This is a genomic window from Roseovarius sp. CAU 1744 (assembly GCF_039839345.1).
Lineage (GTDB): Bacteria > Pseudomonadota > Alphaproteobacteria > Rhodobacterales > Rhodobacteraceae > Roseovarius.
Genome location: NZ_JBDOQV010000009.1, coordinates 56,923 through 114,233 on the forward strand (window position 1 = coordinate 56,923; position 57,311 = coordinate 114,233).

Sequence of the window (57,311 nt, forward strand, 5' to 3'; positions counted from 1 at the left end):
CGATGAAACACTCCGACAAGACCTTCATGGGGATGACCACCAGCCCGAAGAATGCCGAGGACGTGATGGAGATGTGCGCGATCCTCTTCGGCGAGGACTACCTGGAAACCCACCCGGTGGTGACCGGCAACTGCAACGGCAATTCTCCGCTGGTCTGGGATGAAACCATGCTGGGCGCAATGCGCGCCTTCAACAAGCGCAACCAGCCGGTGTTGTGTTCGCCCTTCGTGCTGGGCGGCGCCAACACGCCGGCGAGCGTGGCGCCCACGGTGGCGCAACTGAATGCCGAGGCGCTGAGCGCGCTGGCCTATACCCAGGTGGTACGCAAGGGTTGCCCTGCGATCTACGGCCATTACCTCTCGACCGTCAGCATGAAATCCGGCGCGCCGATGGCGGGTACGCCGGAGATTTCGATGATGAACATGATGATCGGCCAGATGGCGCGGTTCTACGGCGTGCCGTGGCGCAGCTCGACCAACCTGGGCGGGGCCAAGACATTCGACGCGCAGGCGGGCTATGAGAGCGCCACCACGCTGATGGCGCTGCAGATGGCCGGCACCAACTACATGTGGCACAGCGCGGGCTGGAACGAGGCCGGGATGCACTGTTCGATGGCCAAGTTCGTCGTCGACGCGGAACAATGCGCGATGGCACATCGCATGGCCTCGGGCATCCGCTGGGATGACTTTGACGAGGCCGTCGCGGCGGTGGGCGATATCGGTCCCGGTGGGCATTACCTGGGTCATCCGCACACGCTGGAGAACTTCCAGCGGGCGTTCTTCATGCCTGATCTCTTCGACAACAACTCGATCGAGCAATGGCAGGCCGAAGGCAGCATCGAGATCAACCAACGCGCGCTGCAATACACCCGCGACCTGCTGGCGAGCTATCAGGAACCCAGCCTGGGCGAGGACGTGAACGAGGCGCTGCTGGACTACATTGCCCGGCGGGAACGTGAAATTCCTGCGGCTGACGCGCTTAACCAGGAGTATTGATGACACCCGCGCTGCCCTATCTCGATCTTGCCGATCCCGGCTTCTCGACCCGGAGCCCCGAGGTGCTGGCCGCGCGGGACAGGGGATGGTGCGCGCAAACGCCCTACGGGCTGGCGGTGCTGCGCTATCGCGAGGTCGGCAAGATCCTGCGGGACCGTCGGTTTCGCCAGGGCAGCCACAACTGGCCCGAGATCGTCGGAATCAAAGGCCGGTTCGCCGATTTCTGGCGGCATTCGGTGATCGGCCAGGAGGGCGAGGCGCATGGCCGGATGCGGGCCCTCGCGGTTCCCGCGCTGAGCAAGGAATATGTGCTGAGCCTTGCGCCGGTATTTCTGGAAGCGGCCCGAGAGCTGTGTGCCCAACTGCGCAAGACGGATCACGCCGAGTTCCAGTCGGCGTTCAGTGATCCCTTCACCGGAAAGGTCATCGCGGCTCTTCTGGCCCTGGAAGAGGACGAGTGGCCCGGTGCCGCTCGTGACGCCTCGGAACTGGGGCTGGCGATGGGGATCACGGCAAGGCAGTATGAAGACCGCTGCAATGCCGCCTGCGAACGGTTGTTTGATCTGGCCGAACGGCTGGTCGGGCGGGTTCGGAGCGGCCGTGATCGCGACAGCTATGTTGCCCGCATGGTGGCCGAATTCGATCGCAACGGCGATTGCAGCCACGAAGAACTGCTGAATACCATCGTGATCTCGATCTTTGGCGGGGTGGATACGACCCGCGCATTGCTGGGCCTCGGGCTTTCGCTTTTCATCGAGAACCCGGCACAATGGCGGGCCCTGCGCCGCGATGCCGGCCTGATCCCGGCGGCGGTAGAGGAATTTATCCGCGCGCGCCCCACGACGACATGGGCCACGCGGGAAGCGACAGAAGATGTGGAGATGAACGGCACGGTCATCCAGCGCGGTACCGTGCTGCATCTGCTGGTTCACTCTTCGGCCCGCGACCCGGAAATCTGTGACGATCCGCGCTTCGATATCACCAAGCCGCGCAAGCGCCATTTCGGATTTGGCGGCGGCGCGCATCATTGCATCGGCCATTTCGTCGCCCGTACCGACCTGGCGGCGGCGTTGACCGCGCTGCGCGAAACCTTTGAGACGGTATCTTATGACGGCGAACCCGAATGGATGCCGGACAGTGGCAATACCGGGGCCATACGCCTGCCGATCAGATATGAGGTGGCGAGATGAGGTTTGCAGGCAGACGCGCCCTGGTGACCGGTGCATCGGGCGGGATCGGCAAGACGCTGGTCGCGGCCCTGAGGGCCGAGGGCGCGCAGGTGGCGGTGACCGATCGCGATACCTCCGGGGTTGAGGCCGACGCGCATTTCGACGGTGACCTTCTGGATGGCGCGTTCTGTGACGCGCTGCCCGGCCGGGTGGCCGCGGCGCTGGGCGGGCTGGACATTCTGTGCAACAACGCTGGCGTCATCACCCGCGGCGACATTACCACGGCGACCGATGCCGACTATGCGCTGACGATGGGCGTCAATGTCGAGGCACCGTTTCGGCTGTGCCGCGCAGCCATCCCGATCATGGCCGGCGCGGACGGTGGCGCAATCGTCAACACCGCGTCCTGCTGGGGCCTTAGCCCGGGGCCGGACCACCCGCTTTATGTCATGTCCAAGGCGGCGGTGGCCTCGCTCACGCAATGTCTGGCACGGGATCACGCGCGGCAGGGTATCCGCGTCAACGCGGTATGTCCGAACGAGGTCAACACGCCGATGCTGCGCACCGGTTTCGCCATTCGCGGCCTCGACCCGGACAAGGCGGTGGTGGCGCTGAATGCCAGCGTTCCCCTTGGCCGTATCGCCGAGCCCGAGGATATCGTCGACGTGGTTACCTTTCTGGCGTCTGACGCGGCGCGCTATGTCTGCGGTGCGCTGGTCGAGGTCAATGGTGCGAAACCGGTCGGATGACGGGGCGGTTCGCGGATAAGGTGGCGTTGGTCACCGGCACCTCGAGCGGGATGGGGCAGGCCACCGCGCGGATGCTGGCCGACCAAGGCGCGCGGGTCTTTACCGCGCAGCGCGGCGCGTCCGAACACGATGCGATCCCCGCCGATTTGACCGACCCGGCCGCACCTGAACAGGTGATTGGCCACATCATCGGGGCCGCCGGCCAGCTTGACATTCTGGTCAACAATGCCGGCATGATGCGCGAAGGCACCGTCGAGGAAACCAGCCTGGACGACTGGTCTTTGCAGATGCAGGTCAACCTGACCGCGCCCTTCCTGCTGATCCGCCATGCGATGCCGCTGCTGAAGGCTGGTCGTGGTGCGATCGTCAATGTCGGCTCGATCGAGGGGCTTGGATCGAACCCGCGCCATCCGGCCTATTGCGCCTCGAAGGCCGGGTTGCACGGGCTTACCCGCGCCGTTGCGGTCGATCACGGTCCGGACGGCGTGCGCTGCAACGCGGTTGCGCCGGGCTGGATCGACACGCCGCTCAATGTCGATTTCATCGAAAGCCTGGGCGATCCTGAGGCGTTTCGCCGCGACATCGGCCGCATTCACCCGGTTGGCCGCACCGGCACGCCCGACGAGGTCGCGCGGCTGATCTGCTGGCTGGCGTCAGACGAGGCAAGTTTCATCACCGGCCAGATCTATACCATCGACGGTGGCCGTACCGCACAGTTGAGTTTGCCATGAAAGTAAAACGTCTGCCGGTGGATACCGGCCTTTCCGGCTGGAACGGCATCCTGCCGCCGCCTGGCGCCCCTGACGAGTTGACTGCGCCAATCACCGCCGACTGGCTGGTCATCGGCGGCGGTTTTGCCGGGTTGTCGGCGGTGCGCAGATTGTCGCTTCTGCATCCGGACGCGCGGATCGTTCTGCTGGAGGCCGGTCGCATCGGCCAGGGCCCTGCCGGGCGCAATACCGGTTTCATGATCGACCTGCCGCATCACCTGACCTCCGAGGGTTACGGCGGCCAGATGGAGCGGGATCGCCAGGATGCCGCCGCCAATCGCGCGGCCATCGAATTTGCCGCCGAAATGGCCGCCGATTTCGGGTTGAGCGCCGAGGCGTTCGCGCGGCCCGGCAAGATCAACGCCGCCGCGTCCGAGCGTGGCCACCGGCACAATCTGGACTATGCACAGCACCTGACCCGTATGGGCGAGGCGCATGAGATGCTGGATGCCGCGCAGATGCGCGATATCACCGGCACCGATTATTACCAGGGCGGCCTGTTCACCCCCGGGGCCGGCCTGATCCAGCCGGCGCTCTACGTGCGCAGCATCGCCGGCGGGCTGAAATCGAACCGTGTCAGCCTTTACGAGAATGCGCCGGTGACGCATCTGAGCCGCGGCCGCGACTGGACCGCCCGCACGCGGCACGGTTCGGTCACCGCGCCCAGGGTCATCATGGCAGTGAACGGGCATGCCAACAGTTTCGGGCATTTCACCGGGCGGCTGATGCATATCCACCTCTACGCCTCGATGACCCGCGCGCTGACCCCCGGGGAATGCGCCCGCCTTGGCGGGGACGCGCGTTGGGGTCTGACACCGGCTGATCCGATGGGATCGACCGTGCGGCGTATCTCGGGCACAGGTGGTGACAGGATCATCGTGCGCAACCGGTTCACCTATGACGCCGCGATGCAGGTCAGCGATGCGCGTGTGGCGCGGATGGCGCGCGACCATGACAAGAGCTTTGCCGCGCGTTTCCCGATGCTGGCCGGCGTCGAGATGGAATTCAGGTGGAGCGGCCGGCTCTGCCTCAGCCGCAACAGCGTCCCGGCGCTTGGCGAGGTGGATGAGGGGCTTTACTCGGCCTGCTGTCAGAACGGTCTGGGCGTGGCCAAGGGCACGCTGCACGGGATGCTGATGGCCGATCTCGCCTCGGGCGTCGGATCGGACCTGCTGAACGCAGTCCTGGATCAGCCGCCCCCCTCGCGCCTGCCGCCGGAACCCTTTGCCTCGGTCGGGGCCAATGCCATGCTGCGGTGGAGCGAATACAAGGCCGGCAGGGAGCTCTAGCCGGTTCGCCGTGGTCTGCCGCCCTGATCCGTGCTGGTCAATGGATTTGATCTGTCAGGGGCAAGAGGCCCTGCGCTTTCACCGTTCCCGAAATACTCAAAGAGCAATCGTCGGCCCGCGCGCATTGCGCCTGCCGATCCGGGCGGCCTCACTCGGACGCCAGGTCGCGCAGAATGGGACAATCGGGCCGGCTGTCGCCAGCGCAGGCCCGCACCAGTTCGTTCAGCGTGGCTTGCATGGATCTGAGCTGGGCGATCTTGTCCTCGATCTGGTGCAGGTGATCCTGCGCCAGCCGTTTGACATCGGCGCTGGCCCGGTTTTCATCCTCGTAAAGCGCCATCAGCGCGCGGCAATCCCCGATCGAAAACCCGAGCGCGCGGGCACGGCCCAAAAAGGCCAGCTTGTGCAAGTCCTTGTCGCGGAACGCGCGATAGCCATTGGTGTCGCGCAGCGGCCGAATGAGGCCGATCTCCTCGTAATAGCGGATGGTCTTGACCGGGATGGCCGTGCGTTTTGCCACGTCACCGATATTCATCTCGGGCTCCTTTCACGCGGTTCCGGCCGGGGTCATGCGGCGCAGCCGCAGGGCATTGGTCAGGACGAAAACCGAAGACAGCGCCATCGCCCCCGCCGCCAGCATCGGCGACAGCAACAGCCCGGTCAGCGGGTATAATACCCCCGCCGCGACGGGGATCAGCGCGACATTGTAGGCAAAGGCCCAGAACAGGTTCTGCCGGATGTTGCGCATCGTTGCCCGTGACAGCGCCAGCGCACGCAAAACCCCGTTCAAATCGTCCGACATCAGCACGACATCGGCCGCCTCGATCGCCACATCCGTTCCGCTGCCGACGGCAAGGCCGACATCCGCTTCGGCCAGCGCCGGGGCGTCGTTGATGCCGTCACCGACAAAGGCCACCGGCCCGAACGCGTCACGCAGGGACGCAACGGCCTCGACCTTGCCGCCGGGCAAGACCTCGGCGGTGACGTGGTCGATGCCCAGCTGGCTGGCGATCGCCTTGGCCGTAGCCTCGGTATCTCCGGTCACCATCGCCACCCTGACCCCCTCGGATTGCAGGCGCTGCACCACCGCGCGGCTGGAGGATTTGACCGGATCGGATATCGCCAGAACCGCGGCCAGTGCGCCGTCGATTGCCGCATAGACCGGTGTTTGCGCAGCCCGGCCCATATCGGATGCGGCGCCGACAAATGCGCGGCAATCGACACCGTTCTCCTGCATCAGCCGGGCGGTGCCGACCAGCACATCGTGGCCGTCTACCCGCGCCGAAAGGCCGAATCCGCCGATGGCGGCAAACTCGGAGACCGCCGGAAGGTCAACGCCTTCAGCCAAGGTTTCGATCGCGCGGGCGACGGGGTGTTCGGACCGGGTTTCGGCCGCCGCGATCAGGCGCAGGGTTTCCGCACGATCGCGTCCCGCGCTTAGCTCGATCCGGGTGACGGTTGGCCGCCCTTCCGTCAGGGTGCCGGTCTTGTCGAAGGCGACGAGCCTGACCGAATCCAACCCCTGCAGGGCATCGCCCTTGCGAAACAATACGCCCAGTTCGGCGGCGCGGCCCGTACCCACCATGATCGAGGTCGGGGTGGCCAGCCCCATGGCGCAGGGGCAGGCGATGATCAGCACGGAAACACCTGCCACCATCGCATAGGCAAAGGACGGCTCCGGGCCAACGACGCTCCAGCAGAGCACCGTCAGCAGGGCCAGCACGATGACGATGGGCACAAATACCCGTACCACCCGGTCGGCCAGTGCCTGGATCGGCAATTTCGTTCCCTGCGCCTGTTCGACCATCGCGATGATCTGCGCCAGGACCGTGTCCCGCCCGACCTTGGTGGCGCGGAACGACAGCGCGCCATTGCCATTGACGGTGCCGCCGATGACCTCCTCACCTTGGGTCTTGGCGACGGGCAGCGGCTCGCCCGAGATCATGCTTTCATCGACATAGGACTCGCCCTGCAGCACCTCGCCGTCAACCGCGATCCGTTCGCCGGGGCGGACATGGACGGTATCGCCCACAACCACCTGGTCGATGGCGATGTCGATGACATCCCCGCCACGCTCGACCCGCGCAGTCTTGGGCTGCAGGCCGACCAGGTTGCGGATCGCGGCGCCGGTCCGTCCGCGCGCGCGCGCCTCGAGCCAGCGACCCAGAAGGATCAGGGTGACGATCACCGCCGCCGCCTCGAAATAGACCGCTGCGGTACCTTCCGGCAGCAGCGAGGGCGCAAAGAGCGACAGGGTGGAAAACGACCATGCCGCGCCGGTGCCAATGGCGACGAGGCTGTTCATTTCAGGCGCGCCCTTCAGCAGGGCGGGGATGCCACGGGCAAAGAATTGCCGTCCCGGCCAGATCAGTACGAGGGTGGTCAGCAGGAACTGAACCAGCCATGCGTTCCGTTGCCCGATCATTCCATCGACCCAGTCGCGCATACCGGGGATGAAATGGCTGCCCATTTCAAGGGCGAAAACGGGCAGGGTCAGCGCCGCGGCGATGACAAAGGCGGCCCGCGCGGCGATGATCTCGTTGCGGGCGTGGTCGGGGCGCGTATCGGGGGCATCCTCCACGGGGCGCGCCTTGTAACCGGCGCCGGTCAGCGCCTGCGACAGCTGCGCCGCGTCAGTGGTTCCCACCAAGTACCGTACCTGCGCGCGGCCGGTGGCAAGGTTGACAGTCGCCTCCAGCACGCCGGGTACGGCCCGTAATGCGTCCTCGGCCCGGTGGACGCAGGACGCACAGCTGAGGCCCTCTACGGTCAGGGTGATGTCTGCCTCCCGGGCGGGATAGTTGGCCGCCTTGAGCGCGCCGGTCACATCGGCAATGTCGGCACCGGTCAGCTGCATCCGCGCCGTGCGCGCGGCGAAGTTGACCGAGACCCCGCTGACACCCGGCAGGGCGGTCAGGGCACGTTCGGCCCGGCCGGCGCAGCCCGCACAGCTCATGCCGTCGATTTCCAACTGTAATGTCACAGCCTCAGCCATTGCTGTCGCTCCTATCCGGGGTGTAGCACCATAGATAAGGGTTCCAGTCACTGGAAGGTCAAGGGGGTGCCTGTCACTCCATGCGGCGATAGCGGAATACGCCGGTGGCGGTGGCGATGGTCGCGCCCCGGTCGTCGCTGATCCTGCCTTCGGCGAAATAGGTCTTGGACCCGCCGCCGGTGCGCCAGCCTTCGGCGATCAGACGGGTGCCCGCGGCCTGCGCCAGGTAGTTGACGGTCAGCGACAGGGTCAGCGCCATCTGTCGGCGGTCGGGGTCGCCGGTATAGCAGCCGGCAAATCCCATCGCGGTATCCAGAAGCGTTGCGTGCACCCCGCCATGCGGCAATCCCTGCCGGTTCATCAGGACCGGGGCCAGCGGTACCTCGATTCGCGCGAAGTCCGGCTGCCAGGCGGTCATCGCGAAGCCCAGATGCCGTTGCAGTGGATAGCTGTCTTCGATCAGCCGCGGGTCCAATTCGGGCGAGTTCATGCGGTGCCTTTCGCGGCAATGAGGCCCTGCCGGGCAAATTCGGGCACATGCGCGCCCAGCTTCAATCCGCGCTTGGGGTCGCTGGCATTGCCATCCAGCGCGCGTTTCTTCACGCCCTGCAATATCGCCCCCATACGGAAATAGCAAAAGGCGAGGTAAAAGTTGAAATTCTCTATCCGTTTCAATCCCCTGCGCTGGCAGTAGGTGTCGATGAAGCGGGTATCGCTCCGCAGTCCGAGCGCGCCGCGGTCCACCCCGGCCAGCCCGCGTCCCTCGCGCCCGGGGGGCATCTGCCACTGCATGATGACGCCAGCCAGATCGGCATAGGGGTGGCCGATGGTCGAAAGCTCCCAATCCAGCACTGCACGGCATTCGGTGCCCTCGGGCGCGAACAGCAGGTTGTCGAGACGAAAATCCCCGTGAACCAGCGTGCGCTGGCCGTCATCGCCGGGCATATGCGCGTCCAGCCAGCCGATCAGGGCGGTCATGTCGGGCAGGTCTTCGGTCTGCGTGGCGCGGTACTGACCGGTCCAGCGGTCCAGTTGACGTTGGAAGTAATTGCCGGATGGCCCGTAATCGGACAGCCCCGCGGCCGCCAGGTCAACGTCGTGAATGGCGGCCAGAACCCGGTTCATCTCATCCATCACGGCGCTGCGGTCAGCGGGCAGCAGGTCAGGCAGGCGCGGGTCATCGAACGCGCGCCCGCGAACCTCTTCCATGATATAGAAGGCCGAGCCGATGATGTCCTCATCCTCGCACAGCGCGATCATCCGGGCGACCGGCACGTCGCTGTGGGCCAGGGCCCGCTGCACGCGGAATTCCCGATCGACCGCGTGCGCGGATTTCAGAAGGATACCGGGCGGCTTGCGGCGCAGCACATAGGGGCCGCCGGGGCCAGACAGCCGAAAGGTCGGGTTCGATTGCCCGCCTTCGAACTTTTCGGCGGTCTCGACCTGTCGCGCGCCGGGAATGCGCGCGGTGATCCATTCGGAAACGGCTGCTATCTCTTCTGGTGTCATCCGGGCCACCGTCATTCTCAGGCCGGAAGTTGGCACAAAGCACGTGCAGGATAAAGACCTTGACCTTGCAGGGCGTGTTGCGCATTAGCAGGGCATGTTGCTGCAGCTTGGGGAGTTCGGGCCATGAGTTTCGACCGCAAGATCAAGATCGCCCCGTCGATCCTGTCGGCCGATTTCGCGAATTTCGGTCAGGAAATCCAATCTGTCGAGGCGCAGGGCGCGGACTGGATCCATGTCGACGTGATGGACGGGCATTTCGTGCCCAACCTCACCTTCGGCCCGCCGCTCTGCGCCGCGATCCGCCCGCATATCAAGACGGTGATGGACGTGCACCTGATGATTTCCCCGGTGGATCCCTATATCGACGCGTTTGCGGCGGCCGGTGCCGATATCCTGACCGCGCATCTTGAGGCCGGGCCGCATGTGCACCGCACCTTGCAGGCCATTCGCGGGGCAGGCTGCAAGGCCGGGCTGGCGCTGAACCCGGGCACGGGGGTCGAGGATCTGGATTACCTGCTGGACATGGTCGACCTGATCTGCGTGATGACGGTAAACCCCGGATTTGGCGGCCAGAAATTCGTTCACAGCCAGATCGACAAGGTGCGCAGACTGCGCGCGATGATCGGAGACCGGCCGATCCATATCGAGATCGACGGCGGGATCACGCCGGAAACCGCGCCGCTGATGGCCGCCGCCGGGGCGGATGTGCTGGTGGCCGGCTCGGCCGTGTTCAAGGGCGGATCGGTCACCAACCCCGCGCCTTACGGTGACAATATCCGCGCCATCCGGGCTGCTGCCGAAAACGCCTGACGGAAACCCTTGCCCGGTTTCCAGTGCCGCCGCATAGTCATGCCAAAGGAGAGGCAGGATGGACGCGGCGCAGAAACTGAGAGCAGAGATCGAAGCGCGCCGGGATGACCTGGTGGCGCTGACGCAGGATCTGATCCGCATCCCCACGCTGAACCCGCCCGGTGAAAACTATCGCGAGATCTGCGATTACCTGGACAGGCGCCTGCTGCGGGCGGGCTTTCACACCGAGCTGATCCGCGCCAAGGGCGCCATCGGCGACAGCGACCGGCATCCGCGCTGGAACATCGTCGCCCGGCGAGAGGGCGCGCGGGCGGGCCAGTGCGTGCATTTCAATTCGCATATCGACGTGGTCGAGGTCGGCCATGGCTGGACGGTGGACCCGTTTGGCGGTGCGGTGAATGAGGGCCGCGTCTATGGCCGCGGCGCCTGTGACATGAAGGGTGGGCTGGCGGCCAGCATCGTGGCGGCGGAAGCGTTCATCGCGGTCTGTCCCGACCATGCCGGCGCGATCGAGATCAGCGGCACGGCGGATGAGGAATCCGGTGGGTTCGGCGGTGTGGCCTACCTGGCGGAGCAGGGGTATTTTGACCCTGGGCGGGTGCAGCACGTGATCATCCCCGAACCGCTGAACAAGGATCGCATCTGCCTGGGCCATCGCGGTGTCTGGTGGGCCGAGATCGAGACGAAGGGCGAGATCGCGCATGGCTCGATGCCGTTTCTGGGCGATTGTGCGGTTCGGCACATGGGCGCGGTGGTGGCCGAGATGGAGGCGAGCCTGTTCCCGGCGCTGGCCGAAAAGCGCACCGATATGCCGGTGGTGCCGGACGGGGCCAGGCAATCGACGCTCAACATCAACTCGATCCACGGCGGCGAGCCGGAGCAGGCGGCGGACTATACCGGGCTGCCAAGCCCCTGCGTACCCGACCGCTGCCGGATGGTGATCGACCGGCGGTTCCTCATCGAAGAGGATATCGGCGCAGTCGAAGCGGAGATTCGCGAGGTGCTGGAGCGGGTACGTGCGGGGCGCGAGACTTTTGACTATGATCTTCGCGAGCTTCACCGGGTGCTGCCCAGCATGACCGACCGGGACGCGCCGGTGGTCGGAGCGGTGGCAAAGGCGATCGGGGCGACCCTTGGCCGCGATCCCGATTACGTGGTCAGCCCCGGCACCTATGACCAGAAACATATCGACCGGATCGGGCGGCTGAAAAACTGCATTGCCTACGGGCCGGGCATATTGGACTTGGCGCATAAACCTGATGAATATGTCGGGATCGACGATATGGTCCAGTCCGCGCAGGTGATGGCACTGGCGCTGAAGGATCTGCTGGCCGGGTGATCGCCGCCCTCGCGCGTCCCACCCGCCCTCCCTGACGCGCTCGGGCGGCAATTTGGGGCGGCGGGATCGGCAACCTTCGGTCTTGCATACCGCGCGGGCACAGTTTTCGCAGGTCGGCACCGGGGCCAGGACCATGCTGTGTGAAGAATCCGACCTTCCATGGTTACAAGTTTTTGCCGGGGTCGTCGTTCATGCGCCAGTGGTCCGAGCGTGAGTGACGGCGGCGCCGCGCCCCCGACGACCCGCGGGCGCAGCGCGGCGAATCCAATATCCGCCTAGGCCTTGAAGCGGCTAATCTGCCGCCCTCGGTTCACCCGGTTGCCTGCTTCTTGGCCAATTGCACGATTCCGCCCGCCACCAGACCCCAGACCGCCGCGCCGAGACCGAAGACGGTGATGCCGGATGCCGTGACCAGAAAGGTGATCGCGGCGGCCTCGCGGTAGTTCGCGTCGGCAAGGGCAGATTGGGCGCTGTTGGCGAAAACGCCCAGCAGGGCGATGCCGGCCAGCGTGCCCATCACCAGTGGCGGGGCGGCGGCAGCAAAGGCTGTGATGATGGCGGCGAATATGCCCATCAGGCAATAGAAAACGCCGGCCATCGCCGCCGACCAATAGCGCTGCGCCGGGTCGGGGTGGCTATCCTCGTTCGAGCACATGGCGGCGGTGATCGCGGCCAGACACGTGGCCGGGGCGCCGATCAGCGACGAGATCATGCTGGCCCCGCCAACGGTGGACAGAAGCGGCCCGGGTTCGGCGGTGTAGCCATAGCTTTTCATCACCGCGATGCCGGGGATGTTCTGCGTGGCCATCGTCACGATGAAAAGCGGTACAGCGATGCCCAGCACCGCCTCAACCGAGAAGACGGGCAGGGTGATCTCAAGCTGGGTGAAGGGCGTGGCCGGGAAGGGAACGGAAAACCCGTTCGCCTGCAGGACGACGAAGGCGGCCATCAGCACCGCCGACGGTACGGCTGCCAGCCGGTTGATGCGGCCCACGATGAACCAGGTCAGGATGATGGGCAGGGCGGTCCACGGGGTCTGTGCCGCGGCCTGGAAGGGCACGATGCAGATCGACAGCAACACACCTGACAGCATCGCCTGGGCAAGCGGCGCGGGGATCGCACCGGCCAGACGCCCCAGGGGACGGTAGAGCCCGGCAACCAGCGTCAACGCCCCCGCGACGAGAAAGGCGCCCACGGCGCCCTCGAAACCGCCGGGCGGTGCGGCGGTGACCGCCAGAAGCGCCACCCCGGGCGTGGACCAGGCCACGCTGACCGGCTGTTTGGTCCAGAGGCTGAGCAAAATGCCCGCAAGACCCATCGACATCGCCGCCGCCATCAGCCCCGACGCGGCCTGCGCATGGCTGGCGCCCATCGCGTCCAGCCCCTGAAGCACGATCGGAAAGGAACTGAAGAATCCGACGATCGCGACGACGAAACCGGTCGAAACGGTCTGGGCCGGTGGGGTGCCGGTGGTGCTCGGGATCATGGTGTTTTCCTTGCCTGTGCAAAGCAGGTGCAACAGTCGGCCACGCCGTGTCAATTGCAAATTCGATTGCGGATCGGGCAGGAAAGCGTGTTCCCTGACCAATTGCTGCAGCTGCAAAGCAGATTTGAAAGCGCCTGTGGACTGTCCCCGGCGGCTGTGCAACACTCAAAGTCCAGTTAACCGCCGACGCGGCCAGTTAAGGAAAGACAGACGTGACACCATTCGCGATTGCGGGCATCCAGATGCATGTAGCCGCCGCCCATTCAAACGTCGAGGCCCTGCGCCACAAGATCGACGTCACGATGGCGCGTTTTCCCTGGACCCAGATGATCCTGTGCAGCGAACTGTCGCCATTCGGGCCGCTGAACAAATTTGCGCTGCCGCCCGACAATGACACGATCAAGCTGTTCCAGGAGGACGCGCGCCGCCACAAGATCTGGCTGATACCCGGCTCGATGTTCATCGAAGCGGCCGATGGCCGAATCTTCAACACCTCATTCGTGATCAATCCGGATGGCGAAATCGTCTCGACCTACAGCAAGATGTTTCCCTTCCGCCCCTACGAGGCCGGGATCTCGGCGGGGACGGATTTCTGTATCTTTGACGTGCCGGATGTGGGCCGCTTCGGCCTGTCGATATGCTATGACATCTGGTTCCCCGAGACCACGCGGCATCTGACCGCGCAGGGGGTCGAGGTGTTGCTGCATCCGGTGCTGACCGGCACCACCGACCGCGATGCCGAGCTGGCGATTGCGCGGGCAACGGCGGCGCAGTTCCAGTGCTATGTGTTTGACGTGAACGGGCTGGGCTCAGGCGGGGTGGGCAAATCCTGCGTCGTGGACCCGTCTGCGCATGTTCTGCACCAGGCAGCCGGGCAAGAGGATATCTTTCCTATCGAGATCGACCTGGACCAGGTGCGCCGCCAGCGCGAAACCGGCATGAAGGGCCTTGGGCAGGTCCTCAAGAGCTTCCGCGACCGTGAGGTCGATTTTCCGGTCTATGACCGGTCCAGCGGCGCGGATGCGTTTCTGAATACTCTGGGGCCGCTCGAGATGCCCAGGCAATGGGATGACGGCGCATCGGGGTCTTTGACCGACCCGCGGCTTGCCACCAACATTTCCCCGTTGCCGTCCGCCAGCGGCGACGCCGGGCAGCCCCAGGAAATCCCGCCAGCCGATAAGCTGGCGAGCGGATAGGGGCAACTGAATCGCGCGCCCCTTGCGACGATTGTCTGGCGGAGAACCGGCGCAGACCGGCCGGCGTACAGGCAGCTGAAAAGCGACAAGGAGGAGTATTTTTCATGAAGACGATGAGCAATTACTTTAGCGCTATTCAGATGAGGTCCGACAGGTGGAGCGCCCTGAACGAAATGGCTGGCGCGCTGGCCCGGTCACCGGATCAGAAAACCGTTCAGAAACTCACGCCCAAGATCGAGGACCTGCTGCAGCAGCTGGCACCGATCGAGAGCTATTGGGCGTTCCCCGGCAGCAGCGCCTTCGAGCATCTGCGCCGGAATTTCGAACACCGCAACTACGAAGATCTCGCCTTCAATACCCGGCGGATCACCCGGGCGCTGATTTCCGGCGCCTATCGCCGCCGCGCCATCCCTCTGGGCCGGGACGAGGCGGATACCGAAGAGCTGGAGGACGAAGCGCTGCTGTCGCCCGAGGCGCGCGCGATGACCAAGCCCTATTTCGAGGTGCTGGTTGTCGATGACCTGAACGAACATCAGGAACGCTGGTTGCGCAACTCGATGCAGAGCATGCGCCGCAGCGAGGACCAGTTCCACTACGAACCGGTGATCGTGCCCAGCTTCGAGGACGCGCTGATCGGCATCCTGTTCAATCACAATATCCAGACGGTCGTGATCCGGCCCGGGCTGACGCTGAAATCGAAGAATGAAATCTCGATACTGCAGCGTTACCTGGCGCTGATGGATGTCGAAGAGGACATCGAAGAGATGCGCCCCGAGGATTACGGCCCCAAGCTGACCCGCCTGATTGCCAAGGTGCGTCCCGAGCTGGACAGCTATCTGATCACAGACCGCTCGGTCGAGGCGATTGCCGGACTCGACCTGGGGCGTTGCCGCCGGGTGTTCTACAATCAGGAGGATTTCCAGGAACTGCACCTGAACATCCTGCGCGGCGTGGCCACACGGGTGAAGACACCGTTCTTTACCGCGCTCAAGGATTATTCGAAACAGCCCACAGGCGTCTTTCACGCCATGCCGATCAGCCGCGGCAAATCCATCAGCCGCAGCCACTGGATCCAGGACATGGGCGCGTTTTACGGCCCGAATATCTTTCTGGCGGAAACCTCGGCCACCAGCGGCGGGCTGGACAGCCTGCTGGAACCGATCGGCCCGATCAAGAAAGCGCAGGAAAACGCGGCCCGCGCCTTTGGCTCGAAACAGACGTTCTTTGCCACCAACGGCACCTCGACCTGCAACAAGATTGTCGTGCAGGCGTTGATCAAGCCCGGCGACATCGTTCTGGTGGACCGGGATTGTCACAAATCGCACCATTACGGGATGGTGCTGGCCGGGGCCAGTGTCGTCTACCTGGACAGCTATCCGCTGAATGAATATTCGATGTATGGCGCTGTGCCGGTGCATGAGATCAAGAAGCAATTGCTGGATCTGAAGGCCGCCGGCAAGCTGGACCGGGTGCGGATGCTTCTGCTGACCAATTGCACCTTCGACGGTGTGGTCTACGACGTGCGCCGGGTGATGGAAGAATGCCTGGCGATCAAGAAGGATCTCGTGTTCCTCTGGGACGAGGCCTGGTTTGCCTTTGCCCGGTTCAGCCCGATCTATCGTCAACGCACGGCCATGGCCACGGCCGGTGCGCTGCGCGAGGAACTGCGCACACCGCGGGCGGCGGCCATTTACGAGGCGCAGCAGGAAGAGCTGAAGGATGCCGACACTGAAACCTTGCTGAAAACCCGTCTTGTGCCTCCGCCGGACGCGCGCGTCCGGGCCTATGCCACGCAGTCCACGCACAAGACCCTGACATCGCTGCGGCAGGGGTCGATGATCCATGTGCATGACCAGGATTTCAAGGGCGAGGTCGAACAGAGCTTTCACGAAGCCTACATGACGCATACCTCGACCTCGCCGAACTATCAGATCATCGCGTCGCTGGATGTCGGGCGCCGGCAGGTCGAGCTGGAAGGGTTCGAATTTGTCCAGCGCCAGATCGAGGCGGCGATATCGATGCGCCGGGCGATCGCCACCCATCCGCTGTTGCAGAAGTATTTCAAGGTTCTGACCGCCTCGGACATGATCCCGTTGGAACATCGCATCAGCGGGATCAAATCCTACCACGAGCCCGAGCAGGGCTGGGACGACATCTGGGATAGCTGGGCGCGGGACGAATTCGTGCTGGACGCCAGCCGCGTGACCCTGTCGGTCGGCGGCACCGGCTGGGACGGCGACACGTTCAAGACCAAGATCCTGATGGAGAAATTCGGCATCCAGATCAACAAGACCTCGCGCAACACGGTGCTGTTCATGACCAATATCGGCACCACGCGGTCGTCTGTCGCCTACCTGATCGAGGTGCTGGTGCAGATCGCGCAGGAACTGGACGACTTGCAGGACGATGCCTCGCATATGGAGCAGCGGGCCTTCGACACACGGGTGAAGAGCCTGATGGAGGATCTGCCGCCGCTGCCCGATTTCAGCCGCTTCCATGATGCGTTTCGCGGCGATGAAGTGACGCCCGAAGGCGACATAAGAACGGCGTTTTTCATGAGTTACGACGAAAGCAATTGCGATTATGTCGATTTGCAGAAGGCGCGTGCTGAGGACGGGAAAGAAATGGTCTCGGCCTCGTTCATCATCCCCTATCCGCCAGGCTTTCCGATCCTGGTGCCGGGGCAGGTGATCTCGAACGAAATCCTCGATTTCATGCGCGCGCTGGATGTGAACGAGATTCACGGATACCGGCCCGATCTTGGCTTGCGCATCTTCTCTGCCGAGGCGCTGGCGCGCCAGATGGGGCAGGGTGCACCCAGCCGGGCTGCCGAATGAACGATAAACAGGGAGGGACCAGATAAAATGGCCAAAAAAACCTCGACCAAAGGAAATCCGAAGCCGCGGAAAATGTTGCAGAACATCTCGGAAATCCGGCGATACTTTCACCGTAGCGAGGACCCGATATATTTTGTATCGGCCACCAACTTCAACCTGCTGGGCCTGGATGAATGGGCCAAGAATTTCAAGTATATCAGTTACATAGACTGTTACGATGGCCAGCACCCCAACGTGTTCTGCCCGTCCGAGGCGCCCCATGCCGAATTCCAGTCGATCGAGGACATCAACAACTACCTGCTTCAGCACAAGGAAGTGATTGACCTGATCAAGCGCCGGGGCGGCAAGCCGAAATTCGTGTTTCTGATGTTCGACGAGGAAACCGAGCGGCTGGTCAAGGAACTGGGCGGTCAGGTCTGGTTCCCCAAGGCCAAGCTGCGCACCCGGATGGACAACAAGATCGAAACCGTGCGGATCGGCAACAAGGCGGGTGTGCCCTCGGTACCGAACACGTTGAGCGAGGTGAAGGATTACGAGCATCTGCGCAAGGTCTGCGAGAAGGCCGGGATCGGTCATGACCTGGTGCTGCAATCCGCCTTTGGCGATAGCGGCCACACCACGTTCTTCATCAAATCCGAGGCCGATTTCCGCCGCCATGAGCACGAGATCGTGGGCGAGGGCGAGATCAAGATCATGAAGCGGATTGATTGCCGGGGCTCGGCGATCGAGGCCTGCGCGACCGAGCAGGGCACGATCGTGGGCCCGCTGATGACCGAACTGGTGGGCTTCAAGGAACTGACGCCCTATCGCGGCGGCTGGTGCGGCAACGAGATCTTCTCGACCGCGTTTTCGCCCAAGGTCCGCGAAAAGGCGCGCGACCTGACCTTCAAATTCGGCGAGCAGCTGCGCAAGGAAGGCTATCGCGGCTATTTCGAGCTGGATTTCCTGATCGACAAGAAAACCGGTGATCTGTGGCTGGGCGAGTTGAACCCGCGCATCACCGGGGCATCGTCGATGACCAACCACGCGGCCTTCGCCCATGCGGATGCACCGCTTTTCCTGTTCCACCTGCTGGAGTTCTGTTCGAAGAAGTTCAGGCTGGACGTGGACGAGCTGAATTCCCGCTGGGCCGATCCCGACATGATCGACAACTGGTCGCAGATGGTGATCAAGCATACCGAGGACAGTGTGGACGTGATCACCAAGGCACCGCCCACGGGCATCTACCGTCTGAAGGATGACGGCAGGGTTGAATTCAACCGTTTCGATTATCACCGCCGCGCGGTCGAGAACGAGAACGAGGCGTTCTTCCTGCGCATCCAGAAACCCGGCGATTTCCGCTATGAAGGCGCCGATCTGGGTATCCTTGTCACGCGCGGGCGGTCGATGACACCGGGGTTCAAGCTGAACGAACGGGCCAAGCGCTGGATCCACGGCATCAAGTCGCAATTCGAGGCGCGCCCCCTGCCGACGGCGGTGGAGCTTTCGGAAACCCATCACAAGATCCTGTAATCCGGGCTCATGGACGTACTCTGGCGGGCCATATCCGAAGATCAACCCGGCCCCAAATGGGCCGGGCTTTTTGCTGAATACTGGCCGCACTACCTCCGCTGGTGGGCGCAGGAAGGCGACAAGGCGCGCCCGAAATACCTGGAATGCCGGCGCGCGATGGAACGGCACATGCCGGAAATCGTGCCGCTCTATGACCAGCTGTGCGAGCTGGTGGGTGGTGGCGACCAGCAGGCGCGATTCCTGAGCTTCTACTGCCCGCCGCCTTACCTGTCGGGCTGTTCACAGGCGATCTGGCCCGGGGCGCAGCCGGTGATGGTGCGCAACTATGATTACGACCCGCACGCGTTTGACAGCCTGATCCTGCGCACCAAGTGGCAGGGCCGCGCGGTGATGGGCACCAGCGACGGGCTTTGGGGTCTTGTCGACGGGTGCAACGATGCGGGATTGGCGATATCGCTGACCTTCGGTGGGCGGCGGGTGGTTGGCGAAGGCTTCGGCGTGCCGATCATCCTGCGCTACGTCCTCCAGACCTGCAAGACCGCCGAGGACGCGGGCGAGGTGCTGGCCCGCGTGCCCACGCACATGAGCTACAACGTCACCGTTCTGGATGCCAAGCGGCGCTACCTGACGGCGATGATGGCCCCGGACCGCCCGGCGGTTATCACCCATGCGGCGGTGGCGACGAACCACCAGGAAAACGTGGAATGGGTCAGCCATGCACGGTTTACCGCCACGGTGGAACGCGAACGATACCTGTTGCAGCGCCTGACCTTGCACCGAGAGACCGAAGAGAAATTCATCAGCGCGTTTCTCAAGCCCCCGCTTTATTCCACGGCATTCTCTGTCGGATTCGGCACGCTCTACACCGCGGTCTATCGCCCCCGCAAACGCGAGATGGCGGTACATTGGCCGGGGGCCAGATGGGATTTTCGCCTGAAGGATTTTCAGGAGGGCAGCCGCGTGATCGCGGTGCCGGAAAATACCCCGCAAGGCGCGTGAACAGGCAGGCCGCCGGGTCCGGCTTGAACCCAAGGTGGTCATCGGTTTCTCAGCGCGGTGCGCGCGGGCCGTCGCCAGTGTCACCCGTGCTGCCGGCCGACAGATCGGCAGCCACAGCTTCGCCATATCCGACCGGCCTTTCATGCTGCATCACCACCCGAACTGTTGCACGTGATCACAGCCCGGAAAAATCCTGTCCGAATTCGCGGCTCTTATCGGCGTCTTCCCTTTCCAAGCTCGCCCGCCGCCGATAATGTGCCGCAAAACAAACGGGCAACGGGCAGATCCAGGGGAACGGGACATGGCGCATATCATTGTCGTCGGGAACGAAAAGGGCGGTGCGGGCAAATCCACCGTGTCGATGCACGTTGCCACGGCCCTGGCGCGGATGGGGCACAAGGTGAGCGCGCTGGACCTGGACCTGCGGCAGAAGACCTTTGGCCGCTATGCCGCGAACCGTGCGCGGTTTCTTGAAAAATCGGGGATGAACCTGCCCGGCGCGCATTATCACGATCTGCCCGAGGTGGATCCGGCGGTGCTGCGCCCGGGTGAGAATGTCTACGACAGGCGCCTGTCTGCCGCCGTGGCCGAACTGGAGGCCGACAGCGATTTCATCGTCATCGACTGCCCCGGTTCGCACACCCGTCTGAGCCAGGTGGCGCATTCGCTGGCCGATACGCTGGTCACGCCGCTGAATGACAGTTTCATCGATTTCGATCTGCTGGCCCGCGTCGATGTGGACGGGCGCAAGATTCTGGGTCCCTCGGTCTATTCCGAGATGGTGTGGAATGCGCGGCAGCTCAGGGCGCAGGCCGGGCTGCAGCCGATCGACTGGATCGTGGTGCGCAACCGGCTGGGCGCGCAGCAGATGATCAACAAGCAGAAGATGGGTGAGGCGATCGACAACCTCGCCAAGCGCATCGGTTTCCGCACCGCTCCCGGCTTCAACGAGCGGGTGATCTTCCGCGAGCTCTTTCCCCGCGGGCTGACGTTGCTGGACCTCAAGGATATCGGCGTCAAGGGCCTGAACATCTCGAACGTCGCCGCACGGCAGGAGTTGCGCGAACTGGTCAAGGCGCTGGAACTGCCCGGCGTGACGGTGGATTTCTGAACACCCTGATCCTGCTGCGTCAAGTTTCCAAAGAACGCCGCATCCGCGCAAAAAGGCGCGTGTCAGGCAATGAGTTGGACAGTCGGTACCTGTTGGTGAACCGGGTTCCCGCCAAATCCAAAAGCAGCGATCCAGCGCGCGCGCCCGGGCTGGTTTCCGGCAATGCGGCGTGGGCTGTTTTTCTGAGGAAAGGATCGTTGGTCGCCTGAGGGATGCGGAAAGGAGTGCCAGCGGGAATCCTTGACTTGCAGACCGGGCGCCTCATAATGCGCGAGTGAATTTCAAAATTTTCAACCATAGATAATTCAGGGAGAGGAAGTTCATGAAGGTTAAAGCTTTCGGGGCAATGATAGCCCTTTGTTGCGTGATCGGAGCGGGTTCAGCCTCCGCCGCTACGGTAAAACTGGACAACCCCAGGGTCGCCACGGAAATCCTGAAGCTGGAGATTCTCGGCGTCTTCTACAATGTTTTCTTCAACAATGTGGGCGACGGCACTTTTATCGGTGATACGGCCGGTGCCACGGCCGCGCGCGATGCCATCAACGCGGCGTTGAACGGTACAACGGCCGAATTCGTCAGGATTCGCAATACCGGTGTTACCGTCAATAATTTCGGCGTGCAGACCGGCGCATCCACCGTTCGCGGTGTGAGCTTCTCGATTGCGGGCAACTGGCAGGCAAGCGGCAATACGGCCCTGCTGGCGCCGATCGCTCAGTTTCGGGTTACCGCGGTTCCGCTCCCTGCAGGACTGGTGCTGCTCGCTGGTGGGCTTGGCATTCTTGGTTTTGCCGCAGGACGAAAAAGACGGTCAAGCTAAGCGACGCTGCATCGCCGGATGAGAGGGGCGCCATTCGTCCCTCTTGTCGCTTGATCCGAACATCCGGGCGGTAGATCCTCGCTGCCGCCTCATCCCCGTCCGCGATAGGTCGGCACGCCCTGATCCGGTATCCATATGCCTACCGGTTGTTCGCCGGTCTGGTAGAAGATGTCGATCGGGATGCCGCCGCGCGGGTACCAATAGCCGCCGACACGCAGCCATTTCGGCGCCAGCAACGCGACCAGCCGTTTGCCGATCGTCACCGTGCAATCCTCGTGAAAGGCGCCATGATTGCGGAACGACCCCAGGAACAGCTTCAGCGACTTGCTTTCGACCAGCCAGTCGCCGGGCACGTAGTCCAGCACGATATGGGCAAAATCGGGTTGCCCTGTCATCGGGCAGAGCGAGGTGAACTCGGGCGCAGTGAACCGCACTGCATAATCGGTGCCCGCCTGCGGATTCGGCACTTTCTCCAGCACCGCCTCATCCGGCGACGCTGGCAGTTCGGTCTTGCCGCCCAGCTGGGTGAGACCTTGGTAGATGTCCTGTTCGGTCATGTCTGGAATCCTTTCCTAAACGCCGCGTTTATTGCCCCAGATCAGCACATGCAGTTGTGGCAGGATCCGGGGGTTGAACCAGCGATCCGCAAGGCTGCGTTCAATCAGCCATTCATAGCGGGTCATGATCCCGCCCATGTCGATGGCATCGCTCTCGGGGCCGGGCGGGGTATGGTTGCCCGGTTGCAGGAAGATCGGCAGCGACGGATAACGTGCCGCCACATCGCGCGCCCAGGTGTAATCCGCCTCGTCGAAGATCACGATCTTCAGCACCGTTTCAACCGAACCGGCCGCAGCCAGACAGCCATCGAACGCGGCCCAGTCGACCGTCTCGCCAGAGGATGGCGGCTTGGGGCTGAGGATCAGCGTAGCAAGTTCGGAAAACCAGTCACGCGCCACCGACCCCTGGGTTTCCATCACGGTGCCGTAGCCCCGTGTCCGGCCCAGGCGGATCAGCGGCGCGAAATCCTGGATCGCCGGATTACCGCCCGAGAGCGAAATCGTCAGTGGCTCTCCGCCGGACAGATCGGTGACCTTGGTCATGATCTCCTCGGGCGTCATCGCGGCCCATTCGTGGCGGTAACTGCTGTCGACCGCGTGCAGGCTGTCGCACCAGCTGCAGCGATAGTCGCAGCCGCCCGCCCGCACGAAAACCGTCGGCGTGCCGATAACCGCGCCTTCGCCCTGTATCGTCGGCCCGAAAATCTCGGAAATTCGCAGCCGGATCATGGCCGGTATTCCGCCCAGGTCTTGGGGGTTTCCGAAACCCGCACGGCGCTGACCTGCTGCCATCGCGCATGGCACCAGTCGTAGATCTCCTGCGCCAGCTTTTCCGACGTGACCATGTCGTGGCCGAAGACATCGTTGAGGTGCCGGTGGTCCAGTTCCTCGTCGATATAGCGTTTCAGCGGGGTCAACTCGCGATAGTCCAGCACGAATCCATTGGTGTCGAGGTGCTCGGCGCTGAGTTCGACCTCGACAATGTAATTGTGGCCATGCAGGCGCGCGCAAGGATGATCGTCGGGCAGGTGGCCCAGCCGGTGGCTGGCAGAGAAGTGGAATTCCTTGGTGATCCGGTACATCACTGCGCACCCACGGCGGATTTCCAGAAGTCCGGATCGGCATAGGCGGTCGGGTCGGGGACGCCGGCGATGTCAAAGGCCTCGCGCCGTTCCACGCAGGTGCCGCAGCGCCCGCAATGCAGATCGCCGCCCTTGTAGCAGGACCAAGTGTCGGCAAAGGGTGTGCCGTGTCTTGCGCCTTCGGTCACGATGGCGGATTTGGGGATATGCACAAAAGGCGTGTAAAGCCGAACCTGCGCGTAACCATCCAGCGCCTTGTCCTGCATCGTCTGGAAGGCATCGACGAACGCGGGGCGGCAATCGGGATAGATGAAATGATCGCCGCCATGTACCGCGGCGGCCACCGCATCGGCGCCCTTTGCCGCGGCCACGCCAAAGGCGATGGTCAGCATGATCGCATTGCGGTTGGGCACGACCGTGACCTTCATGTTGTCCTCGGCATAGTGGCCGTCCGGCACGTCCAGATCGTCGGTCAGGGCGGAACCGCCAAGAAACCGCCCGATATGGCTCATGTCGATCAGGTGATGCGGCACCTTCAAACGGTCGGCGGCAGCGGCTGCAAAACCGACTTCCTTGCGGTGGCGCTGACCGTAATCGAATGAGATCAGGCCCAGCAATGTCTGCTCGGCCGCGACCTTGCAGGCCAGCGTCACTGAATCGAGTCCGCCGGAGCAGATGACGAGTGTTTTCATGTGTTAGTCCTTGTTTTGTAACCGGGTAGGCTGCGACCGGCGCTCACGGCTCGTGAACAAGGGGGCGTTTAGACAATCTGCATGGAAATGGCAATCCGTCGCTACGTGGCGGCGGCATTCGGCCACGACGTGAACGGGATTGGACGCGCGTTCCGGGAAGGCAAGGGTGAGAGGCTGGACAACGACCCAAGCGGGGCTCGTTACGGCTGCTTCCTTCCGGACCTGACCGGGTTGGCGAGGCGCTCGCCCGCGCCAACCTCTCGGGAGGTTACATAGGTGGCCCGGGGCGGATTCGCAAGGCCCTGCGCCCTGGGCATGTGCAGCGGCAGCCGCAAACGGGCAAAGCCGTTTCCTGTATCGCCCAGGTCGGTCGCGCCCAGGGCAGCGATCTCCTGACCATAGCGGCGGATACCGGGGCCGGTGTCGAAGACCACGCTGGTTTCGGGGTGTGACACGAACCGCCAGATCGGTTCGGCATGTGTTGGCAACGCATCGCTTTGCTGCACGTAACGGGCAACGATTTCACGGATCGGCGTCCGGCTGGCGACGGCAAAGCTGCACTCGGGCCATAGCGGATAGGGCCCGCCGCCATGCACGCGGAAACTGTTGGTGGCCAGCAGGAAAAGCGCGTCATCATCTACCGGCCGGCCCGCATAGCATAGCCGGGTAATACGGTTTGCGTCCGGGTCGATCAGGTGTCCCTTGTCGTCGTAGCGGGCAGGTTGCGAGAGGTCGATCGAATAACTGAGCCCAAGGATCAGGTCGAAATTATGCCCCGGGATGCGCCGGTCGATCAGCGGTTGATCCGGCTGCCCCTGCACAATCCGGTTAAAACAGGTCGCCGCGCGTTCCAGCCAGTCACGCAGCTGCGCGCCGGTTACCCGCAACCCGCAAAGCGTGTTGGGGAAAGCATAGAGGTCGGCGGCGTTTCTCAACCGGAATTCGCCCTCCGGCATGTCTGTGTAATATTTCGGCCCGCCGCGTCCGCCGGTCTTGAACGGCGCATTGGCCGACAACAGCGGCAATTCCGCATCCGGCGTGCCCTGCACCATGTGCCGCAGCGCGGAGGCCTGCGCCCTTGCGACCAGCTGTGTGGCCGGGTCGTTGCGCACCAACGCCAGGTAGCTGTGCAATGGCACGTCGCTCCTGCCCAGTGGTTTGCGGATCAGATCAAGCGTGTGCCGGTGCGCCGGGGCCAGCATTCGCCCCAGGGTCTCGTCCGGTGCTGTCCGTCTTGCGCCAGTGGTAACCGGGCGCACTTCGGACCGGTGCGCGGTGACGGACCAGCCGGAATCGCCTTTTTGCAGAACGAGGTCCAGAACCCCCAGATGCGAGCCGCGAAACCCCGCCATCACTGCCGGCGTTCCGTTCAACGTGCCCTCCCGGCTGCTCACACCGGGAAGGTCCGGCATATCGGGGTTCGGGAACACCTCATGAGTATGACCGGCCAGGATGGCGTCGATACCCGGCAGCCGTCCCAGCGTCAGCGCCGCGTTTTCCTTCATGGGGTAATGGTCGTGGCCGTCGATGCCGCTATGGGCCAGGGCGATGACGATGTCTGCCCCCGCCTCACGGATACGCGGCACCCACGCACGGGCCGCTTCGACGATATCGCGGGCGGTCAGGCGGTTCTTGAGATGATAGTGGTCCCATGTGGTGATCTGCGGCGGCAGCAGCGCGATCACCCCGATGCGCAGATCATGGGGACCGCCCCTGTCATCGATGACGCGCCGGTCCAGGATCAGAAATGGCGGCAGCAATGTCTTGTCCTCGGTTGGACGCGCGCCCTCTTTGACCACGGCATTGGCGCAGGTGGTCGGGAAGGCGGCCTCTGCCAGCGCCTCCTGCAGCCAGTCAATGCCGAAATTGAACTCGTGATTGCCGATCCCCGCCGCATCATAGCCCAGGTAATTCATGGCCGTGATCACCGGATGCGTGCCTGACCAGCCACTGCCCGGCTGCGCCGCCAGGTCACTCAGCGGCGTGCCCTGAAGGAAATCGCCGTTGTCGAACAGCAGGCAATTCGCGGCCTCCGCACGGGCGGTCTTGATCAGGCTTGCGGTGCACGCCAGGCCGAACGAGCTCTCGCGACGGTCGGCAAAGTAGTCGAACGGCAGCAGATTGGCATGAACATCGGTCGTTTCCAGCAACCTGATCTGAACATGCGGCCGATCGTTCAACAGCCGGTCCCTGTCTTCCGGAGGCGGGTCAATTATGGTCAAATTCTTTGCCTGTTCTACCGCACCGCGAATTTCGCAATTCTTTAAATCTGATCAGTGTCATACCCCCTAAGTTACTATACCATTAGGATTTTCACGCAAGTGTTAATCTCCTTAAAGTTGTTTTGTTGCCCGATTGCCCGCCTCTTGTCCCGCCGCGCGAACGGCCTTGCCCGAGGCGCCCGAAAATGCCACCGATGGCGCAACGACGCCGGGAGAGAGTAATGGAGAACGCGGAAACCGTCACCTTCGGGGGCAGCAGGCTGGACCGCGCTGCGGAACTGCGTGGGGATGCCGGGGCCTTGGCGGCGGCACAGGCACAGGGCAGGGCATCCTGCATCCTGCTGTGGCGCGGCAAGCCACTGGTGTCCGAGGACGGGTTGGACCGGCTGCTGCGGTTGGAAACGACCCACCCGCTGCTGGCAAAGGCCCCGCCCGCACTGCTTCTGGGGCGCGAAGAAGACGGCCGCCTTGTCTTTGCCAGTGACCTGTCGGACTGGATGCCGGAGGGGCTGGACGAGGGCGCGCTTGGCCAGTTTCTGGATCAGACCGAACAGTGCCACCCGGACCTGCCCGGCGGTGTCTTTGCGGAGTTGCGCCGGATCATGACCCGGCTTGATCCCCGCGACGCCGAATTGGCGGCAACCGCCAAGGCCGTGCTGGACTGGCATGTCAGCCATCGCTTCTGCGCCCGCTGCGGGGCGGAATCACAGCCAGCTCAAGCCGGCTGGCAACGCGGTTGCGCCACCTGCGGCGGCCAGCACTTTCCCAGAACGGACCCGGTCGTCATCATGCTGATAACGCATGGCAATTCTGTTCTCATGGGGCGTTCTCCGGGGTGGCCTGACGGCATGTATTCCCTGCTGGCGGGGTTCGTCGAACCCGGCGAGACCATCGAAGCCGCCGTGCGCCGCGAAGTCCGGGAAGAGGCGGGTATCAGCGTCGGGAAAGTGGGCTACCTGGCCAGCCAGCCCTGGGCCTTTCCATCGTCGCTGATGGTCGGGTGTTCGGGCGCGGCCCTGTCGCGGGAGATCGTGATTGACCCTGCCGAGATCGAAGATGCAAATTGGTTCACGCGTGAGGAAATCCTTACGGCGTTCGCCGGAACGCACCCTATCCTTTTGCCCGCGCGAAACGGGGCGATCGCGCATTTTTTGCTGCGCAACTGGCTTGCGGACACACTCTATTGAGGCAAGAATGACCCCGAGCAGAAGACAATGAAGGCCCGGCCATGAAGTTCAGCGCGAGGGAAGATATCGAAGCCCCGATCGAGTTTGTCTTTGCCCAAGTGACCGATTTTCAGGCCCTGGAAAGATCCGCCCTTCGCCGCGGGGCCGAGGTGCAGCGCGTGGATGGCAATTCGGAACCCGGCGTGGGCATGGCCTGGGATGTCTCCTTCAAGCTGCGCGGCAAGATGCGCGAGTTGAAGACAGAACTGACCCGCCTCGACGCCCCGAACAGCGTGGTGCTGTCGTCGCGGTCCAAGGCAATGGGCGGTCACATGGTGGTTGATCTGGTTGCCCTCTCGCGGGGCCGCACCCGCATGAGCATGGACCTGGAGCTGAAACCGATCAACCTGTCCTCGCGGCTTCTGGTTCAGTCGCTCAAGCTGGCGCGCGGCAACCTGACGGGGCGATACAAGCTGCGCATCGCGGATTTTGCCCGCGACATCGAAGATCGCTACACCCGCAAGGGGTAGGCGCCCTGCTCACCCGCCAAAAAAAGAAGTCCGGGGTCGCCAACGGGCTTGATCGGCCTCGCAGCACTGTTAGCCTGATCCCGATTCAACGCCAGACAATCCACCGCCAGACCAATTGAGGCCCGACAATGACCGTTAATGCCTTTACCGCGCCGGGTCGTTTCCTGCGCGGCAATCTGCACACGCATTCCAACCTGTCCGATGGCGCGCTGGACCCGGCCGAAGTCTGTCGTCGCTACAAGGCGGAGGGATACGACTTCATCAGCCTGACGGATCATTTCGTGGGCCTTTTCGATTATCCCATCTCGGACACCAAGGCCTTTCGCGATGCCGGTTTCACCACCATACTCGGTGCGGAACTGCATTCCGGGGCAATGGAAAACGGCGAGATCTGGCACATCCTTGCGGTTGGCCTGCCCGAGGGTTTCGCCCCGTCCAACACGCCGGATTTCACGCCCCTGGACGGCCAGGAAACCGGACCCGAACTGGCGCAGCGCGCCCGCGACGCGGGCGCATTCGTGGCCGTGGCGCATCCGCACTGGTCGGGGATGACAACGGCCGATGCACGGTCGATCGAGGCTGCCCATGCGGTCGAGGTCTACAACCACGGCTGCGGCGTCGATTGCGACCGTGCCGAGGGGTTCCATACCGCCGATCTGTTGTTGAACGAGGGGCGGCGGGTCACGCTGATCGCTACCGACGACGCCCATTTTTCCAGCAATGACGCCTTTGGTGGCTGGGTCATGGTCAAGGCGCCGGAAAACACGCCCAACGCGTTGCTCGAGGCGCTCAAGGCCGGGCATTTCTACGCCAGCCAGGGTCCCGAGCTGCGCGATGTCGAACTGGTCGGGGAGACACTGACCGTCACCTCTTCGCCGGTCGAGACGGTGATCGTGATGGGCGAGGGGTCACGCACGAAGACCGTGCACGGAACGGCAATGACCCGGACGCGGCTTTACCTCAACCCGGTCAAGCACAGCCGGTGGATCAGGATCGCGGTGGTTGACCGGGCTGGCAAACGCGCCTGGTCGAACCCGATCTGGCGGCGGTGATCCGGGCGCCATCTAGCCCGACACGGCCCAACGCATCTGTGCCTCGGTTTCCACCGCGCAGGGCCTTACCGCGCGCAGGCGGGCAAGGGCGGCGTCGGGCGCCTCGCCGGATTCGACCATCAGCCGAAGCACCGCCATGCCCGACCTTCCGCAACCGCCGTTGCAGTGAAACAGGACGCGCCCCCCGCCCTGAACCGCCGCCAGCGCCGCCCGGGCGGCGCTGTGCCAGGCCTCTTCGATCTCGGGCGTCGGCGCGCCGAAATCCTCGATCGGCAGATGCATCCAGCGTGTACCCATGTTCTGCAGGTCATTGCCAAGATCATCTGCGCCCTTGGCAACCATCTCGGCCCGCGTGGTCATCGAAATCACGATGGCCGGTTTCCAATCCCGCAGGTGCTGCAGATCACTTTTGTAATCCCCTGCGCGCCCCGGCAGGGGCGACAGCGCGACAATCCCGTCACTGAGCGGCAGCGCATATATGACGAAGGTTGACATCGCACCTTAGAGCCGATCGGCGCTGAACGTGTCGCACTGGCCAGGATCGCCGCTTTGATAGCCCGTCGCGAACCAGCGCGAGCGTTGTTCCGACGTGCCATGGGTAAAGGTGTGCGGCTGCGGCACGCGGCCGGCACGTTTCTGCAGGTGGTCGTCACCGATCTTGCGCGCGGCATTCAGCGCCTCTTCGAGATCACCGGGCTCCAGCATTCCCTGGACCGCGCGCGCCCAGACCCCGCTGAGGCAATCCGCCTGCAGTTCCAGCCGGACGGTCAGGGCATTGGCCTCGGTCTGGCTGGCTGCCTGGCGGCGCTTGTTGACTTCGGACAGGATGCCCAGCTCGTTCTGGACATGGTGCGCGACCTCATGGGCAATCACGTAGGCGGCGGCGAAATCGCCCCTGGCACCCATCTGGCGCGCCAGGGTGGCGAAGAACTCGGTGTCCAGATAGGCCTTGCGGTCGGCCGGACAATAGAACGGCCCGGTTGCGCCCGAGGCGTTTCCGCAAGGGCTGCTTGTCACGCCGGAATAAAGCACCATCACCGGCGGGCGGTAAGGCTTGCCCACCTGCTCGGGGAATATCGCTCCCCAGACCTCTTCGGTGGTTGCCAATACGCGGGCCGAGAATTCGCCCGCCTGCTTCTCCTCGGCGGTCAGTTCGCGCGGCGCGCTGCTTTGTGGCACACCGCCCTGTCCCTGCAGCAGTGGCGTGATGTCGATCCCCGCGAAATACCCGACCGCCAGCACCACCAGGAGGCCAACGCCGCCGATGCCCGCCCCGGCCCGGCCACCGCGCCGCCTGCGATCTTCGACATTCCCACTGCCGCGCACACCCCTTAACCGCATCCCGTATCTCCTGTTTGCTTCACGTCCCAGCATACACTCTTTTGAACAAAACGTGACCGGAATAATCCTTGCCCAAGGCAGGGCAGGCTCCCCCCGCCGCGTCTGGCGGGCAATCGCCGCGAAGCGATCGCTGGACCTTGGCCCGGCCAGCCCATAGGCTGAACATGCGATTCCCAGATTACAGGCTGCCCCGCGTGACAGAAACCACCGCCTACAAGGTCCTTGCCCGGAAATACCGGCCCGAAACCTTTGCCGATCTTGTCGGTCAGGACGCGATGGTGCGGACGCTGAAGAACGCGTTCCAGGCGGACCGCATTGCCCAGGCCTTCATCATGACCGGCATTCGCGGCACCGGCAAGACCACCACCGCGCGGATCATCGCCAAGGGGATGAACTGTATCGGCCCCGATGGCACGGGTGGCCCCACGACCGAGCCCTGCGGCCAGTGCGAGCACTGCACCGCGATCATGGAAGGCCGCCATGTCGACGTGATGGAGATGGACGCAGCCAGCCGCACCGGCGTGGGCGACATCCGCGAAATCATTGATGCGGTGCGCTATCGCGCGGCTTCTGCCCGCTACAAGATCTACATCATCGACGAGGTTCACATGTTGTCTACCAGCGCGTTCAACGCGCTGCTGAAGACGCTGGAAGAACCGCCTGAACACGTGAAATTCATCTTTGCCACCACCGAGATCCGCAAAGTGCCGGTGACGGTGCTCAGCCGCTGCCAGCGATTTGACCTGCGCCGGATCGAGCCCGAGGTGATGATTGGCCTGCTGCGCCGCATCGCCGGCGCCGAGGGTGCCGAGATCAGCGATGACGCGCTGGCGCTTATCACCCGTGCCGCCGAGGGGTCGGCGCGGGATGCGACCTCGTTGCTGGATCAGGCGATCAGCCACGGTGCCGGTGAGACAACGGCGGATCAGGTGAGGGCCATGCTGGGGCTGGCGGATCGCGGCCGGGTGCTGGATCTCTTTGACCTGATCATGAAAGGCGACGCGGCGGGGGCGCTGACGGAACTTTCCGGCCAATATGCCGAAGGCGCGGACCCGATGGCGGTGCTGCGCGATCTGGCCGAGGTCACGCATTGGATATCGGTCGTCAAGATCACGCCCGAGGCCGCCGAAGACCCCACCATCAGCCCCGATGAACGCACCCGCGGCCAGGCGATGGCCGCGGCGCTGCCGATGCGGGTGATGACGCGGATGTGGCAGATGCTGCTGAAGGCATTGGACGAGGTCGCCGCCGCCCCGAACGCGATGATGGCCGCCGAGATGGCAGTGATCCGACTGACCCATGTGGCCGATCTGCCCAGCCCGGAAGAGCTTGTGCGCAAGCTGCGCGACACGCCCGCGCCGCCACCGGGGTCGACGGGCGGCGGGACCCCCGTGCAAGGCACCGGTGCGCCTGCGGCGGGCGTGGGGGCCTCGGCTGTCGCCTCGGCCCGGCCACCCTCGGGCGCCGGAACCGGGCCGCAGGCCGCATTGGCCACGGATACCGAGACAGCGCTGGCGCGGTACCCGACCTTTGACCATGTGGTCGAACTGATCCGCGCCAACCGCGACGTGAAGCTGCTGGTCGAGGTCGAGGCCCATGTTCGTCTGGCCGGCTATCGGCCCGGACGTATCGAATTCGTGCCGGACGAGGCCGCGCCCGGCGATCTGGCGCAGCGGCTTGGCGCATCGCTGCAACGCTGGACCGGTAACAGATGGGCGGTGACCGTCGTCAACGAGGGCGGCGCGGAAACCATTGCCGAGAAACGCGACGCCGCCGATCTCGCGCTCAGGGCCGAGGCCAGGGAACATCCGCTGGTCCAGGCGGTGTTCGATGCGTTCCCTGAGGCAAAAATCACCACGATCCGCACCCCCCAGGAGCAGGCGGCACAGGCACAGGCCGAAGCCCTGCCCGAAGTGGATGACGAATGGGATCCGTTCGAAGAAGACTGAGCGGCCCTGACCTGTTCTAAGGCCGCACCTGCCCGCGAAGGAGCCTTGCGGCAAACGGGGAAAAGTGACGCGGCTTTCCACGGGTCAGATCCCGGCTGGTGCGACATGAAAGTCCGCCGCTCAGCACCACGGCCGTGATTGCCGGTGTCCGGCTGCCAGCCTTCACCACGTTGCTATCCCGCCAGACATCTGGCAAGGCATTCTGAAAATCGCATTCGGACCTGACACATTGCCCCTCCTTGATATCGACAACCTGATCCGGGAATTCATTACCCTTTTTGTGGTGATTGACCCCATCGGTACATTACCCGTCTTCTATTTCGCGGTTTCGGGCGTGCCCGAACAGCTGCACTGGCGGCTTGCGGTACGCGCGGTTGCGGTGGCGGCGGTTGTTTTGTTGATGTTTCTCGTCATAGGCCAGATCGTACTTGAGGCCATCGGATTGCGGCTGGGGTCGTTCCAGATCGCGGGGGGCATCATCCTGTTTCTCTTTGCGCTGACGATGATCTTCGGCGAGGCGAAACCCGCGCGCGACATCGAGGAGGCCGAGCGGGATCATATGAGCGGGGCCGTGTTTCCGCTGGCCATGCCTTCGATCGCGTCCCCTGGTGCGATGCTGGCAATCGTGATCCTGACGGACAACAACCGCAACTCGATACCGGACCAGATGGTGACGGCGGGTGTCTTGATGGTCGTGCTGGTCATCACGCTCTTCTTGCTGCTGCTGGCATCAAGGTTGAAGCGTGTGCTCGGGAATACCGGCGCCAGTGTCATCAGCCGGGTCATGGGCATGATCCTGGCCACCGTGGCGGTGGATTCCGTTCTGAACGGTCTTGAGGTCGTGGGGGTGTTCAGCCTGCCATCGGCATGACCGGGTGGCGTGACCGTCCGATCAGCGCGCAGCCCAGCGTTTCGCGCAGCGCCTCAGCCAGTTCGTCCACGGTCTTGGTCGAGACATAGCGGCCGCCCGTTCCGTCGCTGAGGCATTTTGCAACCGACGCGCCGTCGGAATAGATGCCGGCCTCGGGGCTGTCCCAGGCAAAGGGGTCGGCCACCACGCGGAAACCGATGACGTGAATCGTCAGGTCACGCGCCGACAGGGCCAGTTCCTTGCCGGTGGCGCAGGGGCGGCCGCCGCAGGTTTCGTTGCCATCGGTCACCAGCACCACGATGGCGCGCTGGCGGCGATAGTCCAGCAGCTCGGCGGCGGCGCGGACCGATGCGGTCAGCGGCGTCAGGCCGTTGGGGTCCAGGTCGTCGACCGCGTCTATCACCGGTTGGGCGGCATCCGGACGCGGGGTGAATTTCACGGTGATCCCCTCGCAGGAGCCCTCTGCCCCGGGCCCATAGACCAGCAGGCCGATCCGGCGCACCGGGGCGATCTGCGGCATGGCGCGGCGCAGCGCCTGCCTTGCGTCCTCGATACGGGTTGGCGCGGTCTGGTCGAACCCCAGTTCCGCCATCGAGGCCGAGCCGTCGAACACCAGCATCGCATCCGCCGCACAATCCGCGGCCGCCATCACCGCGGGCGAGGGCGCCAGCGCCGCCGACAGCGCCACCGCGCCGGCAAGGGTGAATAGGGATTTCCCGGTGCCCGTTCTCATGCTGCAAATCTGGCACTAGAATGCCTTCGAAATCAATGAAAGGACCGTGCGATGTTTGTCAAAACTCTGTCAGAAACCCTCAACACCCCCGCCCATGTGACCGGCGAGGCGTTCGAGAGCCGCCGCATCCTGCTGGCTTCAGACGGGCTGGGATATTCCTTTCACGATACGGTGGTCAGGCAGGGCAGCACCCAACGGCTGGAATACAAGAACCATATCGAGGCGAATTACTGTATCGAGGGCGAAGGAGAAGTCGAAGAGGTCGCCACGGGCCGGGTCTGGCCGCTGAAACCCGGCACGATGTACGTGCTGGACCGCCACGATGCCCATATTATCCGCGCCACCCATGGCGATCTGCGCTTCATCTGCATCTTCACGCCCGCGCTCAGCGGCGAGGAAACCCATGATGCCGATGGCAGCTATGCGGCCGCGGGCTAAGCGGCGTTGCCCCAATCACATGCTTGCATCGTGCCAAGCTTGGGTCTATACGCGCCCGGTGGCCCCGCGGGGCTGCTGATTCAGCAACAAGAAATGCCGTGGTTGGCCCAGTTCACGCTTCGGGGGTCACATCCGGCTTAGGAGAAGCGAAATGAAACTGAATGAACTGCGCGACAATCCTGGCGCGACCAAGAAACGCAAACGTGTTGGCCGGGGCCCGGGCTCGGGCATGGGCAAGACGGCTGGCCGCGGTATCAAGGGCCAGAAATCCCGCTCGGGTGTGGCGATTGCCGGGTACGAAGGCGGCCAGATGCCGCTTTATCAACGGCTGCCGAAACGCGGATTCAACAAGCCCAACCGCAAGCAATATGCCGTCGTGAACCTGGGCCTGATCCAGAAATTCGTCGATGCCAAGAAACTGGACGCCAAGAAAGCCATCACCGAGGACGTTCTGCTGGAAACCGGCGTCGTGCGCCGCAAGCTTGACGGGGTGCGGATCCTGGCCAAGGGCGAAATCAGCGCCAAGGTACAGCTGGAAGTGACCGGTGCCTCGAAATCGGCGATCGAAGCGGTGGAAAAAGCCGGTGGTAAACTGACCATCACTTCCGCGCAGGCGGCCGAATAAGAGGTTGTGGCAGGCGCAAGCGCGCCTTACATAGACCCCAAGTTTTCCTTTTGACGCCGCCCGAGCTGGAAAACAGCTTGTGGCGGCGTTGACTTTAGAGAGAGACCGCGAATGGTATCTGCAGCAGAGCAAATGGCCGCCAACACCAGCTGGTCGGCGCTTGGCAAGGCAACCGATCTTCGCAACCGCATCCTGTTCACGCTTGGTTTGTTGATCGTCTACCGCCTGGGGACCTACATCCCCGTACCGGGCATCGACGGTGCCGAGCTGCGCGCCTTCATGGAGGAAGCCTCGCAGGGGATCGGTGGTATCCTGTCGATGTTTACCGGTGGCGCGCTCGGGCGGATGGGTATCTTTGCCCTGGGGATCATGCCCTATATCAGCGCCTCGATCATCGTTCAGCTGATGACGGCGATGGTGCCGCAGCTGGAACAGCTCAAGAAAGAGGGCGAGCAGGGCCGCAAGAAGATCAACCAGTACACGCGCTACGGCACGGTGCTGCTGGCGACGCTGCAATCCTACGGCATGGCGGTCAGCCTGCAATCGGGCGGTCTGGCGACCGATCCGGGCATGTTCTTCATCGTCTCGTGCATGATCACCCTGGTAGGCGGCACCATGTTCCTGATGTGGCTGGGTGAACAGATCACCGCCCGCGGTGTCGGCAACGGCATTTCGCTTATCATCTTTGTCGGTATCATCGCCGAGCTTCCCGCCGCCCTGGCGCAGTTCTTTGCCAGCGGCCGCAGCGGGGCGATCAGCCCGGCGGTCATCATCGGGGTGATGATCCTTGTGGTGGTCACGATCGCCTTCGTCGTGTTCATGGAACGCAGCCTGCGCAAGATCCACATCCAGTATCCGCGCCGTCAGGTCGGGATGAAGGTCTATGACGGCGGGTCCAGCCACCTGCCGGTCAAGGTCAACCCGGCGGGCGTGATCCCGGCAATCTTTGCCAGCTCGCTTCTGCTGCTGCCGGTGACGGTCAGCACGTTCTCGGGCAACCAGACCAGTCCGATCATGTCGACCATCCTGGCCTATTTCGGCCCGGGACAGCCGGCCTATCTGCTGTTCTTCACCCTGATGATCGTGTTCTTTGCCTATTTCTACACCTACAACGTGTCATTCAAACCCGATGACGTGGCCGACAACCTGAAGAACCAGAACGGGTTTGTTCCCGGCGTGCGCCCGGGCAAGAAAACCGCGGAATACCTGGAATATGTGGTCACCCGGGTGCTGGTCCTGGGCTCGGCCTATCTGGCCGCGGTCTGCCTGTTGCCGGAGATCCTGCGCAGCCAGTTGCAGATCCCGTTCTATTTCGGCGGTACCTCGGTGCTGATCGTGGTGTCGGTGACGATGGACACGATCCAGCAGGTCCAGTCGCATCTGCTGGCGCATCAATACGAAGGTCTAATTGAGAAATCACAATTGAGCGGCAAGGGTCGCAAGCGTTCGCGCAGAAAGGGGACGACACGCCGATGAATATTATACTTCTTGGACCGCCGGGTGCCGGCAAGGGAACGCAGGCCCACCTGTTGGTGGAGGGCCGCAACATGATCCAGCTGAGCACGGGCGACATGCTGCGCGAAGCCAAGGACAGCGGCACGCCGATGGGCAAGAAGGTGGCAGACGTGATGGCGCGCGGGGATCTTGTGACCGACGATATCGTCATCGGCCTCATTCGCGAAAAACTGCAGGGCGACAAGAAGGGCGGGTTCATCTTCGACGGTTTCCCGCGGACGCTGACCCAGGCGGATGCGCTGGCGGAGCTTTTGAACGAGACCGGCGAGACGCTCGACAAGGTCGTGGCGATGGAAGTCAATGATGATGCGCTGGTGGCGCGGATCACCGCCCGGTCGACCTGCGCGGGCTGTGGTGAGGTCTACAACGACATCACCAAGCCGATCCCGGCGGACGGCAAATGCACCAAATGCGGCAACACCGAGTTCAAGCGCCGGGCCGATGACAACGAGGAAAGCCTCAAGAACCGCCTGATGGAATATTACAAGAAAACCTCGATGCTGATCGGCTATTACCACGCCAAGGGCAACCTGAGCTGGGTCAACGGGCTGGGCGAAATTGACGAGGTTCGGGCTGAAATCGAGGCGGCATTAGACGCCTGAGCCGGTCCCGCCTGGCTTCGTTTGCAGTTGGGCTTGCTGTGGGCGTTCCTGGTCGGTTTTTTCGCGAAACAGGTGGTCGAATAGCCGAGTTGTCATTTTGACCATCGTGCCGGTGAAACCTCGGGCGGATACGTTTTGACACAGAACTTCGACGCCGAATTTGCCCTAGTGCAGGTTAAGTTTTGTCGGGGGGTTGACGCCCCCTTAAAATCCCCATAACCAGCACCATCTCTCACGAGAATTGATTCTGTTCCGGGGCGCGCCCGAAGTGGAATCGACCACCTGAATTCAGCTGCGGCCCGGAGCGAAATCGCCTCGGGCTTACGTTGTGAAAAAAGGTTCTGGAGCTACGGAACCGCAACGAAAGGAAAAGACACGTGGCACGTATTGCCGGCGTAAACATCCCGACCTCGAAACGGGTCCCGATCGCCCTGACTTATATCACCGGAATTGGCCATTCGACCGCCAAGGCCATCTGCGAAGCCGTGAACATCGACCAGTCGCGTCGTGTGAACGAGCTGAGCGATGCCGAGGTACTGGCCGTTCGCGAACATATCGATGCCAACCTGAACGTCGAGGGCGATCTGCGCCGCGAAGTCCAGATGAACATCAAGCGCCTGATGGACCTGGGCTGCTATCGCGGTCTGCGTCACCGCCGCAACCTGCCGGTTCGCGGTCAGCGCACCCACACCAATGCCCGCACCCGCAAGGGCCCGGCGAAACCCATCGCCGGTAAGAAGAAGTAAGGGAGGGCACCAGATATGGCACGCGATACTCGTCGTACGAAGAAAAAGGTTTCCAAGAACATCGCCACCGGCGTTGCTCATGTGAACTCGTCCTTCAACAACACCAAGATCCTGATCTCGGACGTGCAGGGCAATGCCATCGCATGGTCCTCGGCAGGCACCATGGGCTTCAAGGGCTCGCGCAAATCCACGCCTTACGCCGCGCAGATGGCCGCCGAAGATGCCGGCCGCAAGGCGCAGGAACACGGCATGCGCACGCTGGAAGTCGAAGTGCAGGGGCCCGGCTCGGGCCGTGAAAGCGCCCTGCGCGCGCTGGCCGCTGTCGGTTTCAACATCACCTCGATCCGTGATGTGACCCCGATCGCCCACAATGGCTGCCGCCCGCCGAAACGCCGCCGGGTCTGATCCTTATTACTATCTTTGGGGCCACGTTTTTCTGCGCGGCCCCAATCCGTCATTTTAACCTCGGGCGTTCCGCCTTTTGGACATGAGGGCAGAGCAGGAATGGAGGGACACATGATCCACAAGAACTGGGCCGAACTAATCAAGCCGACACAGCTGGAAGTCAAGCCGGGCAATGACCCGATCCGCCAGGCGACCGTCGTGGCGGAACCGCTGGAGCGCGGTTTTGGCCTGACCATGGGCAACGCGCTGCGCCGCGTGCTGCTGTCAAGCTTGCAGGGCGCGGCCATCACCAGCGTTCAGATCGACAACGTGCTGCACGAGTTTTCGTCAGTGGCCGGTGTACGCGAAGACGTGACCGACATCGTCCTGAACCTCAAGGGTGTCAGCCTGCGCATGGAAGTCGAAGGCCCCAAGCGCCTGTCGATCAATGCCAAGGGTCCGGGTGTCGTCACCGCCGGTGACATCAGCGACAGCGCCGGCATCGAGATCCTGAACAAGGATCACGTGATCTGTCACCTGGATGAGGGCGCCGACCTGTTCATGGAACTGACCGTGAATACCGGCAAGGGCTACGTCGCCGCCGACAAGAACAAGCCCGAGGACGCGCCGATCGGCCTGATCCCGGTCGATGCGATCTATTCGCCGATCAAGAAAGTCAGCTATGACGTGCAGCCGACCCGCGAGGGGCAGGTTCTGGATTATGACAAGCTGACCATGAAGATCGAAACCGACGGGTCGATCACGCCGGACGATGCGGTGGCCTTTGCCGCGCGGATCATCCAGGATCAGCTTAGCATCTTCGTCAACTTCGAAGAGCCGGAATCGGCCAGCCGTCAGGACGAAGACGACGGTCTGGAATTCAACCCGCTTCTGCTGAAAAAGGTGGACGAGCTGGAACTGTCTGTGCGTTCGGCCAACTGCCTGAAGAACGACAACATCGTCTATATCGGCGACCTGATCCAGAAGACCGAAGCCGAGATGCTGCGGACACCCAACTTCGGCCGCAAGTCGCTGAACGAGATCAAGGAAGTCCTGAGCGGCATGGCGCTGCATCTGGGCATGGATGTCGAAGATTGGCCGCCGGACAATATCGAGGATCTGGCCAAGAAATTCGAAGACGCGTTCTAAGGCGCGTCTTCACCACTGCCCGGGCTGGTCCGGGGAAAACATGGGCAATCCCGCCCCAAGGAGAGCGGCTGACACGCATCAGACCGCTGGACAAAGCAAAAGAGAAGGAATATCACAATGCGTCACGCACGAGGCTACCGCCGCCTGAACCGCACCCATGAGCACCGCAAGGCGCTGTGGGCGAACATGGCCGGCTCGCTGATCGAACACGAACAGATCAAGACCACCCTGCCCAAGGCAAAAGAACTGCGCCGGGTGGTGGAAAAGCTGATCACCCTGGGCAAACGCGGCGATCTGCACGCCCGCCGCCAGGCCGCCAGCCAGCTCAAGCAGGACCAGTACGTTGCCAAGCTGTTCGACGTTCTGGGCCCGCGTTACAAAGAGCGTAACGGCGGTTATGTCCGCGTCCTGAAGGCCGGTTTCCGGTACGGTGACATGGCGCCGATGGCGATCATCGAATTCGTTGACCGCGACGTCGACGCCAAAGGCGCCGGTGACAAGGCCCGCGTTGCCGCCGAAGAGGCAGCCGAAGAATAAGCTGGCCGGAAAAATTCCGTGCCGGACGAACCCCCGCCAGGATCGGCGGGGGTTTTTGTTTGGAGGGATAATTGTACCAAAGCCGCCATTCAGACCGCCTTGGCGGCGTTGCGCGACAAACAGTCTAAGGGTACGGCCCGGATGTCGCGAAGCGCGCCGCCGTTCACGCGGGAACTGGTTCGATTGCCTTGGCTGCCATGGCCCTAGCAGGCATGGTTTCGTTCTTGGGCTGGCGTTGAAAGCTTGCACTGTAGCGGCGCACTACGCATATCTTGTTCAGAATTGCAGGAGGGGCTGTTGCTGAGGTTTTTTGCGATCCTGTTGATGATCTGGCCGGCATGTGCCGTGGCCCAGACCCGCGTGCCCGAAGACCAGGCACAAATACAGTTGAGCTTTGCCCCTGTGGTGCGCGCGGCGGCGCCGGCGGTGGTGAACATCTATGCCAAGCGGGTGGTGAACGTCCGCGCCAGCCCGTTTCGGGGCGATCCCTTCTTCGACAATCTCTTCCGCGATTTCGGCGCGCCGCGCCAGCGGGTGGAAAACTCTCTGGGATCCGGCGTGATCCTGTCCGGGGACGGGATCGTGGTGTCGAACTACCACGTGGTGGGCCAGGCCACGGATATCCGCGTTGTCCTGACAGACAGGCGGGAATTTTCCGCGCGTGTCCTGCTGGCGGATGAAGAAAGCGATCTGGCGGTCCTGCAGATAGACGATGCAGACGGCGCGCTGCCTGCCTTGGAGCTGCGCGACAGTGACAGTGTCGAGGTGGGTGAACTGGTGCTGGCCATCGGCAACCCGTTCGGCGTGGGCCAGACCGTCAGCAGCGGCATCGTCTCGGGGCTGGCGCGGTCGGGCGTCGCGATGGGCAATGCGCGCGGGTATTTCATCCAGACCGACGCGCCGATCAATCCGGGCAATTCCGGCGGGGCGCTGGTGGACATGGCCGGGCGGTTGATCGGGATCAACACGTGGATCCTGTCGCGCTCGGGCGGGTCGAACGGCATCGGCTTTGCCATCCCGAGCGCCCTCGTGGCGGAGTTCGTGGCGCAGGCCCGCGCCGGGAAGGACCGGTTCACGCGGCCCTGGGCGGGCCTCAGCGGCCAGCCGGTGATGGCGGATATGGCGGAAAGCCTTGGGCTTGACCGCCCTGGCGGGATCGTGATTTCGCAGGTCCACGCGCAAAGCCCGTTCCGCGAGGCCGGGATTCGGCCCGGCGATGTGATCACAGAGGTTGACGGCCAGCCCGTGAATACCCCGGCCGAAATGATCTATCGCATGTCGGTGGCGGGCATGGGCGCCACGTCCAGCCTCAGCGTGATCCGCGACGGCACCAAGGAGGCGGCCACCGTGGCCCTGATCCCGGCGCCCGATGATCCGCCCCGTGCCGAGGTTCAGACCGGTCGGCTGTCGGCCATTCCCGGCATGACCTTGTCAAACATCAATCCGGCGGTGATCGACGAATACGGCCTGTCCTTGTCCGCAACCGGGGTGTTGGTTGTCGATCCGGGGCGCGCGGGGCTGCGGGCCGGGCTGCGAAAGGGTGACATCCTGCGCGGGATCAACGATGAGGCGGCCGCCGACACCGGCACCGCGGCGGCGCTGCTTGAACAGCGGATGCGCTGGCTGTCACTGGACGTTCAGCGCGGCACGCAGCGCAGCGTGCTGCGGTTCAGGTTGTAGCGCGCATGGCGGATCTCTTCGATACCGCGCCCGGGTCCGTGCCCGATACCGCGCCGCGCCCCCTGGCCGACCGGCTGCGCCCGCGCAAATTGTCCGAGGTGATCGGGCAGGACCAGGTGCTGGGGCCCGAGGCGCCCCTGGGGGTGATGCTGTCCTCGGGCTCGTTGGGCTCGCTCGTGTTCTGGGGGCCGCCCGGCGTGGGCAAGACCACCATCGCGCGGCTTCTGGCCGACGAGACCGACCTGCATTTCGTCCAGATCAGCGCCATCTTCACCGGCGTGCCGGAACTGCGCAAGGTTTTCGAGGCGGCCAAGCACCGGCGCGCAAACGGGCAGGGGACGCTGCTTTTCGTCGATGAAATCCACCGTTTCAACAAGGCTCAGCAGGACGGGTTCCTGCCGCATATGGAGGATGGAACGATCCTGCTGGTGGGGGCGACGACGGAAAACCCCAGCTTCGAACTGAACGCCGCGCTGCTGAGCCGGGCGCAGGTGCTGGTGCTGGAACGGCTGGACCTGGCCGATCTGGAACGCCTTGCGCAGCGCGCCGAGAAGGAACTGGGCAAGGCGCTGCCGTTGGACGGTGCGGCGCGCGAGGCGCTGCTGGAGATGGCCGATGGCGATGGCCGGACGCTCTTGAACCTGATCGAGCAGGTCGCAGCCTGGCGGGTCGATGGCAAGCTGGACACCGATGCGCTGACCACCCGGCTGATGAAACGCGCCGCCAAATACGACAAGAGCGGCGACGAACATTACAACCTGATCTCGGCCCTGCACAAATCGGTGCGCGGATCCGACCCCGACGCCGCGCTTTACTGGTTTGCCCGGATGCTGACCGGGGGCGAAGACCCGCGATACCTGGCGCGGCGGATCACCCGCATGGCGGTCGAGGATATCGGCCTGGCCGATCCGCAGGCGCAGGGCATCTGCGTACAGGCCTGGCAAACCTATGAACGCCTTGGCAGTCCCGAGGGGGAACTGGCCCTGGCGCAGGCGGTGACCTACCTGGCGCTGGCCCCCAAGTCGAACGCCGGTTACGTGGCGTACAAGGCGGCAATGAAGGAAGCCAAGCGCACCGGTTCGGAGCCGCCGCCCAAGCATATTCTCAATGCACCCACATCCCTGATGAAGGACCAGGGCTATGGCGAGGGGTATGCGTATGACCACGATGCCGAGGACGGGTTTTCGGGCCAGAACTACTTTCCCGATGGCGTCAAGCGGCCAGTCCTCTATCAACCGGTAGAGCGCGGTTTCGAGCGCGAGTTGAAGCGGCGGCTGGATTATTTCAGCAAGCTGCGGGCCAAGCGAAACTGATCCACCGGGCTCTCCGTAAGCGGGCAAACCCGCCATCTCTGGCGGAACGGCAAATTCGCAAATCTCGTGAAATCCCGCATGATGTCGTTTTCTGACCATCTCATATTCCCGGCAGAAAGACGGCAAAATATATTGTGACCGGATATAAACATCTGAAAATACTTCTTTTTCAGGGCTGAAAGCAAATTTCTTCTGAATTTCCCCGCTGCGGGCTGGATGGATCATTATTTTCGTGTTTTGCTGTGAATATGTCGCAAATGAACTGCCGCCCGACGTTCTGGACCGAGAAACTTTACCTGACTGGTCAGACCATCGGCAGTTTATAATCATGATAAGACTGAAAAAGTCACAGGGAGAGACTATGACAAACGCAAAAGATAAACTGATGATCGACCGGCTGGCTGCCGCCGCGCGCGAAGGCAAGATTTCGCGCCGCTCTTTCATGAACTATTCCGTTGCTGCCGGCATGACAGCTTCTGCAGCAACGGGTCTGTGGGGAACCACGGCCAAGGCCGCCCCGGCGAAAGGCGGCACGTTCCGCCTTGGTGCCCATGATGGCAACACATCGGACACCCATGATCCGGGCACTTATGTGACCTTCGCGATGATTCAGCTGGCGCATACGTTCCGCGCCTATCTGACGCTGATCGAACCCGATGGATCGCTTGGGCCGGATGTCGCGTCCGAATGGTCGGCGACGCCCGACGCCAAGGAATGGACGTTCAAGATCAATGACCGGGCGACATTCCACAGCGGCGGCAAGGTGACGGCAAATGACGTGATCGCGTCAATGAACCACCACCGCGGCGAAGCGTCGACCTCGGCGGCCAAGGCGCTGTTGGCGGATGTCGAGGATCTTGTGGATAACGGTGACAACTCGGTCACCTTCAAGCTGGGCTCGGGCAACGCCGATCTGCCCTGGCTGATGACCGATTATCACCTGCCGATCATCCCGGCGAACGAAGACGGCACGGCCAATTGGCAGTCCGGTGATGGCTGCGGCCCCTACAAGCTGGACAATGCCGAATTTGGTGTCAGCTACAGCCTGACGCGGCATGAGGAATGGCACCTTGAAGGTGCCTATTTCGATGCGGTCGAGATCACCGTTCTGAATGACCCGAACGCGCGTCAGACGGCGCTGGTGACAGGGGATGTGGACGCCATCACGCAGCTGGAACTCAAGACCCTGGCCCTGTTGCAGCGCGACCCGAATATCGAGATTGACAACGTGCCTTCGGCGGCAGCGATCACCATGCCGATGCTGATCGACCAGGCGCCGTTCGATAACGTCGATGTAAGGAACGCACTGAAACTGGCGGTGAACCGCGAAGAGTTGATCGAGAAGATCGCCTTTGGCGCGGCGACCGTGGGCAACGATTTCCACCATTCGCCGGCAATGCCTTATTGGCCTGATGACATCCCGCAGCGCGAATATGATCCCGAACAAGCCAAAGCTCTGCTCAAGAACGCCGGGGCCGAGGGCTTGACGGTGAACCTGAGCGTCGCGGATTCGGTATATTCCGGTGCGGTCGACATGTGCGTGCTTTATGCCGAACATGCCAAAGCAGCGGGTATCACCATCAACGTTCAGCGTGAGCCGAACGATGGATATTATTCCGATGTCTGGCTGAAGAAACCGTGGTGTGCGGTCCAGTGGGGCGCGCGCCCGACCCCGGACGTGATGTATTCGCTGGCCTACAAGGACGATGCGGCCTGGAACGAAAGCCATTGGAAAAACCCGCGCTTCAACGAGCTGTTGCGGGCGGCCAAGGCTGAGCTGGACGAGGCCAAGCGCGCCGAGATGTATCGCGAGATGGCGATGCTGGCCCGCGATGATGGCGGTACGGTGATCCCGTTCTTCCCCAATTTCGTCTATGCGCGCCGCAAGAACGTCATGCACGGCGAAAACCTTGCCGCCAGCTGGCAGATGGACGGCGCCCGCGCCGCGAGCCGCTGGTGGTTTGAAGGATAAGATAACTACTCGAAAACTCACAGGGAGATACTAGGACTATGGTTAAAGATCAGATGCTGATCGACCGGCTTGCAGATGCTGCCCGCGAGGGCAGGATCTCGCGCAGGTCGTTCATGAACTATTCGGTGGCCGCGGGGATGACCGCGTCTGCCGCGACCGGATTATGGGGCACCTCGGCCAGGGCCGAGCCCAAGCGGGGTGGCACATTCCGGATCGCACAGCATGACGGCAATACCGCGGACCAGATGGACCCCGGCCAGTACCAGTCGAACTTCGAAATCGCGTTCGGGCATACGGTGCGTGCCTACCTGACCATGATCAACGCGGATGGGACGCTGGGCCCCGACGTTGCCAAGGAATGGTCGGCAACCCCGGATGCGACCGAGTGGACCTTTGTGCTTGATGAGCGGGCGACGTTCCACGATGGCAACAAGGTGACAACCACCGACCTGCTTGCATCCATGAACCACCACCGGGGCGAAGGGTCGACCTCGGCGGCCAAGGCGCTGCTGGCGGATGTGACGGATATCGTCGACAACGGCGATAACTCGATCACCTTCAAGCTGGCGGCCCCCAATGCCGACCTGCCCTGGATCATGCCCGACTATCACCTGACCATCCTGCCCGCCAACGAAGACGGCACGGCGAACTGGCAGTCGGGTATGGGCTGCGGACCCTACAAGGTGGCCGAGCTGGAATTCGGTGTCGGTGGCCGTTTCGTGCGGCATGAGGAATGGCACGGTGAAGGGGCCTATTTCGACGAGGTCCAGATGCTGGTCATCAATGACCCGAATGCCCGTCAGACCGCGCTTGTGACCGGGGACGTCGATTCAGCGAGCCTGCTGGAAAACAAGACGCTGGGATTGCTGGGTCGCGACCCCAATGTCGAGGTCGACAACATTTCCTCGGCACAGTGCATCACCATGCCCATGCACGTGGATGTGGCGCCCTTCGATAACAACGATGTGCGGCTGGCGCTGAAATACGCGATCAACCGCGAAGAACTGGTCGAAAAGATCACCTTCGGCGCGGCCACCGTCGGCAATGACTTCCACCATTCGCCGGCAATGCCATACTGGCCCGAAGACATCCCGCAGCGGGAATATGATCCGGACAAGGCCAAGTTCCACCTCAAGCAGGCGGGCATGGACAGCCTTGATGTCAGCTTCTCCACCGCCGAATCGATCACGACCGGCGCGGTGGATGCCGCCGTTCTCTATGCCGAACACGCCAAGGCGGCGGGCATCAACATCAAGGTCGTGCGCGAGCCGAACGATGGCTACTGGTCGGATGTCTGGCTGGTCAAACCCTGGTGCATGGTCACCTGGGGGGCGCGTCCCACGCCTGACGTGATGTACAGCCTGGCGTACAAGGACGACGCGGCCTGGAACGAGTCACACTGGAAACATCCCGAGTTCAACAAGCTGCTCCGTCAGGGCAAGGCGGAACTGGATGACGCCAAGCGTCGGGAAATCTACCGTGACATGGCAATGCTTGCGCGTGATGAGGGCGGCACGGTCATTCCGTACTTCCCGAACTTCGTCTACGGGCGCCGCGCCAACTGCAAGCACAGCGGCACCGTATCGCCGGCCTGGCAGATGGACGGATACCGCCATTGCAGTCGCTGGTGGTTCGACGGCTAAGCCTGGAAATGACAAACCCGGCGCCCGTTGCGCCGGGTTTTTCCTTTTCGGAATCCGAAAATTGTGTAGGGTTTCAGAACAAACTGCCTGAATGACGATTGTTCACAACGGATTACCGGACGTTCAAGGCCAATAAAACATACACTCCGGCTCTGCCTGGGCATATCCAATTCAGGGCTGCAGTGCCAACACAGGAGGGACAGATGGGAGACATTCTAGGGCTCGTTGGGAAACGGCTCGGTCTCGGATTGGTGATTCTGTTTGTAATCTCAATCATTATTTTCTTCATGATCCTGCTGCTGCCGGGCGATCCGGCCCAAGCAGTACTGGGTCAGGGGGCGACCGAGGATAACCTTGCCGCTTTGCGCAAGGAGATGGAGCTGGATAAACCCGCCATCGTCAGGTATCTGGGATGGCTGTCCGGTGCCGTAACGCTTGATTTCGGCAATTCCATCGTGACGAAAGAGCCGGTGATCTCGCTGATCGGCGAGCGGTTCATGAACACGCTGTTCCTGGCAGCCTATGCCGCGGTCATCGCGGTTCCCGTCGCCATCATCCTGGGTATCCTGGTGGCGCTGCTGCGCAACTCGATCTTCGACCGGGTGGCCAACGTGGCGACGCTGACCTCGATCTCGTCTCCCGAGTTTTTCCTGGGCTATATCCTGATCCTCTACTTCTCGGTCAAATGGGGCATGTTCCCGGCGATCTCGAGCCTGAGCGATGGGATGACCTTCTGGCAATTGCTTGAACGCACCTTCCTGCCCGCGCTCACGCTGGTGCTGGTGGTTGTCGCGCACATGATGCGGATGACCCGTGCCGCGATCATCAACCTTCTGGCCAGCCCCTATATCGAAATGGCGCGGCTCAAGGGCACACCGCCCTGGAAGGTGATCGTGAAACACGCGCTGCCCAATGCCTGGGCGCCGATCATCAACGTGGTGGCACTGAACCTGGCCTACCTGATTACCGGCGTTGTCCTGGTTGAGGTGGTGTTCGTCTATCCGGGCATCGGCCAGGCGCTGGTCGACGCGGTTTCCAAGCGTGACTTCCCCGTCGTTCAGGCCTGCTGCTTGATTTTCGCCGCGACCTTCATCCTGCTTAACCTGGCAGCCGATGTTGGCGCAATCCTGACCAACCCGCGTTTGCGGCACCCGAAATAGGAGGACAAAGTCATGGAAGAAACAAATGCTCTGGTCCTCGGACTGTCGACGACGCAATTCGTCATCTATTACTATTTGGTCCTGCTGGGCGTCTCTTGCGCGGCGGCCTTTTACAATAAGCGGCAGGTTTTCCTGCTGGCCTTCTCGCTGACGCTGGTCTCGTTCGTTCTTGGCATCGTCGGCGGTGTCGGCGCGCTCAAGGCGGTGGCCATCTGCGCCGGGCTTCTGGGCTTTACGGCAATGGTGTCCTACGCCTTCCGGGAATTCCTGATCCAGTTGGCTGAAAGCAACGTGGGTGCGTCATTCACCGGTAATCCGCCGTTATTTTATGGCGGATTGCTCATTCCCGTGGCGCTTTTTGTCCTGTCTGCAATCATGGGCTGGCCGCTCAGGGAAATCTCGGTGGCGCTTTTCATCGTCGTCATCCTGTTGCTGGCGATGACAACGGAAACCGCCAAGGAGTTGCGTACTGCACCCCTGACCGCGGCCTTCGGGATGTTCGTTGTGTTTACCTACGCAATCGCCGGCATCTTCGCGCCCTATATCGCCCCGCATGGCGAGGCCGAGGTAATCTCGTCCGCCTTCGCGCCGGCGGATTCCGATATGCTTCTGGGCGCTGACCAGCTGGGCCGTGACATGTTCAGCCGGATCGTCTATGGCGCGCGCAACTCTGTCGGGCTGGCCCTTACGGCAACGATCGCGGCCTTCGTCCTTGGGGCGGGTGCCGGCTTGCTGGCTGCCACCAAGGGCGGCTGGTTCGATCAGCTCATGGGCCGTGTCGCCGACGTGATCATGTCGATCCCGTCGCTGATCTTTGCCCTGCTGATGCTGTCGATCTTCGGTCCCAGCACGCCGGTCATCATCTGTGCCGTCGCCGTCATTTACGCGCCAAGGGTTTTCCGCCTGACGCGCGCGGTTGCCGGCAACGTCGTGGTGATGGACTATATCGAGGCAGCAAAGCTGCGTGGCGAAGGCACTGGTTACCTGATCCGCCGCGAGATCCTGCCCAACTCGACCGCCCCGCTGGTGGCTGAATTCGGGCTGGAATTCTGCTTTGTGTTCCTGCTGGTCGCGGGCCTCAGCTTCCTGGGGCTGGGCATCCAGCCGCCCACCGCGGACTGGGGATCAATGGTGCGTGAGAACGCGACGCTGATCTCGTTCGGCGACATCACACCGCTGATTCCGGCGGCGGCCATCGCGCTGCTGACGGTGGCGGTCAACTTCGTGGTTGACTGGATGCTGTTCCGGTCCTCCGGTCTGAAGGAGCAATAATCATGAGCAAAGACAAAAGCGTTCTGCTTAAAATCGAAGACCTGAGAATCCAGGGATATTCGGACGAAACCTGGGTCGACATCATCAAGGGTGTCGACCTGACCCTCCACCGCGGCGAGGTGATGGGCCTGATCGGGGAATCCGGTGCGGGCAAATCGACCATCGGCGCGGCGGCCATGGGATATGCGCGGGACGGCACGCGCATCGTCGAAGGATCGAAGATCGAGTTCGACGGGATGGAGCTGACCACCGCCAGCGAAAGCGAGAAACGCGCCCTGCGCGGCTCTCGTATCGCCTATGTGGCGCAATCGGCGGCGGCCTCCTTCAACCCCGCGCACAAGATCATCGACCAGCATACCGAGGCACCGCTGCATTATCGCATCCAGAAGCGCATGGAAGCGCAGGAAGACGCGATGGACCTCTATGAACGCCTGCGGCTGCCTAACCCGAAGGAGATCGGGTTCCGCTATCCGCACCAGGTGTCGGGTGGACAGTTGCAGCGGGCGATGACGGCGATGGCGATGTCCTGCCGGCCCGACCTCATCATCTTTGATGAGCCGACAACAGCGCTGGACGTGACCACGCAGATCGAGGTGCTGGCAGCGATCCGCGACATCGTCGATCAGTTCAACACCGCGGCGCTCTATATCACACACGATCTTGCGGTGGTGGCGCAGATGGCGGACACGATCAAGGTGCTGCTCAAGGGCAACGAGGTCGAAGAAGCATCGACCGAGGAAATGCTGAAAAACCCGAAAGAGGATTACACCAAATCCCTCTGGGCGGTACGCAGCTTTGAAAGCCCGCAGCGACAGCGCCCCAAGGATACGGTGCCGCTGATTTCGGTCAAGAATGTTGATGCGGCCTATACCGGCGGCCCCAAGATCCTTGATGATGTGTCGTTCGACATCTACGAGGGGATGACCGTGGCCGTGGTCGGAGAGTCGGGCTCGGGCAAATCCACGACAGCGCGGGTCATTACCGGCCTTCTGCCGCCCTCCAAGGGCGAAGTGCTGTTCAAGGGCGAACCCTTCCCGAATGACTACAGGAACCGCTCGCGCGATCAGCTGCGCCAATGCCAGATGATCTATCAGATGGCCGATACCGCGCTGAATCCCAAGGTGAAGATCTCGGAGATCATCGGCCGGCCTGCGCAGTTCTACTCCGGTCTCAAGGGGGCGGACCTGAAGAACCGGGTTGACGAGCTTCTGGACCTGATCGAGCTTGATCCGTCGAAGTTCTACAACCGGTATCCGCCGGAGCTCTCCGGCGGTCAGAAACAGCGGATCGGGATCGCGCGGGCGCTGGCGGCGAACCCCACCTTCATCGTCTGCGACGAGGTCACCTCGGCGCTGGACCAGCTGGTGGCCGAAGGTATCTTGCGGCTTCTGGACCGGCTCCAGAACGAGCTGAACCTGGCCTACATGTTCATCACGCACGATCTGGCAACCGTGCGGTCGATCGCCGATGAGGTGATCGTGATGCAGCAGGGCAGGGTCGTCGAACAGGGGCCGAAGGACGATATGTTCACCCCGCCGCACCATCCCTATACCGACCTGTTGCTCAGCTCGGTGCCCGAGATGGATCCGAACTGGCTGACCACGTTGCTGGAGGAGCGCGGGATCGACAACCTTGGGGATGCCGCCGCGGCTCAGATCGACCCCAACGACCCCAAGGTTCAGACCTGACCGGTTACTGATCGGAATACTGATCGAAAGTGACGGCGGACGGGTTCACCCCGTCCGCCGTTTCTTCTGATCAGATGATGGCCATCGCAGAGACGATCATCGTTCCGACGATCAGGGCGTAGACGATCGCCACAGCCTGCCACGTGGCACTGTGCATCCTGAGTTCACGGATGAATTCGTCGCGGTTCATGGTGTACCTCCGTTAGATCGGAAGGGAACGCCCTGTCACGGTTCCGGTGGATGAAGAAAGCGCCAGATGGCATGCCCACCATTGGCGTCTTGGGGTTGAAACTGTTCCTGGAGCCGGGCAAACCGGCGCGGGGTCAGATGATGGCCATCGCCGAGAACACAAGCGTCCCGACCAGCGTGGCATATACGATAAGCACAGCCGGAAAAGTGGCACTGTGCATGCGAAGTTCGCGGTTCAATTCGTCGCGGGTCATGAAGGCCTCCTGATGCTGACGTTACCGGTTTCCACAGGGGATCCTGTGCTCTTGGTCCCCAAATAGGCAAAAAAACCCACAACGCAATCAAAAAACGTCTAAAAACCTATGTTGTTTTTGCAAAGGTGCCGGTCGCTCATTGCATATCGGTAAAAACTTATCATAACATACTGAAAAATAACAGAAATAATGTATGGCAAAAGTACGGCTTTGGTATGGTTTTCATACGTACGCCTGCATTACCGCCTGTTCAGGCTAAATGATGCAGCATTCGCCGCGCCAGAAACGACTCAGAGGGCGATGAAGATGCTTTACCGCATGGACAAGATGACCAAGAGCCAGCGCGAACATTTCGGCTATCTGATGGATGTGCTGAGCCAGCTGGAATGGGACTTGCACCAGCCGGTCGTCGCGCGCGGGCGCATTCCGCCCGAATGGCACGAGATCGCCAATACCCGCTATCCCAAGAAGAAGCGCAAGGTCACGCTGTGGGTCGAAGAGGACGTGGTGCGGTTCTTCAAGAAGATGGGGCGGGGTTATACGCTCAGGATGAACGAGGTGCTGGTGGCCTTCATGCTGGCCCGCCTGTCGGGCCTGATCGACGGCAAGGACACCCTGCCGGAATACCAGACCCCGCCGGACATGGGAGAACGGCCGGGGATTGGGAAGTAGGGCATGAGTGGAATGAAGATTCGCACTCGCGGTGATGTTGAGGACACGACAGATGCTGCGAGATTTGTGACGCGAAGTGAATGTGTCCTCTGAGCCCGGAGTAACTATTGCCCCTTGTCTGGAAACAGGAATTAGATCCTTTAGGCAACTCCGTCAGATATGTAGAAAAACAAACTTTCTACGGTCGAGAAAAGAAAATCTTACGTCATTTTACGCGTTGTCGTTCTTGCATTTTGTCACCTAATCCTATCGGAATGGGCATCTGTAAACTTAATCTTCACAACCATAATCGGGACATACACATATCTGTAAACCCAGTACTTTGCCGTACTGAACGGTCCAGATTTCTGCGTCTTTAACACCGACCAACATGCTTTTAAGTTTCCGTTTTTACAGGCATTTTTCTTCAAACGCAGAATTTCTGCTTCTGTTGATTGCTCTAAATCGGGCATTTCTTCAAGTAGCTTTGCGGCGGCATAACTGGCAGAACCAACACCGAGTTCGCCTGCTCTGCGCATACAATCTAGCGCCTTCTCTTCGTCACCCAGGTTATAGTATATTTGCCCAGCGGCGAACAACGATACAGGATCGTCGCTAGTCATACCAATTCCCCGAGATATTCTGCCAACCTTCTCGTAGATTTCGCGATCATCAATCGCTCTAATCAGCCGATAGAAATCGGGTATTGACCCCCCCATAATTTCAGCGGCAATTCCACTTGCTATTTCGTTCTTTTGATTGGCCCCACAATTCACTTGAGGTGAAATCCCTATACATTTTCTCAAATGCGGTCTTGTCTTATCGATAACCCTTAAGACGCCCTAAGAAAAGTAGTGTAGTTTTGGTTTGCCTTCAACGGCAGCAACGTCTGCATGGTTGGTCTTCAGTCCAAATTTAACTGGCTACTTGGGTTTGGTGATCGATCGGGTTCCTTGGCCGAAGTTGAAATTTGCTCACCCGCGCGGAACCAAGCCCGTAGGGCGCCGCGCGATCGCCAGACCGTCCCCCGGGCTGGCGATTGGCTGATGTTGGCGCGACGTATCGAGGTTTTGCTGGTTTGGCAGAGATAAAGTGCATCTCATCAATGGCGGGTCGCCACCCCGCGGTCTGGCGCTCGCGCGGCTAAATTCTGAGGTGACAAGTGCGCGCTTTGGTCAAAAATGCCGGCGGGATTCCCCCTTGATTCCGCGCGGGATGACAGGCTCAATGGCGGCTTCATATCCAACTGGAAGAACTGGAGCGGGTAGCGGGAATCGAACCCGCGCATTCAGCTTGGGAAGCTGACAGGCTACCATTACATCATACCCGCCGCGACGTTCGGGATAGCATTGCCGCGCCGGGCTGTTCTAGCGGTTCTGATTACTGGGCAGCGTGGATCGACGCGCCGGTTGAGTGGTGATTGCTGGCCTCGGTGATCAGCCAGTCGCGGAAGGCAGCGATAAGCGGATCGTTCCGCCGCGCTTTCTGTGTCGCGATGGCGTAAATTGTGAAGGGGATCGTTGTCGCTTCGAACAGGCGCACCAGACGCCCCTCGGCAACCGTCGGGCCAACGACCGCCTCATAGGCAAGCGAAACGCCCAAGCCGGCTTCGGCGGCGGTCGAGGCATATTCGCAATTAGGATAGACCGGATCGCCTTCGGTCAATTCGGCCATGACGCCCGCCGCGCGAAACCACTCTGGCCACTGGTCATCGACTTCGTCGCGGAACAAGGTCAGATGCAGCAGGTCGCGCGGATGAGAGATGGCTTCGCGCTCAAGCAATGCCGGTGACACGACCGGGTAACGTGCCGAATGCAAGAAGGGCACGACATCGACATCCTCTTCCGCCTCATCGCGCCACTTGATCACGACATCGGCATCATTGGTCGCGAAATCAGTGGAAGGCGCGCCTTCGGCGATCCTCAGCCGGATCGCCTGCGCCTGTTCGAAATTCGCCATGCGCGGCACCAACCACCGGGCGGCAAATCCGGGCGTGGACAGAACCCGCAGGAATTGACCTTGGGACGCGGACCGTGCCGAGCGGGTGCTGTCATCCAGATGATCCAGCAATTGCGTCAATCGTCCGGCATAGCTGCGTCCGGTGCCGGTCAGGCTGATACGGTTGCCTTCGCGCCGGAACAGCGCGGTTGCAAGGTAGTCCTCAAGGGCGCGGATCTGGTGAGAAATCGCCGAGGGGCTGAGGCACAGCTCCTCCGCCGCTGCCTTGAAGCTCAGGTGTCGGGCTGCGGCCTCGAATGCCTTCACGGCCGAGAACGGAGGCAACCTTCTTCTCTTCACACGTGAATTTTCCTCATCGGGCGGTGAAAAACCATCTTTTGTTATCAAACATACCTGTTTGCTAGGATTCTCGCAAATCTGCACATCCAACGGAGGGGGTCATGTTTCCCGTCAGACGCGCCGCACTTGCTGTGGCCGCCCAGTTCCTATGTGCCTTTTCAAGTTCTGCCGCAGCCGAGCCCTTCGACCTTTCGGCGGGGCTGCTGAGCGAGCTGCATCAATGGATCGACACGACGACAGACCTTCCCAAGGCGGACACCCCTGCCACCATCGTATTTGCCGATGCGCAGGATGTCGCAGGCCCAAACGAGATGGCGTCAGCTATCGGCGACACGGCGCGCGGCCTATATGAGCCACGCACTGGCACGATCACACTGTTCCGCCCCTGGAGCGCGGATGACCCGCAGGACGTGGCGGTGTTGTTGCACGAACTCGTTCATCATCGTCAGGGCGGCGCACATTTTTATTGTGAGGCCGCCAAAGAGTTCCCGGCCTATCAGATCCAGAAGGATTGGCTGGCCGAACGCGGCCTTTCGCTTGACGTCAACTGGATCGCGGTGGTGCTCTCCTCGAGTTGCGCGGCGCGTGACTTCCATCCCTAACGTGCCGCGTGATGCGCAACAGAGTTGCAGTCTGACGGAACGTGGCGGGATTTGCCCTTGAACCCGCGCAAAGCGACCGGCCTCAAGGGCGGCTTCGGATCAGACGGGGTGGGCTGGAGCGGGTAGCGGGAATCGAACCCGCGCGTTCAGCTTGGGAAGCTGACAGGCTACCATTACATCATACCCGCCGCGACGTTCGGGATAGCATTGCCGCGCCGGGCTGTTCAAGCGGTTTCGGCTTCGCTCATGCGGCTTTCCGGGGCTTGGCCCGTTCGGCCCTGAAACCGTCCCCCGGACAGTTTCCAAGACGCGCCTCACCCCTGCAGGGGCATCACCTTGATCTCGCCTTCCTGCCGTGCCCGCATGGCCTGTGCGGCGGCATGGGAGGCGGCAGCGGTGGTGTAGTAGGGGATCTTGTCATAGAGCGCGACCGAGCGGATCGAGCGGCTGTCCTCGACCGCCTGGGCGCCTTCGGTCGTGTTCATCACCAGTGCGATCTGCCCGTCCTTCATCATGTCGACCACGTCGGGGCGGCCCTCGTAGACCTTGTTGACCACCTCGCAGGCGATCTCGTGCCCTTCGAGGAAGGCCGCGGTGCCGCGGGTGGCGACGATGGCAAAGCCCAGATCGACGAGAATCCGCGCGGTGTCGACCAGTTGCGGCGTCTTGTCGTCATCCTTGATCGAGAAGAACACCCGCCCCCCCTCGGGCAGCATCGTGCCAGCGCCCAGCTGCGCCTTGAGAAACGCGCGGGGGAAGCTGACATCCCAGCCCATCACCTCACCGGTGGAGCGCATTTCGGGGCCGAGGATCGTATCGACACCGGGGAAGCGGGCGAAGGGCATCACCGCCTCCTTGACCGAGAACCAGGGCATGTTGGGATCGGCCAGGGTCATCTGGTCGGCCATCGGCAGGGTGCCGGGCTTGGCATCGGCGGGGTAGGGGCCGCGGAACTTGAAACTGCTCAGCTTCTCACCGGCCATCAGGCGTGCGGCGATCGAGGCAATGGCCGAGTCGGTTGCCTTGGCGACAAACGGCACGGTGCGCGAGGCGCGGGGGTTGACCTCGATCAGGTAGATCACGTCATCCTTGACCGCGAATTGCACGTTCATCAGGCCCACGACATTGAGCGCCTTGGCCAGCGCCTCGGTCTGGTGGTTGATCTCGGCGATCACGTCCTTGGACAGCGAATAGGGCGGGATCGAGCAGGCGCTGTCGCCGGAATGCACGCCGGCCTCCTCGATATGCTGCATGATGCCGGCCACGTGCACCTTCTCGCCGTCGCAGAGCGCATCGACATCGCATTCGATGGCGCCCGAAAGGTAGCCGTCAAGCAGCACGGGGCTGTCGCCCGAAACCACCACCGCTTCGGCGATGTAGCGTTCCAGCTGGGCCATGTCGCGGACGATCTCCATCGCGCGGCCGCCCAGCACGTAGGAGGGGCGGATAACGAGGGGGAAGCCGATTTCCTCGGCGATGGCCAATGCCTGCGCGTCCGTGCTGGCGATGCCGTTGCGCGGCTGTTTCAGGCCAAGCTGGTTCACGAGCGCCTGGAACCGTTCGCGGTCCTCGGCCAGGTCGATGGCGTCGGGCGAAGTGCCGAGGATCGGGATGCCCTCGGCCTCGAGCGCGTTGGCGAGTTTCAGCGGCGTCTGGCCGCCGAACTGGACAATGACGCCGTGCAGCGTGCCGTTTTCCTGTTCGGCCCGCAGGATTTCCATCACGTGTTCGAAGGTGAGCGGCTCGAAATAGAGCCGGTCCGAGGTGTCATAATCGGTGCTGACCGTTTCCGGGTTGCAGTTGATCATGATCGTCTCATACCCCGCCTTGGTCAGCGCATAGCAGGCGTGGCAGCAGCAATAGTCGAACTCGATCCCCTGGCCGATGCGATTGGGGCCGCCGCCGAGGATCACGACCTTGTTGCGGTCCGATGGCCGGGCCTCGCATTCCACCTCGCCCAGCACGGGGGCCTCGTAGGTGGAATACATATAGGGCGTCTGTGCCTCGAACTCGGCCGCGCAGGTGTCGATCCGCTTGAACACGGCGGTCACGCCCTGGGCCACACGGGCACGGCGGATATCGGCCTCGGTGAAGCCTGTCAGTTTTGCCAGCCGGGCGTCGGAGAAGCCCAGCATCTTGAGCGCGCGCAGCCCGGCGGCGTCTTTGGGCAGGCCGTTTGCGCGCACGTCCTCCTCGGCTTCGACGATCTCGCGGATGCGGGCCAGGAACCACGGATCAAACGCGGTGGCGTGCTGGATATCGTCATCGGAAAGCCCGTGGCGCATCGCCTGGGCGATCACCCGGATACGGTCGGGGGTCTGCTGGCTGAGCGCCTTGACCACGGCGGCCTTGCCGGATGCGGAATCGGCCGCGCCCTCGATGGCAATCTCATCAAACCCGGTCAGGCCGGTTTCCATGCTGGCCAGTGCCTTTTGCAGCGATTCGTGAATGGTGCGGCCGATGGCCATCGCCTCGCCCACGGATTTCATCGCGGTGGTGAGGTAGGGCTCGGACCCGGGGAACTTCTCGAACGCAAAGCGCGGGATCTTGGTGACAACGTAGTCAATCGTCGGCTCGAACGAGGCGGGCGTGACCTTGGTGATGTCATTATCCAGCTCATCCAGCGTGTAGCCCACGGCCAGCTTGGCGGCGATCTTGGCGATGGGGAAGCCGGTGGCCTTGGAGGCCAGCGCCGAGGAGCGCGACACCCGCGGGTTCATCTCGATCACGACCATGCGGCCGTCTTCGGGGTTGATCGCCCATTGCACGTTGGATCCGCCGGTTTCGACCCCGATTTCGCGCAGCACGGCGATCG

At 62.6% G+C, this 57,311-nt stretch carries 51 protein-coding genes, 2 tRNA genes and 1 other RNA gene (2 of these 54 only partly in view); 36 read left to right on the forward strand and 18 right to left on the reverse strand.

Features of this window, described 5'->3' with window-relative positions; genetic code table 11:
* The 5 genes in view from AAFO92_RS17860 to AAFO92_RS17880 are tightly spaced (each overlapping or abutting the next) and all read left to right on the forward strand, a layout consistent with a single transcriptional unit that may run on beyond the window.
* Window positions 1–995: the 3' portion of a trimethylamine methyltransferase family protein gene (locus AAFO92_RS17860; RefSeq protein ID WP_347537438.1), read on the forward strand. Its footprint begins 556 nt before the window's first position; 995 of the gene's 1,551 nt are visible here — the last part of the coding sequence; its start codon lies beyond the left edge, outside the window; it ends in the stop codon at window positions 993–995.
* Entirely contained in the window at window positions 995–2,185 is a 1,191-nt protein-coding gene (locus AAFO92_RS17865) for a cytochrome P450 (RefSeq protein WP_347537440.1), read from the forward strand. The genes AAFO92_RS17860 and AAFO92_RS17865 overlap by 1 nt, the downstream gene beginning before the upstream one ends.
* Window positions 2,182–2,913: an SDR family oxidoreductase gene (locus AAFO92_RS17870; RefSeq protein WP_347537442.1), complete on the forward strand. Its 732-nt coding sequence runs from the start codon at window positions 2,182–2,184 to the stop codon at window positions 2,911–2,913. Before AAFO92_RS17865 ends, AAFO92_RS17870 begins: the two co-directional genes overlap by 4 nt.
* The gene (locus tag AAFO92_RS17875) at window positions 2,910–3,644 is read left to right on the forward strand and encodes an SDR family oxidoreductase (RefSeq protein ID WP_347537444.1); all 735 of its coding nucleotides are present in this window, start codon (window positions 2,910–2,912) and stop codon (window positions 3,642–3,644) included. Before AAFO92_RS17870 ends, AAFO92_RS17875 begins: the two co-directional genes overlap by 4 nt.
* Window positions 3,641–4,972 (forward strand): FAD-binding oxidoreductase, encoded by a 1,332-nt coding sequence (locus AAFO92_RS17880; protein ID WP_347537446.1) that lies wholly within the window; start codon window positions 3,641–3,643, stop codon window positions 4,970–4,972. Before AAFO92_RS17875 ends, AAFO92_RS17880 begins: the two co-directional genes overlap by 4 nt.
* 148 nt (window positions 4,973–5,120) lie before the next feature.
* Here AAFO92_RS17880 and cueR read toward each other — a convergent pair whose 3' ends face one another.
* From cueR to AAFO92_RS17900, 4 genes are all read right to left on the reverse strand, one after another.
* Window positions 5,121–5,507, reverse strand: coding sequence for a Cu(I)-responsive transcriptional regulator (cueR, locus tag AAFO92_RS17885; protein WP_347537447.1), 387 nt, complete (start codon window positions 5,505–5,507; stop codon window positions 5,121–5,123).
* A 12-nt stretch (window positions 5,508–5,519) separates the two neighbouring features.
* Window positions 5,520–7,967 (reverse strand): heavy metal translocating P-type ATPase, encoded by a 2,448-nt coding sequence (locus tag AAFO92_RS17890; protein ID WP_347537449.1) that lies wholly within the window; start codon window positions 7,965–7,967, stop codon window positions 5,520–5,522.
* A 73-nt stretch (window positions 7,968–8,040) separates the two neighbouring features.
* Window positions 8,041–8,457, reverse strand: a complete 417-nt coding sequence (locus AAFO92_RS17895) for a PaaI family thioesterase (protein WP_347537451.1) — start codon at window positions 8,455–8,457, stop codon at window positions 8,041–8,043.
* A complete protein-coding gene (locus tag AAFO92_RS17900) occupies window positions 8,454–9,476 on the reverse strand; it encodes a phosphotransferase family protein (RefSeq protein WP_347537453.1) in 1,023 nt (340 codons plus the stop codon). The genes AAFO92_RS17895 and AAFO92_RS17900 overlap by 4 nt, the downstream gene beginning before the upstream one ends.
* Before the next feature lie 123 nt (window positions 9,477–9,599).
* On the opposite strand from AAFO92_RS17900, the gene rpe reads away from it, so the two are divergent.
* On the forward strand, window positions 9,600–10,286 hold the full coding sequence (rpe, locus tag AAFO92_RS17905; protein WP_347537455.1) for a ribulose-phosphate 3-epimerase: 687 nt from the start codon (window positions 9,600–9,602) through the stop codon (window positions 10,284–10,286).
* Between the two features lie 58 nt (window positions 10,287–10,344).
* Window positions 10,345–11,625: an acetylornithine deacetylase/succinyl-diaminopimelate desuccinylase family protein gene (locus AAFO92_RS17910; protein WP_347537457.1), complete on the forward strand. Its 1,281-nt coding sequence runs from the start codon at window positions 10,345–10,347 to the stop codon at window positions 11,623–11,625.
* A 310-nt stretch (window positions 11,626–11,935) separates the two neighbouring features.
* On the opposite strand, the gene AAFO92_RS17915 is transcribed toward AAFO92_RS17910, so the two are convergent.
* Window positions 11,936–13,111, reverse strand: coding sequence for a benzoate/H(+) symporter BenE family transporter (locus tag AAFO92_RS17915; protein WP_347537459.1), 1,176 nt, complete (start codon window positions 13,109–13,111; stop codon window positions 11,936–11,938).
* Between the two features lie 212 nt (window positions 13,112–13,323).
* Here AAFO92_RS17915 and AAFO92_RS17920 point away from each other — a divergent pair, with 212 nt between their 5' ends.
* The 6 genes from AAFO92_RS17920 (at window position 13,324) to AAFO92_RS17945 (ending at window position 21,583) form a co-directional block, all read left to right on the forward strand.
* Window positions 13,324–14,307 carry a carbon-nitrogen hydrolase family protein gene (locus tag AAFO92_RS17920; protein ID WP_347537461.1) on the forward strand — a complete coding sequence of 328 codons (984 nt, stop codon included), beginning with the start codon at window positions 13,324–13,326 and terminating at the stop codon, window positions 14,305–14,307.
* Window positions 14,308–14,411: 104 nt separating this feature from the next.
* Window positions 14,412–17,144 carry an aminotransferase class I/II-fold pyridoxal phosphate-dependent enzyme gene (locus AAFO92_RS17925; RefSeq protein WP_347537463.1) on the forward strand — a complete coding sequence of 911 codons (2,733 nt, stop codon included), beginning with the start codon at window positions 14,412–14,414 and terminating at the stop codon, window positions 17,142–17,144.
* Between the two features lie 27 nt (window positions 17,145–17,171).
* Window positions 17,172–18,656 carry a biotin carboxylase gene (locus AAFO92_RS17930; protein ID WP_347537465.1) on the forward strand — a complete coding sequence of 495 codons (1,485 nt, stop codon included), beginning with the start codon at window positions 17,172–17,174 and terminating at the stop codon, window positions 18,654–18,656.
* Window positions 18,657–18,665: 9 nt separating this feature from the next.
* A complete protein-coding gene (locus AAFO92_RS17935; protein WP_347537467.1) occupies window positions 18,666–19,655 on the forward strand; it encodes a C45 family peptidase in 990 nt (329 codons plus the stop codon).
* A gap of 301 nt (window positions 19,656–19,956) precedes the next feature.
* A complete protein-coding gene (locus tag AAFO92_RS17940) occupies window positions 19,957–20,766 on the forward strand; it encodes a division plane positioning ATPase MipZ (RefSeq protein WP_347537469.1) in 810 nt (269 codons plus the stop codon).
* 322 nt (window positions 20,767–21,088) lie between these two features.
* Entirely contained in the window at window positions 21,089–21,583 is a 495-nt protein-coding gene (locus AAFO92_RS17945; RefSeq protein ID WP_347537470.1) for a hypothetical protein, read from the forward strand.
* A gap of 89 nt (window positions 21,584–21,672) precedes the next feature.
* Here the strand turns inward: AAFO92_RS17945 and queF are convergent, their stop codons facing one another.
* The 5 genes from queF to ffs all read right to left on the reverse strand — a co-directional run bounded on the left by queF (window position 21,673) and on the right by ffs (window position 24,177).
* A complete protein-coding gene (gene queF, locus AAFO92_RS17950) occupies window positions 21,673–22,140 on the reverse strand; it encodes a preQ(1) synthase (protein WP_347537472.1) in 468 nt (155 codons plus the stop codon).
* Between the two features lie 15 nt (window positions 22,141–22,155).
* Window positions 22,156–22,869 carry a 7-carboxy-7-deazaguanine synthase QueE gene (queE, locus tag AAFO92_RS17955; RefSeq protein ID WP_347537474.1) on the reverse strand — a complete coding sequence of 238 codons (714 nt, stop codon included), beginning with the start codon at window positions 22,867–22,869 and terminating at the stop codon, window positions 22,156–22,158.
* Window positions 22,866–23,222, reverse strand: coding sequence for a 6-carboxytetrahydropterin synthase QueD (gene queD / locus AAFO92_RS17960; protein WP_347537476.1), 357 nt, complete (start codon window positions 23,220–23,222; stop codon window positions 22,866–22,868). The genes queE and queD overlap by 4 nt, the downstream gene beginning before the upstream one ends.
* Entirely contained in the window at window positions 23,222–23,914 is a 693-nt protein-coding gene (gene queC / locus AAFO92_RS17965; RefSeq protein ID WP_347537478.1) for a 7-cyano-7-deazaguanine synthase QueC, read from the reverse strand. Before queC ends, queD begins: the two co-directional genes overlap by 1 nt.
* A 164-nt stretch (window positions 23,915–24,078) precedes the next feature.
* An RNA gene (gene ffs / locus AAFO92_RS17970) (signal recognition particle sRNA small type) lies at window positions 24,079–24,177 on the reverse strand.
* A 1,176-nt stretch (window positions 24,178–25,353) separates the two neighbouring features.
* Here ffs and AAFO92_RS17975 point away from each other — a divergent pair.
* The 4 genes from AAFO92_RS17975 to AAFO92_RS17990 all read left to right on the forward strand — a co-directional run bounded on the left by AAFO92_RS17975 (window position 25,354) and on the right by AAFO92_RS17990 (window position 28,884).
* On the forward strand, window positions 25,354–25,857 hold the full coding sequence (locus tag AAFO92_RS17975; RefSeq protein ID WP_347537480.1) for a hypothetical protein: 504 nt from the start codon (window positions 25,354–25,356) through the stop codon (window positions 25,855–25,857).
* Between the two features lie 500 nt (window positions 25,858–26,357).
* The gene (gene nudC, locus AAFO92_RS17980; protein WP_347537482.1) at window positions 26,358–27,323 is read left to right on the forward strand and encodes an NAD(+) diphosphatase; all 966 of its coding nucleotides are present in this window, start codon (window positions 26,358–26,360) and stop codon (window positions 27,321–27,323) included.
* 41 nt (window positions 27,324–27,364) lie between these two features.
* Window positions 27,365–27,832: an SRPBCC family protein gene (locus AAFO92_RS17985; RefSeq protein WP_347537484.1), complete on the forward strand. Its 468-nt coding sequence runs from the start codon at window positions 27,365–27,367 to the stop codon at window positions 27,830–27,832.
* A 128-nt stretch (window positions 27,833–27,960) separates the two neighbouring features.
* Window positions 27,961–28,884: a CehA/McbA family metallohydrolase gene (locus AAFO92_RS17990; RefSeq protein WP_347537486.1), complete on the forward strand. Its 924-nt coding sequence runs from the start codon at window positions 27,961–27,963 to the stop codon at window positions 28,882–28,884.
* 12 nt (window positions 28,885–28,896) lie between these two features.
* Here the strand turns inward: AAFO92_RS17990 and AAFO92_RS17995 are convergent, their stop codons facing one another.
* Both AAFO92_RS17995 and AAFO92_RS18000 read right to left on the reverse strand, forming a co-directional pair.
* Window positions 28,897–29,379, reverse strand: coding sequence for a protein phosphatase (locus tag AAFO92_RS17995; RefSeq protein WP_347537487.1), 483 nt, complete (start codon window positions 29,377–29,379; stop codon window positions 28,897–28,899).
* A gap of 6 nt (window positions 29,380–29,385) precedes the next feature.
* Window positions 29,386–30,225 (reverse strand): neutral zinc metallopeptidase, encoded by an 840-nt coding sequence (locus AAFO92_RS18000; protein WP_347537489.1) that lies wholly within the window; start codon window positions 30,223–30,225, stop codon window positions 29,386–29,388.
* A 164-nt stretch (window positions 30,226–30,389) separates the two neighbouring features.
* Here AAFO92_RS18000 and AAFO92_RS18005 point away from each other — a divergent pair, with 164 nt between their 5' ends.
* Both AAFO92_RS18005 and AAFO92_RS18010 read left to right on the forward strand, forming a co-directional pair.
* The gene (locus AAFO92_RS18005) at window positions 30,390–32,174 is read left to right on the forward strand and encodes a DNA polymerase III subunit gamma/tau (protein WP_347537491.1); all 1,785 of its coding nucleotides are present in this window, start codon (window positions 30,390–30,392) and stop codon (window positions 32,172–32,174) included.
* 229 nt (window positions 32,175–32,403) lie between these two features.
* Window positions 32,404–33,045 (forward strand): MarC family protein, encoded by a 642-nt coding sequence (locus AAFO92_RS18010; RefSeq protein WP_347537493.1) that lies wholly within the window; start codon window positions 32,404–32,406, stop codon window positions 33,043–33,045.
* Here AAFO92_RS18010 and AAFO92_RS18015 read toward each other — a convergent pair.
* A complete protein-coding gene (locus AAFO92_RS18015) occupies window positions 33,026–33,778 on the reverse strand; it encodes a VWA domain-containing protein (protein WP_347537495.1) in 753 nt (250 codons plus the stop codon). The genes AAFO92_RS18010 and AAFO92_RS18015 overlap by 20 nt on opposite strands.
* Window positions 33,779–33,829: 51 nt before the next feature.
* Here AAFO92_RS18015 and AAFO92_RS18020 point away from each other — a divergent pair, with 51 nt between their 5' ends.
* From AAFO92_RS18020 to AAFO92_RS18095, 16 genes are all read left to right on the forward strand, one after another.
* On the forward strand, window positions 33,830–34,216 hold the full coding sequence (locus AAFO92_RS18020) for an ectoine synthase (protein ID WP_347537497.1): 387 nt from the start codon (window positions 33,830–33,832) through the stop codon (window positions 34,214–34,216).
* A gap of 151 nt (window positions 34,217–34,367) precedes the next feature.
* On the forward strand, window positions 34,368–34,841 hold the full coding sequence (gene rplO, locus AAFO92_RS18025) for a 50S ribosomal protein L15 (protein WP_347537499.1): 474 nt from the start codon (window positions 34,368–34,370) through the stop codon (window positions 34,839–34,841).
* A 111-nt stretch (window positions 34,842–34,952) separates the two neighbouring features.
* The gene (gene secY / locus AAFO92_RS18030) at window positions 34,953–36,317 is read left to right on the forward strand and encodes a preprotein translocase subunit SecY (RefSeq protein WP_347537501.1); all 1,365 of its coding nucleotides are present in this window, start codon (window positions 34,953–34,955) and stop codon (window positions 36,315–36,317) included.
* Entirely contained in the window at window positions 36,314–36,958 is a 645-nt protein-coding gene (locus AAFO92_RS18035; RefSeq protein WP_347537503.1) for an adenylate kinase, read from the forward strand. The genes secY and AAFO92_RS18035 overlap by 4 nt, the downstream gene beginning before the upstream one ends.
* Window positions 36,959–37,335: 377 nt before the next feature.
* Window positions 37,336–37,704 (forward strand): 30S ribosomal protein S13, encoded by a 369-nt coding sequence (gene rpsM / locus AAFO92_RS18040; RefSeq protein WP_347537505.1) that lies wholly within the window; start codon window positions 37,336–37,338, stop codon window positions 37,702–37,704.
* Between the two features lie 15 nt (window positions 37,705–37,719).
* Complete coding sequence (gene rpsK, locus AAFO92_RS18045) at window positions 37,720–38,109, forward strand: 30S ribosomal protein S11 (RefSeq protein WP_165196943.1); 390 nt, start codon at window positions 37,720–37,722, stop codon at window positions 38,107–38,109.
* A gap of 111 nt (window positions 38,110–38,220) precedes the next feature.
* Window positions 38,221–39,237: a DNA-directed RNA polymerase subunit alpha gene (locus tag AAFO92_RS18050; protein ID WP_347537507.1), complete on the forward strand. Its 1,017-nt coding sequence runs from the start codon at window positions 38,221–38,223 to the stop codon at window positions 39,235–39,237.
* Window positions 39,238–39,354: 117 nt separating this feature from the next.
* The gene (rplQ, locus tag AAFO92_RS18055; protein WP_347537509.1) at window positions 39,355–39,774 is read left to right on the forward strand and encodes a 50S ribosomal protein L17; all 420 of its coding nucleotides are present in this window, start codon (window positions 39,355–39,357) and stop codon (window positions 39,772–39,774) included.
* A gap of 324 nt (window positions 39,775–40,098) precedes the next feature.
* A complete protein-coding gene (locus tag AAFO92_RS18060) occupies window positions 40,099–41,454 on the forward strand; it encodes a trypsin-like peptidase domain-containing protein (protein ID WP_347537756.1) in 1,356 nt (451 codons plus the stop codon).
* A gap of 5 nt (window positions 41,455–41,459) precedes the next feature.
* Complete coding sequence (locus AAFO92_RS18065; RefSeq protein WP_347537511.1) at window positions 41,460–42,767, forward strand: replication-associated recombination protein A; 1,308 nt, start codon at window positions 41,460–41,462, stop codon at window positions 42,765–42,767.
* Between the two features lie 361 nt (window positions 42,768–43,128).
* Window positions 43,129–44,739 carry an ABC transporter substrate-binding protein gene (locus tag AAFO92_RS18070; protein WP_347537513.1) on the forward strand — a complete coding sequence of 537 codons (1,611 nt, stop codon included), beginning with the start codon at window positions 43,129–43,131 and terminating at the stop codon, window positions 44,737–44,739.
* Window positions 44,740–44,777: 38 nt separating this feature from the next.
* Window positions 44,778–46,382: an ABC transporter substrate-binding protein gene (locus tag AAFO92_RS18075; protein ID WP_347537515.1), complete on the forward strand. Its 1,605-nt coding sequence runs from the start codon at window positions 44,778–44,780 to the stop codon at window positions 46,380–46,382.
* A gap of 203 nt (window positions 46,383–46,585) precedes the next feature.
* On the forward strand, window positions 46,586–47,542 hold the full coding sequence (locus AAFO92_RS18080) for an ABC transporter permease (RefSeq protein WP_347537517.1): 957 nt from the start codon (window positions 46,586–46,588) through the stop codon (window positions 47,540–47,542).
* 12 nt (window positions 47,543–47,554) lie between these two features.
* Window positions 47,555–48,814 carry an ABC transporter permease gene (locus AAFO92_RS18085; RefSeq protein WP_347537519.1) on the forward strand — a complete coding sequence of 420 codons (1,260 nt, stop codon included), beginning with the start codon at window positions 47,555–47,557 and terminating at the stop codon, window positions 48,812–48,814.
* Window positions 48,815–48,816: 2 nt separating this feature from the next.
* A complete protein-coding gene (locus AAFO92_RS18090) occupies window positions 48,817–50,502 on the forward strand; it encodes an ABC transporter ATP-binding protein (protein ID WP_347537521.1) in 1,686 nt (561 codons plus the stop codon).
* Between the two features lie 749 nt (window positions 50,503–51,251).
* A complete protein-coding gene (locus tag AAFO92_RS18095; RefSeq protein ID WP_347537523.1) occupies window positions 51,252–51,617 on the forward strand; it encodes a BrnA antitoxin family protein in 366 nt (121 codons plus the stop codon).
* Between the two features lie 236 nt (window positions 51,618–51,853).
* Here AAFO92_RS18095 and AAFO92_RS18100 read toward each other — a convergent pair whose 3' ends face one another.
* The 3 genes from AAFO92_RS18100 to AAFO92_RS18110 form a co-directional block, all read right to left on the reverse strand.
* Window positions 51,854–52,372, reverse strand: coding sequence for a tetratricopeptide repeat protein (locus AAFO92_RS18100; protein ID WP_347537525.1), 519 nt, complete (start codon window positions 52,370–52,372; stop codon window positions 51,854–51,856).
* Window positions 52,373–52,852: 480 nt separating this feature from the next.
* Window positions 52,853–52,926, reverse strand: a tRNA-Gly gene (locus AAFO92_RS18105).
* Between the two features lie 50 nt (window positions 52,927–52,976).
* Complete coding sequence (locus AAFO92_RS18110) at window positions 52,977–53,894, reverse strand: LysR substrate-binding domain-containing protein (protein WP_347537527.1); 918 nt, start codon at window positions 53,892–53,894, stop codon at window positions 52,977–52,979.
* 101 nt (window positions 53,895–53,995) lie between these two features.
* On the opposite strand from AAFO92_RS18110, the gene AAFO92_RS18115 reads away from it, so the two are divergent.
* Window positions 53,996–54,496: a DUF6647 family protein gene (locus AAFO92_RS18115; protein WP_347537529.1), complete on the forward strand. Its 501-nt coding sequence runs from the start codon at window positions 53,996–53,998 to the stop codon at window positions 54,494–54,496.
* A 114-nt stretch (window positions 54,497–54,610) separates the two neighbouring features.
* Here the strand turns inward: AAFO92_RS18115 and AAFO92_RS18120 are convergent.
* Window positions 54,611–54,684: transfer RNA gene (locus AAFO92_RS18120), tRNA-Gly, on the reverse strand.
* 126 nt (window positions 54,685–54,810) lie between these two features.
* Window positions 54,811–57,311, reverse strand: the 3' portion of a protein-coding gene (carB, locus tag AAFO92_RS18125; RefSeq protein WP_347537531.1) for a carbamoyl-phosphate synthase large subunit. The gene runs 802 nt beyond the window's last position; the window shows 2,501 of its 3,303 coding nt (coding positions 803–3,303); its start codon lies beyond the right edge, outside the window; the stop codon is at window positions 54,811–54,813.

Excerpts from the sequence above, each read along its gene's own strand:
- queF (WP_347537472.1), bottom strand. The coding sequence starts at position 22,140 with ATGACCGAACAGGACATCTACCAAGGTCTCACCCAGCTGGGCGGCAAG.
- rplQ (WP_347537509.1), top strand. The coding sequence starts at position 39,355 with ATGCGTCACGCACGAGGCTACCGCCGCCTGAACCGCACCCATGAGCAC.
- AAFO92_RS17995 (WP_347537487.1), bottom strand. The coding sequence starts at position 29,379 with ATGTCAACCTTCGTCATATATGCGCTGCCGCTCAGTGACGGGATTGTC.
- queE (WP_347537474.1), bottom strand. The coding sequence starts at position 22,869 with ATGATCCGGCTGCGAATTTCCGAGATTTTCGGGCCGACGATACAGGGC.
- AAFO92_RS18000 (WP_347537489.1), bottom strand. The coding sequence starts at position 30,225 with ATGCGGTTAAGGGGTGTGCGCGGCAGTGGGAATGTCGAAGATCGCAGG.
- AAFO92_RS17915 (WP_347537459.1), bottom strand. The coding sequence starts at position 13,111 with ATGATCCCGAGCACCACCGGCACCCCACCGGCCCAGACCGTTTCGACC.
- AAFO92_RS18020 (WP_347537497.1), top strand. The coding sequence starts at position 33,830 with ATGTTTGTCAAAACTCTGTCAGAAACCCTCAACACCCCCGCCCATGTG.
- secY (WP_347537501.1), top strand. The coding sequence starts at position 34,953 with ATGGTATCTGCAGCAGAGCAAATGGCCGCCAACACCAGCTGGTCGGCG.
- AAFO92_RS17935 (WP_347537467.1), top strand. The coding sequence starts at position 18,666 with ATGGACGTACTCTGGCGGGCCATATCCGAAGATCAACCCGGCCCCAAA.
- AAFO92_RS18095 (WP_347537523.1), top strand. The coding sequence starts at position 51,252 with ATGCTTTACCGCATGGACAAGATGACCAAGAGCCAGCGCGAACATTTC.
- AAFO92_RS17990 (WP_347537486.1), top strand. The coding sequence starts at position 27,961 with ATGACCGTTAATGCCTTTACCGCGCCGGGTCGTTTCCTGCGCGGCAAT.
- AAFO92_RS18060 (WP_347537756.1), top strand. The coding sequence starts at position 40,099 with ATGATCTGGCCGGCATGTGCCGTGGCCCAGACCCGCGTGCCCGAAGAC.
- queD (WP_347537476.1), bottom strand. The coding sequence starts at position 23,222 with ATGTACCGGATCACCAAGGAATTCCACTTCTCTGCCAGCCACCGGCTG.
- queC (WP_347537478.1), bottom strand. The coding sequence starts at position 23,914 with ATGAAAACACTCGTCATCTGCTCCGGCGGACTCGATTCAGTGACGCTG.
- rpe (WP_347537455.1), top strand. The coding sequence starts at position 9,600 with ATGAGTTTCGACCGCAAGATCAAGATCGCCCCGTCGATCCTGTCGGCC.
- cueR (WP_347537447.1), bottom strand. The coding sequence starts at position 5,507 with ATGAATATCGGTGACGTGGCAAAACGCACGGCCATCCCGGTCAAGACC.
- AAFO92_RS17895 (WP_347537451.1), bottom strand. The coding sequence starts at position 8,457 with ATGAACTCGCCCGAATTGGACCCGCGGCTGATCGAAGACAGCTATCCA.
- AAFO92_RS18070 (WP_347537513.1), top strand. The coding sequence starts at position 43,129 with ATGACAAACGCAAAAGATAAACTGATGATCGACCGGCTGGCTGCCGCC.
- nudC (WP_347537482.1), top strand. The coding sequence starts at position 26,358 with ATGGAGAACGCGGAAACCGTCACCTTCGGGGGCAGCAGGCTGGACCGC.
- rplO (WP_347537499.1), top strand. The coding sequence starts at position 34,368 with ATGAAACTGAATGAACTGCGCGACAATCCTGGCGCGACCAAGAAACGC.
- AAFO92_RS18115 (WP_347537529.1), top strand. The coding sequence starts at position 53,996 with ATGTTTCCCGTCAGACGCGCCGCACTTGCTGTGGCCGCCCAGTTCCTA.
- AAFO92_RS17890 (WP_347537449.1), bottom strand. The coding sequence starts at position 7,967 with ATGGCTGAGGCTGTGACATTACAGTTGGAAATCGACGGCATGAGCTGT.
- AAFO92_RS17930 (WP_347537465.1), top strand. The coding sequence starts at position 17,172 with ATGGCCAAAAAAACCTCGACCAAAGGAAATCCGAAGCCGCGGAAAATG.
- rpsK (WP_165196943.1), top strand. The coding sequence starts at position 37,720 with ATGGCACGCGATACTCGTCGTACGAAGAAAAAGGTTTCCAAGAACATC.
- AAFO92_RS18065 (WP_347537511.1), top strand. The coding sequence starts at position 41,460 with ATGGCGGATCTCTTCGATACCGCGCCCGGGTCCGTGCCCGATACCGCG.
- AAFO92_RS17880 (WP_347537446.1), top strand. The coding sequence starts at position 3,641 with ATGAAAGTAAAACGTCTGCCGGTGGATACCGGCCTTTCCGGCTGGAAC.
- AAFO92_RS18015 (WP_347537495.1), bottom strand. The coding sequence starts at position 33,778 with ATGAGAACGGGCACCGGGAAATCCCTATTCACCCTTGCCGGCGCGGTG.
- AAFO92_RS17925 (WP_347537463.1), top strand. The coding sequence starts at position 14,412 with ATGAAGACGATGAGCAATTACTTTAGCGCTATTCAGATGAGGTCCGAC.
- AAFO92_RS17940 (WP_347537469.1), top strand. The coding sequence starts at position 19,957 with ATGGCGCATATCATTGTCGTCGGGAACGAAAAGGGCGGTGCGGGCAAA.
- AAFO92_RS17910 (WP_347537457.1), top strand. The coding sequence starts at position 10,345 with ATGGACGCGGCGCAGAAACTGAGAGCAGAGATCGAAGCGCGCCGGGAT.
- AAFO92_RS17875 (WP_347537444.1), top strand. The coding sequence starts at position 2,910 with ATGACGGGGCGGTTCGCGGATAAGGTGGCGTTGGTCACCGGCACCTCG.
- AAFO92_RS18080 (WP_347537517.1), top strand. The coding sequence starts at position 46,586 with ATGGGAGACATTCTAGGGCTCGTTGGGAAACGGCTCGGTCTCGGATTG.
- AAFO92_RS18005 (WP_347537491.1), top strand. The coding sequence starts at position 30,390 with ATGCGATTCCCAGATTACAGGCTGCCCCGCGTGACAGAAACCACCGCC.
- AAFO92_RS17865 (WP_347537440.1), top strand. The coding sequence starts at position 995 with ATGACACCCGCGCTGCCCTATCTCGATCTTGCCGATCCCGGCTTCTCG.
- AAFO92_RS18050 (WP_347537507.1), top strand. The coding sequence starts at position 38,221 with ATGATCCACAAGAACTGGGCCGAACTAATCAAGCCGACACAGCTGGAA.
- AAFO92_RS17945 (WP_347537470.1), top strand. The coding sequence starts at position 21,089 with ATGAAGGTTAAAGCTTTCGGGGCAATGATAGCCCTTTGTTGCGTGATC.
- AAFO92_RS17900 (WP_347537453.1), bottom strand. The coding sequence starts at position 9,476 with ATGACACCAGAAGAGATAGCAGCCGTTTCCGAATGGATCACCGCGCGC.
- AAFO92_RS17985 (WP_347537484.1), top strand. The coding sequence starts at position 27,365 with ATGAAGTTCAGCGCGAGGGAAGATATCGAAGCCCCGATCGAGTTTGTC.
- AAFO92_RS18085 (WP_347537519.1), top strand. The coding sequence starts at position 47,555 with ATGGAAGAAACAAATGCTCTGGTCCTCGGACTGTCGACGACGCAATTC.
- AAFO92_RS18090 (WP_347537521.1), top strand. The coding sequence starts at position 48,817 with ATGAGCAAAGACAAAAGCGTTCTGCTTAAAATCGAAGACCTGAGAATC.
- AAFO92_RS17975 (WP_347537480.1), top strand. The coding sequence starts at position 25,354 with ATGACCGGCCAGGATGGCGTCGATACCCGGCAGCCGTCCCAGCGTCAG.
- AAFO92_RS18075 (WP_347537515.1), top strand. The coding sequence starts at position 44,778 with ATGGTTAAAGATCAGATGCTGATCGACCGGCTTGCAGATGCTGCCCGC.
- AAFO92_RS18035 (WP_347537503.1), top strand. The coding sequence starts at position 36,314 with ATGAATATTATACTTCTTGGACCGCCGGGTGCCGGCAAGGGAACGCAG.
- AAFO92_RS17870 (WP_347537442.1), top strand. The coding sequence starts at position 2,182 with ATGAGGTTTGCAGGCAGACGCGCCCTGGTGACCGGTGCATCGGGCGGG.